Genomic DNA, 57,671 nt, shown 5'->3' on the forward strand with positions numbered 1-57,671 from the left:
GTCCAAAAGAAAACAATTTCCTTATTTTGACTATTGAACTCAACATATTTTTCATCAAATACCTTGATAGACTTGACAAATGGTAGAAAAAGAACTCCCATTCGGAAGTTCTTGAATTGTCGAGTAGTCTTTCAGTTTGCTTTTAGTACTAGGAAACGAGCCGCAGGCTGTACTGAAGTACGGCAAGGCGAGTTAACGAAGTAATAAAAGATAAAATGAAGACTAGCAATTATTTACCAAGAGCTGCTGCCATAGTAGCTGCAACTTCTGCTTCAAAGTCGTTTGATGCTTTCTCGATACCTTCACCCACTTCAAAACGTGCAAATTCTACAACTGACGCGTTTACTGAGTTCAAGTAAGCTTCAACTGTTTTGCTGTCGTCCATGATGTACACTTGTGCAAGAAGTGTGTAAGCTTGGTCAACTTGAGTGTTGTCAAGCATGAAGCGGTCCATTTTACCTGGGATGATTTTGTCCCAAATTTTTTCTGGCTTGCCTTCTGCTGCCAATTCAGCCTTGATTGCTTCTTCAGCTGCAGTGATTACTTCATCAGTCAATTGAGCTTTAGAACCATATTGCAAGAGTGGCAATGCTGGTTTGTCAACCATTGCACGGCTTTCGTTGTCTTGTTCGATTTTGTGGTTGATTTGTGCCAACTCATCTTTAACGAATTGCTCATCCAACTCAGTGTAAGAAAGAACAGTTGGTTTCATCGCAGCGATGTGCATTGAGATTTGTTTTGCAAGAGTTTCGTCGCCACCTTCAACAACTGAGATAACACCGATACGGCCACCGTTGTGTTGGTAAGCACCAAATGCTTGAGCATCTGTTTTTTCAACCAAAGCAAAGCGACGGAATGAGATTTTCTCACCAATTGTTGCAGTTGCGTTTACGTATGCTTCTTCAAGGGTTTCACCTGAAGGCATAGCCAATTTAAGAGCTGCTTCGTTGTCAGCTGGTTTACCTTCTGCAATTACTTTAGCAGTAGTGTTTACCAATTCAACGAATTGAGCGTTTTTCGCAACGAAGTCTGTTTCAGCGTTAACTTCAACAACTGCTGCTACGTTACCGTCAACGTAAACACCTGTCAAACCTTCAGCTGCTACACGGTCAGCTTTCTTAGCTGCCTTAGCCATACCTTTTTCGCGAAGCAATTCAATCGCTTTTTCGATATCACCTTCAGTTTCAACCAATGCTTTTTTCGCGTCCATAACGCCAGCACCTGATTTTTCACGCAATTCTTTAACGAGAGCTGCTGTAATTTCTGCCATGTCTATTCTCCTTGTTTGTATTTATAAAATAGAGGAGCGGGCTCAGCCCTGCCCCTCTAGGATTGTTTTTGTAGTTTAGAATTGTACACGAGCTAAAACCATATAGATTTTAAATCGTCCTCGTTACTTATTATTTACCTTCTACAACTTCAACCAATTCTTCGATTGATTCTGTAGATGCTGGCTCAGCTGCCAATTCAGCTTCAACTGCAGCTACACTGTCTTCACCTTGGTTACCTTCGATGATAGCGTCAGCCATTTTAGCTGTGATCAATTTAACAGCGCGGATAGCGTCATCGTTAGCTGGGATGATAACATCAATATCATCTGGATCTGTGTTTGTGTCAACCATCGCTACAACTGGGATACCCAATTTCTTAGCTTCTTTAACAGCGATTTGCTCTTTGTGTGGGTCAACTACGAACATTACGTCTGGAATGCGTGGCATGTCAGCGATACCGCCCAAGAATTTTTCAAGACGAGCACGTTGTTTGTTCAACAATGCTACTTCTTTCTTAGGAAGTACGTCAAAAGTTCCATCTTCTTCCATGCGGTTGATTTCTTTCAAACGAGCGATACGTTTTTGGATTGTACCCCAGTTTGTAAGAGTTCCACCCAACCAACGGTGGTTGATGAAGTATTGACCAGCGCGGATAGCTTCGTCTTTAACAGCTTCAGCAGCTTGTTTTTTAGTACCTACGAACAAGATAACTGCGTCGTTTGCTGCAGCGTCACGGATGAATTCGTAAGCTTGGTCAGCCAATTTTACAGTTTGTTGCAAGTCGATAACGTGGATACCGTTACGTTCTGTGAAGATGTACTTAGCCATCTTAGGATTCCAGCGACGAGTTTGGTGACCGAAGTGTACACCAGCCTCAAGAAGTTGTTTCATTGAAATTACTGCCATGAGTATTTCTCCTTTTTGTTTTTTCTCCTCTCCCGAACTTCGACTTGCAGCCCAACCTTTCGGCAACAAGACCACAATTGATCCGAGATGAGTATTTGTTGCACAGCAACTCTATTAGTATATCAGAATACCTGCCTATTTTCAAGCAAAATAGTAGAGAAATTCGTCAAAAATCGGCACTTTTTCTATTCAAAGTATGTTTCTGCAACAACAGAATAGGACCCTGCCACAACATCCATTTTCTCTAACTGACCATTAGCATTGATCCTATAAAAGCCTGCAGCTGGGGCTACATTTGGATCGGTCCCCTTCATATTGGGCCTGCTATGGTCTTCTCTTACCTCAATATAGACCAAGCCATCAGATGACTGAACATTAGTCACCACCTGTGCTAGAAAATCATCTTTAGTAAATGGTGTGCCATATCTTGTCGCAGCATGTGCCTTGGCCCAATTAGCCGCTTGCTCGACGGTCAAATTCTTGGTGTCTACAGACGTATTAGGAATAGTTACCGAGCTAGTTTCAGTTGCCACTGCTGAACTTTCACCGAGAACCAAGTTTTCAAAGAATGCTTGTAATTCCTGGTTTTTAGTCGGTCGGAAATACAAACGCTTCTCTGGGTTGCCTTGATTTTGTTCAGTAATCCAAGCAATAACCCGACCATCTTTGATCGTAAAGAGATAGAGGTGGGCCAATTGAGATTTTGAGGCTTCAATATCCGAATATATCCCAACAACTGCTGTTTTTCCTGCCTCTACTTGACCAGTTTCACTCCAAACTAGGTCAGGAGTTTCTCCTAGAAAATCAGGCGTCATTTGCTGCCCTGAGCCACTGAGCACACCTGAGGGCAAGGTCACACCAAAAAAGTTACCTTGGCGACTAGGACCATAAGACACATAGTATTGAGGAGGCGAGAACGATGGTCCCCATTGGTCAATCACAAACCTTCTCAATGCTTCTGTTTTAGCAGCATCCCACAAGCCAGTTTGGCTACTTGAACTAGTTGACGATGAGGAAGTCATTGTTGTGGTTGAAGTACTGGAGCTTGTACTTGTCGAGCTAGTGCTAGTGGATGAGCTAGATGAAGATGTCGGGGTTACTTCCCGCTTCTGACTGCCACAGGCCGCCAGCAAGCAGACACTCGCTCCCAAAAGTAAGGCTGATATCATTCTATTCTTTTTCATCCCATCTCTCCTAATCATCCACTCGATAAAAGACACCTTGGCTAAAGCTTTCTGTCGTTGCGACACTCTGGGTAGTAAAAATCCTATCCTTGCTGGTGTCCGTCTGATCGCTATGCCCTTCTAAAAATCCATAAGTATTCTGTACCCCTTTTGGAATCAGCAAAGTTGGTATGGTAGGTGAAGCCATAGCATTTGGATTGGTAATTCCTGCTAAAAGAACTTCACCTTCAAACTTGGCATTTTGTACATCAACAAAGGCAGTATTGCCACCACCATTTACAGCCACATTCCCCTGACTATCAATCTCTATTCGATCGCCACGCGCATTGACCCAATCACCTTCCAAGCTAGCAAAATTTCCAGCTTGGATTTCTTCCAAATTCATGGACTGGACACCATCTGTTTGTTCTGAACTGCTCATTTCTGTTTCTGATTCTGTTCTGTCAATCTCAAATTCTTCCCAGTCAAATTGATTAGGATCTAGAATTTCTGACTCTGTCTTTCCAAAAACAGAAACAAGTTCATCTCTCATATGAAAATCTTGCTCGACTCCCTCAATCAATTGACCATTTGCATCTAACTTATTAAGCGTACCTACGGCATCTCCTGTCCCTGAACTCCATCCATAACTAACATATTCTCCACTCTGGAACAAGACAAGGGCGCTTCTCCCACCACCAACTCCAGCTACAAAATTTTCTGCTAACAAAGAAATTTGACTATCAATAATCGCGTAGAATCCCGTTACAAATACTGACCCATCTGTATTTTCAGATCCGATGAACAGTTCATTCTGACCATCCTGATTAAGATCATAAAAGGCATATCTTAAATGGGGAGCAGTTTTTACCGCACTTTCCATAACCCAAGAATTCATCGGAAGCTGTAAACCTTGTAGGACAGCCATCATTTTTTCTACATTTTCTTTATCCGCACTTTTCGCAAAGCCAATGATTGCCTGATAATCCGAAAAGACGGACTGATACAGTTCCTTATCGTCCTTCTTGACTTGGCTCGAACTAGTTGAACTTTGTTGTTTCGTTGATGAACTAGTCGAACTTTGCTGAGTGGATGACGAGGTTGAGGATTGTTTCGTCTGGACATTTGACTTGCTACAAGCTGATAAGGTCGCTACACAAACCAGTACTAAAGCTAGATATTTTTTCATAATAACCTCCATAATGAAAAATAGATCTAAAGTGAAAAGTATGGTTATTCTTAACCATACTGACAGTTGCTCCGACTAGCATTTCCAGCCTTCACTGCCCTTTACCAGACACATTATCTGTAAATGTTTATTTTTCCACTTGACCAATTTCACTATTTAAGGTACAATATTCTTTGTTATGGCGGTATAGCCAAGTGGTAAGGCACGGCTCTGCAAAAGCTTGATCGTCGGTTCAAATCCGTCTACCGCCTTTATTATAGGATTTTATCCGATTTTATACAAGTCAAAAGCCCGATTTTTCAGGCTTTTTTGTTTTGTTATTTGGTAAAATTCGGTAAATACAGAAAAAAGTTTTGGACAAATTTTGGACACTCAAAATAACAACAAACTCCCCACAGCTTGTCACTATGAGGAGCATGGATATATTACAACTCAGCAATCTGGCTCAAGTTAACTTCAGCAATGGTATCATTACCAAACATAGAGATAACCATTTTGACCTTGTTGTTGTCGATTTCTGTGATTTTACCTGTGTAGTCGGTGAAGGCACCGTCGATGATACGCACAGTGTCGCCAACTTTGACATCAATATCAAATTCTTGAACAGTTTGACCCATAGATACCAAGATTTGACGGATTTCTTCTTCCAAAAGTGGAGTTGGTTTTGAACGGTTCCCGTGTGAACCCACGAAACCTGTAACGTTTGGCGTGTTACGCACTACAAACCAAGCTTCATCGGTCATAACCATTTCCACCAAGACATAACCTGGGAAACGATTTTCTTCTACTTCCTTAACCTCACCATTTTTCTCAACTTGAACGGTCTGGGTAGGAATTTCTACACGAAGAATGTTTTCTAACATGTTATAGGTGTGGGCGCGTTGGAGCAAGTTCTCCTTGACCTTGTTCTCATATCCTGAATAGGTTTGCAAAACAAACCAGCCCTTATCAAAACTATCGTACATTTTTATCTTCCTTTCTATGGAACCACTGCATTTTTAGACGCTAAAAAAAGCCCGAAGGCTTTCGCTTTTCTTTATTATATCACTTCCATTTTACAAATGGCAAGTGTTTTCTAGAAAAGATTGATTAAACTCATGATACCACGTGACAAAATCAAGTCAAAGAGATAAACAATTGCCACGAAAAATGCTGTATATTGTACAACAGAGGCAAAGTCCTTCCAGCTCTGCTTACGAGTTGGCCAGGCGGTCTTTTTTAAAATCTGGAAAATATCTTTCAAAAATTTCACGCGCTACTCCTATCTGGTTTCCTTGTGAACGGTGTATTGTCCACAATGTTTACAAAATTTATTTACTTCTAACCGTGTTGGCTTGGGATTACTCGACAGACTAATCGAATAGTTGCGAGAACCACAAACAGTACAGGCTAGGCTTGCTTTTTTTAGTGCCATAAAGCCCTCCATCTCTCTCATTTTATCATGTTTCTAAGGATTTGACAACTCCTCAAACCAAGTTGTAACCGTATCCCAAAGAGATTTAGCCCTCTCTGGCAACTGGGCATCAATCAGATTTTGCTTGGTTTGCTCAATCAGATTACGAGCTTGATCGGAAATCTCCTGTACCTGCTCCTGGCTAATGCCAACCTCGGACTGTGCCGCTGGTTCCTCTGCTACTTCCACAATTCCATTTTGCACATAGGCATTCTCAACATCAAAAGGAGTTCCCGCAGTATAGGGAAGTATGGAATTGGCCACTGTTTGAAAAACTGCTGGCGCCATCCAATAACTGCCGCTGTCAATATAGTGGTTTTCATCCGTCTGCTCAAAACCAACCCACTGACTAATAACCAAATCTGGCGTGTAGGCAATGTGCCACTGGTCATTGACCAAATCCACATTAAAGCTGGTTTCCGTCGTTCCCGTCTTACCAGCCAAGTAGTAATTTGCCGCATCAGCTGTTACACCTGTACCGTTTGTAAATGTTCCCAGCATCATAGAAGTCATCTTATCAGCCACCGACCGATCAAGAACCTTGGTACTAGTTTCACGATGCTCTGCCAGAACCTTACCACTGGCTGTTTCAATACGGGTAATCAAGTGAGCGTCTTTCATGACACCCTTGTTAGCAAAGACAGCATAGGCCTGGGCCATTTGTAGAGGATTAGTTTCCACACCCGAACCGATTGATACACCCAAGACCTTTTCAACTTCATCCATGTTCAGACCAAACTTTTTCCCATATTCAAAGGCCTTGTCAATACCCAAGGTGTTCACTATGTAGGCTACTGGCAAATTGTAAGAAAGGGCCAAAGCCTGATACATAGGAATGGTATCCGAGGTCGAACGATCGTAGTTATGCAAAGTGTAATCGCCATAGGTTTCCGTATGGTTATCCAAAGCCATGTCTGTGGACCAGCCCGCAGCCACCGCAGGTGCATAGGCTACAAGAGGCTTAATGGTTGACCCTGGGCTTCTTTTCCCCTGGGTCGCAAAGTTAAAGGTTCTAAAGTCTGCATCCTCTGCACTGTTAACACGACCAACCAAGGCGCGTACGCCACCCGTCTTAGGATCAAGAGCCACGCTGGCAGCCTGGGCATAGGTCCCATCATAGCTGGAGGATGGGAACATGGACTCATCGTCAAAAATGACCTGCATACTAGCCTGCGAATTCTGGTCCATCTCCGTGTAGATCCGATAGCCGTTGTTGATGATGTCCGACTCTTTCAAACCATATCTGTCAATGGCCTCTGCAATGACCGCATCAAAATAAGATGGGTAGGAATAGTTACTCTGTTTTCCTGAATAGGTATCCGCCAATTGACTGGCCAAATCGACCTGAAAACCTGCATCCGCCGTTGCCTGATCAATGACTCCTGCATCTACCATGGCTTGCAAAATCGTATCCCGACGATTGGTCGCATTCTCAATAGAGTAATAGGGATTATAAATCTCCGGACCTTTCAACATGCCTGCTAGTAGAGCGGATTGCTCAATCGACAAATCACTGGCAGAAATCCCAAAATATTTTTGACTAGCATCTTCCACACCCCAGACCCCATTGCCAAAATAAGCATTGTTGAGGTACATGGTTAGGATTTCCTGCTTGCTGTATTTCTTATTGATTTCAAGGGCAAGGAAATATTCTCTGGCCTTCCGGCTAATGGTTTGGTCCTGGGTCAAAAAGGCATTCTTAGCCAACTGCTGAGTAATAGTTGAACCACCACCTGAACGCCCCAAGGTCAAGACCGCTAGGATAGTCCGCTGGTAGTTAATTCCTGAGTTTTTATAAAAACTCCTATCTTCCGTCGCGATGACGGCATTTTCCATATGATCTGAAATCGCATCCAGCTCCACATAGGTACCTTTTTGACCAGACAAGGTGCCGGCCTCTGCTCCATCCTTATCGTAGATAATGGTAGTAGCCTTGAGAGCCTCCTGTAAATCCCCAACATTAGCTGTCTTTGCTAGGAAGAAGAGATAGCCACCTACGGTCAATACCATGACCCCAATCACAATCATTAAAATCTTAGTCAACTGATAGCGACGCCAAAACTTGCGAATCGGCTCTGGAATTCGTGACTTCTTCTTTGCTTTTTCTAAAGATTTACCACTTCCTCTACGGCTACGACGAGGATATTCTTCCTGCTCAGCCTGAAAGTCCTCTGGTACATCAATCGGTTGATACTCTAAATCATCTCTATCCATCACATACCTCTTTCTAATGAATTTTGTACCATTATACACCATTTCCTAAAAACTAGCAGAAAAAAGCCTGCGACCACTTGTGACAACAGACAGAGAAAATTTTCCAAAAATATGATAAAATAGGGTCATTCTGAACAAGAAAAGGATATTCCATGACACAAGTATATGACATTACCATCATCGGTGGCGGACCAGTCGGTCTCTTCGCCACTTTCTACGCCCATCTCCGTCAAGCCAAGGTCAAAATCATTGACTCCCTGCCCCAACTGGGTGGCCAGCCTGCCATTCTCTATCCTGAGAAGGCCATTTTAGACATTCCAGCCTTTCCAAGCCTGACGGGACAGGAATTGACGGACAACCTCCTTGCCCAACTGGCACCCTTTGACACCACTATCTGCCTCAATGAAACCCTGACTGCTATCGAACCTGGGGAAATCATTACCCTAACAACCAACAAGGGCAGCCACCAAACCAAGACTCTGATTATCGCCATGGGTGGCGGGGCCTTCAAGCCACGTCCGCTGGAGATTGATGGTGCCGACAGCTTTGACAATGTCCACTACCACGTGTCCAACATCCAGCAATATGCGGACAAGGACATTGTCGTCTTGGGTGGCGGTGACTCTGCGGTCGACTGGTCCCTGGCCTTTGAAAAAATCGCCAAGACCACTCAGATCGTCCACCGACGCGATAACTTCCGAGCCCTCGAACACAGCGTAGAAGAACTCAAGCAGTCCAGCGTCACCATTCACACACCATTTGTCCCTAAAGGGCTTTCTGGGGAAAATGGCAGAGCTTCTGCCATTGATTTCGATAAGGTGAAGAGCGAGGACAAGCTGACCCTGTCTTTCGACCACCTCTTTGTCAACTACGGTTTCAAATCATCTGTCGGTACGCTAAAAGAATGGGGATTGGAGCTCAATCGCCACCGCATCGTTGTCAACAGCAAGCAAGAAACCTCTGTCCCTGGTATCTATGCCATCGGTGACTGTTGCTTCTATGAAGGCAAAATCGACCTGATTGCGACTGGACTGGGCGAAGCCCCAACCGCTGTTAACAATGCCATGAACTACCTCAATCCAAACGAAAAAGTGCAACCCAAGCACTCCACCAGCCTATAAGATGAAAATTGATATTCGCATTCCCCAAGCCTTTCCCCAACTGACTGTCAAAGAAGTCTTGGAAGATTATTTTCTTATTCCCAGAAAAATCCGCCACTTCCTCCGTACCAAGAAGCATGTCCGTGTCAACGGCGAGCTGATTAACTGGCAGAGCCCGATAGCAGCAGGCGACCTTCTGGAATTGACCTTTGACCAGGAAGATTATCCTGAAAAAAACATTCCACTTGGACAGGCGGACTTGGTGAAGGAGCTCTATCAGGATGAGCATTTGATTATCGTCAACAAGCCTGAGGGCATGAAAACCCACGGCAATGAGCCGACGGAAATTGCCTTGCTCAACCATGTATCCGCCTATGTCGGTCAGACCTGCTATGTAGTCCACAGGCTGGATATGGAAACCAGCGGAGCCATTCTCTTCGCCAAAAATCCCTTTATCCTGCCCATTCTCAATCGGCTCTTGGAAGACAAGGTTATCTACCGTGACTACCTAGCCCTCTGCCAAGGCCAGCTAAAAAAGACAGACTGGTCCATCACCGATAAGATTGGACGGGACCGACACGACCGCAGAAAGCGAGTGGTCGACAACCGAAAGGGGCAGACAGCTCTTACCCAGGTCCGCCTCTTGAAGACCCTTGGCAAAAACAGTCTGGTTACCTGTCGCCTCCAGACAGGAAGGACTCACCAAATCCGAGTTCATCTAGCCCACCACGGCCATGCCCTAATCGGTGACCCTCTTTACAGTCGAGTCGCAGCCCCCCGCCTCATGCTCCACGCCCAAAAACTCAGCCTGACCCACCCGCTGACCTTAAAAGAAATCAGTGTAGAAGCAAGATCGGAGAGTTTTGATAGAATAGTAAAAAAGAGCTGAAAACCAGCTCTTTTCTTCATTTTCATTATTCAAATATATTACCCAACTCAACATCCACGCGATTTTCTTTGACATTGATATCGGTCACGGCTAGAAGCGATTTGTAGTTGGCAACGTTGCGATCACCTTTTTGGTTTTCCGCAAAGACAGCTACGCCAACCAAGGTTGAATCAAACTCAGAGAGTAGACTGATCATACCATTGATGGTACCACCATTTTTCAAGAAGTCATCAACAATCAAGACACGACTTCCTGCCTTCAAACTACGCTTGGATAGGAACATCTTCTCAATACGGTCGCTCGATCCTGACACATAGTTAACCGAAACGGTTGAACCCTCTGTAATCTTGAGGTCTCGACGAACGATAACAAATGGAACATTGAGTACATTGGCAACGGCATTGGCCAAGGGAACACCCTTTGTCGCAACCGTCATGACGGCATCAATCTTTTCTTCCTTAAAAGAATTAGCAATAATACGACCAACGTTTTTCAAGACATGAGGTGTTGAAAGAAGGTCAGATGAGTAAATATAGCCACCTGGCAAAATCCGGTTACTTTCAGCCATCTGGTCACGAAGAGCCTGAGCAATCTCGATGGACTCTTCCTTAGAAATAGAAGGCGTAAATACAACCCCTCCGCTAGCTCCTGTGATGGTTTCAATCTGACCAATCGAACTTTCTTCAAAGGCTTTTTTAATAATTGCAATATCTTCTGAAATCGAAGACTTGGCAGACTCATACTTTTCCGCAAAGGTATTCAAGCTTGTTAATTCGTAAGGGTGATTGATGAGGTAGTTAGAGATAACAACCATTCGTTCACTTCTTCTTAATTTCATATCGTTCTCCTTTTTGGCTTTTTCCTATTATAGCACAATCCATGCAAAAAGCGAACTTTTTTATTTTAAAAAGTCCGCTTTTTTCGTATTTTGTTCATTTTTCACAAATACCATGATGGTCGAAGCCTGCTATAGCCTTGATACCAAGTCCAAACAGCATCAGCCTGTTCTTTCATCAAGGGGATTTGGAGGGGATCCACCTGCTCCGCCCACGAAAGAGCTCCCAGACTATTCACGGTCAGATAAAGGGCTAGAAGCCTCCAAAATTCTTCAGGAATATGTCCTTCAAAATAGGCATCCAGCTGACCACGCGCAAAGGCTGGAGACAAGTCTGCCGTAAAAATCAAACGGTTGAATTCTTCCCAGGGGTCTCCTATGTCATAGCGATCAAAGTCTAAAATCTTAAGTTTTCCATCTCTTCCCAGTAGAAAATTCCCTGTATGAAAATCACCGTGATGGTAGGCAATCGGTCTCCCTTCAAGCAAGTGACGATTGGCCTGAACAAAATCAATCATGGCTGGTCCAGTTGGATAGGAATGACTAGCTGCTTGGTAGGCCGCTAATTTATTGTCAATCTTAGCCTGATAAAAACTGTTCCAGTCGCGCAGACTTTGGTCAATCGGTAGAGCATGCAAGGTTCGCAAAAACTGCCCTGACTGACAGCCCAATTCATACAAGACAGAATCAGACAGACTAGAAGCCACTTCATTCATATCTTGACCTTCCACCCATTCATAAAGGGTGTAGACTGACAAGTCATCCGCCCAAAAACTTAGTGGCTCTGCCACAGGCAAACTTAGACCAAACAGGTTTTCAACTAACTGAAACTCTAATTGCTTAGCCTCATAGGCTGGCCGCTCTGCTATTCTCAAAAGACCAAAGCGACCATCTTCTAGCTGGACCTTGTACTTTTTGTCCGTGGACCAGCCTTTGGTGAGGGGCTGTCGAGACACTATCCTAACTGCCATTAGTCGATATTGGGTTTATAGAAAGCGCGGTTATCCATGGCAAAGATGCGGTTAGTCATCTCGCCTGGGCCGACCTTGTCCAAGGCCGATAGCATCATCATCATTTCCGCATCGATGTTGTCAATCATGTGGAGGATTTCTGCCTCCATAATCTGCGGACGGACAGGGCTTCCATACTCCAAGAGACCGTGGTGACTGAGGATAACGTGGCGCAGAACAGTCACTTCCTCCAGACTGTCATCGATGCCCAATTCCATCAAGACCTTGGTAATCTCTTCATCAATCAAGGAAATGTGCCCAATCAGATTGCCACGGACAGTGTATCCTGTGTTATCAGGACCTGTCAGTTCAATCACCTTGGCTAGGTCATGAAGCATGATTCCTGCAAAGAGCAGGCTCTTGTTGAGCTGGGGATAGATGTCACCAATTTTATCAGCCAAACGGACCATGGTCGCCGTGTGGAAGGACAAGCCCGAATAGAAGGCATGGTGATTGGTTTTGGCTGCTGGATAGGAATAGAATTCCTTGTCGTACTTGCTGTAAAGAGCACGGACAATCCGCTGCCAAGTGGCATTTTCAATGCGGAAAATCATCTGGCTCAGATATTCCTTGGTATCCTTGACGTCAACAGGTGGTTTTTCCTTAAAATCCGCAGGATCATTTGGCTCACCAGCTTTTGGCAAACGGAGAACAAGCTGGTTGACCTGAGGGGTATTGTTGTAAACCTCACGACGACCCTGCATGTGAACAACTGTCCCAGCAGTAAAGTCTTTGATTTTCCCTGGTTGGGCATCCCAGACCTTGCCTTCAATCTCGCCAGTATCATCTTGGAAAGTCAGCGCTAAGTAGTCTTTTCCAGCCCGTGTTTGACGGACTTCAGCTGTCTTGATCAGATAGAATCCTTCGAAGAATTCATCTTTTTTCATTTGGTTAATTTTCATTATCTTCCTCATCTAATGGGGACAGGCCAAGCAGTCCCTTGGTTTGGTCATCTTCGTACAGGTCAATGGTACGAAGACTACGCTCGATAGCGTTGGTACGAGTGGTTAGGAGTTTGTCAATATTGCTGCTGGCTTGATTGAGCTGTTTCTGAGCCTTGACCAAGAGGTCAGAAAACTTGCCAAATTCCAGCTTGACATTGCCCAAGACCTTGGAAATATCATCGGCCGACCGTTGAATATTGAGGGTCTTAAAGCCGACGGAGAGGGAATTGAGTAGGGCAGACAGGGTAGTGGGGCCAGCTACTACGATATTTTCCTGACGGCGAAGCTCATCAAAGAAAATCGGATTGCGGACCACTTCTGAATAAAGCCCCTCGGTTGGCAAAAACAAGACGCCGAAGTTGGTGGTTTCAGGCGGATTGAGGTACTTGCTCTGAATATCCTTAGAAAAGCGCTTGATAGCCGCCAAGAGATTTTTGCGATGGAGGTCAATCTGGTCCTTGTCCCCACTTTCGTAAGCATCTTCCAAGCGATAGTAATCCGCCAGCGGAAACTTGGAGTCAATCGGCAAGTAGATATAGTCGCCTTCAGTCCGTCCTGGTAGCTTGACCGCATACTCCACACGCTCACTAGAACCTGAAACCGTGGCAAACTCTCGCTCATATTGGCTAGGTGTCAAAATATCCTCGATAATCTGTCCCAGCTGTAATTCACCCATGATGCCGCGGGTTTTGGTGCCAGACAGGACCTTGTTAAGACTGCCCACATCACGCGCCACCGTCTGCATTTCGCCCAGACCACGATTGACCGATTCCAATTGCTTGGACACCGTTTCAAAGGAGGCTTGTAGGCGGGTTTGCAGGGTTTTCTCCAGCTTTTCCTCAACCGTCTGCCGCATTTCTTCCAGGCGTTTTTCATTGGACTCCTGAATGGCCTGCAAACGGCGGTCGGTGGCATCTCGCGTTTCCAAGTGACTCTTATTCAGCTCTTGACGGATGTCTGTTAGCTGTTGGTAAAGCTCCGTGCGGAGTCTTTCTACCTCCTGATGAATGGCCTGTTGCTGTTTGAGGGTAGCATTTTCCAGTTGATAGCTGAGCTGGTCAGACAAGTTGTCTGCTGTGTCTTCTGCTTGATCTTGCAAAAGCAGGGCCAAGCTCTGCCATTTTCCATAAAGAAAAACCAAGGCCACCAAGACCAGTATCAGCAAAATAAGTAGTACAATATCCATCTAATCCTTGTCCTTACTGTAGATCAGGACCACGTAGCCCTGATCCAGTTGAATGTCTATGTCTCTATCTATAAATTCGTTAGAAGCATAGCATTTTTTGAAAAAATAATTTCTGGCATCCAGCGGGTACTTGGCATGACGAATGGTCAGGCGGCTCTGATCCGACGGCATAAAGGAAATGTACTTCATACCAGCAATCGGTGACAAACGGTGCCGACCTGCTGGTCGAAAACGGACGATGTTCTGACTATCCACCAATTCAATCTGCTCCATATAGGGTGCCAAGTCCGGCTCTGCAGCCAGAAAGAGACTGGCCATCATGTGGTCCATGCGACCACCCAAGGCTCCGTATATGCGAACCTGGGCCTGCGGATAGGCCTTGAAGATTTCCTTTAAAGCCAGCTCCAAGTCTGTATCATCTTTTTCAGCAGGAGCTTGCAAAAAACGCTCGGCTTGATCCTTTATCCGCCCTAATTCTTCAGGTGTCACCGAGTCAAAATCACCGATAGCCCAGTCAAGTGGCAGGGAATGGTCCAGAAGACGAAGAGAGCCTGCATCTACCCCCACATAGAGGTCGGCAGGCTCAGGAAGGCAGTCAAAGGAACCGCCTGCAATGACAGCAATCTTAATCATGGAGGGCAGCTCTCAATTTAGCAACGTTGGCATCCAAATCGCCTTTGAAGAGGTAGGAACCAGCCACAAAGACATTGGCACCCGCATTTTTGGCTGAATGAATGGTCTTGTCGTCAATCCCGCCGTCCACTTCGATGTCAAAAATCAATCCCTTGGCTTCACGGAGTTTAACCAAGGCCTCAATCTTTTCAGCCACTTCTGGAATGTAGGCCTGACCACCAAAACCAGGGTTGACCGTCATGAGAAGTACCTGATCCACCAAGTTGAGCACAGGCTCAATGGTCACAAGAGGAGTGCCTGGATTGATCACCACACCCACCTTCATCCCAGCAGCACGAATTTTTTGGAGGGTCCCATGCAAGTGAACCGTTGCTTCTGCGTGAATAGTCAAGATATCTGCACCCGCACGTGCAAAGGTCTCGATATGATTTTCAGGATTGGACACCATGAGATGGCAATCGAAAACTAGCTTACTATGAGGACGCATAGCCGCAACCACATCCGCACCAAAGCTGATATTTGGCACAAAATGACCATCCATGACATCAATGTGCACATACTCCACACCTGTCTTTTCTAGACGCTTGAGCTCTTTTTCAAAATTTGCATAATCTGCCGCCAAAATAGACGGTGCAATCTTATAATGTGACATAGAGAACCAACTTTCTATTTGAATTTCTTACTTACCTTGGTATAGGTTTCGCGCTGATTTTGGATTTCGCTGAGGAATTGGAGGTAATTGTCAAAGCGGCTTTGGGAAATAGCAAAGCTGGCAACAGCTTCCTTGACCGCACAATCCGGCTCATGGGTGTGGGTACAGGTCCTAAATTTGCAGTTCTGGCTGGCTTCCGCAATCTCTGGGAAACAATCTGTCAGTGCCTCAGCCTCCTTGACTTCATAGTCTAGGGATGAAAAACCTGGCGTATCCGCAATTTTCCCACCGAAGACATTGTAGAAGCTGACCGCACGAGTGGTATGGCGACCACGCCCCAGACTATCTGAAATAGCCCCTGTTTCCAAGGCTAATTCTGGTGCAATTCGATTGAGAAGTGTCGATTTGCCAACCCCTGTCTGCCCCATAAAGACCGTCACCTTGTCCTGTAAAAGAGGCGTCAATTCATCCAAACTATAGACAAAAGGATAGCCAATTTTCTCATAGATAGTCTTGAAGACATCCATCTCCGCCCAATCTTCCACCAAGTCCATCTTAGAGATATAGATAATGGGATCCATATCCTTCTGTTCAAGGAGAACTAGGAAACGATCCAGTAGATTGGCATTAAAATCTGGTTCCTTAGCCGACATGATAACCACCGCCTGATCGATATTAACGATAGGAGGTCGAACCAAACTATTTTTCCGCTCATGAATCTTTAATATATAGCCTTCTGAGTTTTCCTCGGCAGAAAAGTCCACAAAATCACCCACATAGGGCGTTTGGCCTTTCTTACGAAAATGTCCTCTAGCTCTGGTTTGATAAATCTGTCCCTCTGCCTCGACATAGTAAAAACCAGCCAAGGCCTTGATAATTCTTCCTTGCAATGAAGACTCCTTTGTGTGTACTTGTTCCTATTATACCAAATTTCCTACAAAAAAACCGCAAGCGGTTTCGATTTTACATTTTCCTCTAGTCATTTCAACTAAAAAATAGTATAATAAAAAACAAGCGGAGGTGGTGGAACGGCAGACACGCATGCTTCAGGCGCATGTGCCCATCGGGTGTGAGGGTTCAAATCCCTTCCTCCGCATTATTTATAAAGGATAACCCCAGGTCAGAATTATTGGCTTGGGGTCATTTTTATATCTTCTCACTTATACTCAATGAAAATCAAAAAACAGCCAAGCTCCAAAGGTTTGGGGAACCTTTGGAGGTTGGAGATAGAGCGAACGTAGTTCGTTTCTACTTACGCGGATAGAACCCTGTTACTATTTTGTTTCAAGGTAACAGGCTGAAAGGCTCCACTGGAGCCTTTTACTTATCAAATCAAGTCAACAAGGTCTAATTTTGATTTTCAAAGAGTATTAATTGCCCTCCCCAATCCGTATCACCCCATCATAACGAGAAAGGACCTCATCGGACACACGGTGGGAAATATGAATGAGCGTCTTATCAGTTAGTGAGGTAAGGTAGGTTTCAATCACTGTATAGGTTTCCTGATCCAAGGCAGACAGACTTTCATCCAACAACAAGATATCCTTATCTTGCAGCAAGGCACGTATCAAGAGCAGGCGCTGCTTTTGTCCGCCAGACAGTCCGCTATCATCACTAATTTCCTCGCTTAAAGAGTCATAACTTGGGAAACGACTGTCAAGGTTCATGGTCTTAATGAGAAACATCAGCCTATCTTCTGGAACCTCCCGTCCCATGGTCAAGTTGTAGAGAACAGTATCATGGAAAAGAGCTCCCTCTTGTGGCAGATAGGCAATCTTGTCTTGAATGGCTTGGTAGGACAAGTCTGAAAGAGAGGTTTTATCAAAGTAAATATCCCCTGCTTGCAGTTGGCTATTCTTGGTCAAAATAAAAGCCAAGGAAGATTTGCCAGAACCACTTTCCCCAAGAATTAAATACTTCTTGCCACGCTCAAACGCTACGGTCAGGTCTTCAAAGACCTGCTTCTCACCGAGAGCATAACTAGCCTTGACCAGTTGCATGCTCTGGAAAGCTGAAGCTGGTTCCTGCCCCTTCGTTTCTTGACCCAAAGAAGATAACTCAAACTCTTGCTTCAATTCCTTAACGGCATGTCTATCCAAAAAGGCTGCCGCAATGCTATTAATGGGATCCACCAACTGCTCTGAAATGGTCAGAATAGCTGTCAAGCCACCGATGGTCAAGGCACCAGAAAAGACTTGAAAACCACCGATAAATATAATCGAAAGCGTGGTCAGATAAAAGACCAAACCGACTAAGAGCCGCATGGTTACTGTCGTTCGATTGGCCTGATTGACCTTGTCATTGACTGCTTGATAGCGATCGTTCAGACCATCTAAAACTTGCTGTCTTTGGCGACTATTTTTCACTTGTAAATAACTCAGAAAGACATCTGAAACCCTTGTATTATAGACCTGCTGACTGTCCGAAATCGCCTCCTGATTGAGCCTTCTCCGCTTTTTAAACAAATAGGGAATCACAACTGGCAAAAAGGAAATCAGAATCAAGAAAATAGCGGTCAGACCATCCAAGCTAAGCAAGGCTAGACTGGCAATGCCAAAGGTACAAGCACCTTGAAAAATCGTAAAGAAAGCGTCATAATAATCTTCTTTCACCGTCTCCAAATCATTATTGAGCTGAGAAATATAGGCCCCTGCCCCCTGCTCAACAAACTGCCTAAAAGATAAATCAAACATTTTCCCAATAAAGGTCGCCTGCAATTGGAAACCTACTTGATTGAGATAGCTGACATTGGCAATCTGACGAATGTATTCAAAGACCAGCATGACAAGGACAGTTAGCCCCATCAGCACAAAATAGGACACAAAGGCCTGTCTATCTCCAGCTGCAATAGCATCAATAATATAGCGATATTGGTACAGAAAGCCAACATTGAGCAGGGATACTGCAAAAATACAAGATAGGGTTAGCCAAAAATTCCTCTTTTTCATTTCTTCTCCACCGTTTGATAGATTTCTAAGCAAAGCAATAAAAAATCTGTATTAAACACCGTTATTATACCACAACTGCCCATGTTTGTGTGAATCTTCATATAAAGAAAAAGAAGCTAGGCATAAAGTCCAGCCTCGCTTCTCAAAGTTCGTGCCAACATCTCAGCGCAGTGGTTGATTGGCAGATTTGTTCGTGTTTCACACTCCAAATCTGACCTAATCAACTGTGCGGGGGTGGGAAGACGAACTCTTTATTGACCAGTCGAGTTCTTTCCCACTCCCTATTTTTATTCTGTCGGTTCTGTCGCTACTTTGAAAAAATCTTTGTATTTCAAAAGGTAGCCTTTTCCTGTAGATAGGTCATATTGGACCAGTTTGAGTTCTTCTGCAACTTTCGCATCTCGCTCAGCCTGTCCTACTCGGTCCTTATGAAGCACTTCTGTCAAGAGGGCATAGTAAGGACTGACCTTGTTATTGGTCGTCTCCAGCATCAGTGCATTCATGTCGCTAGAATTGACCAAATCATAATGGTAGTCTTCTGTTTCAAAATTGCTCCAAACGAAATAATCTGTCTTATATTGCAGACTTGGATCAGTCACAAATGCTGACTCAGGATACAAACCTGGCAAATGGTCGCCGTAAAAGACAACGGTCACCTTTTTATCCAAAGTCTTGAGCTGGTCTAGAAAATCCCTGGTTGCTTGATCCGTAAAGGATAGAAGACGAACATAGCTATTGAGGTTGGCATTTTCCTCAGCCGTGAAGCCCTCACCCGAAGCTGTAATACTTGCAGGCTCAGCAGAGTTCCACTGCACATGGTTTTGCATAGTAATGGCAGAGACAAATGTATTTGTTCCTGAACGCACCTGCTCCAAAATCAAATCGTAGGTCTTCTTGTCACTGACAAAATTCCCCTGATAATCTTCAGCCGTCACTGCAAGTGGATACTTGGCACTATTAAGAGTATAGAACTGCTCAATCCCCAACTGCTTATAGATTGAATTACGATTGTAACTGGTATCGAAGTAGGGATGAATAGCCACACGGCTATCTGCTGGATAGAGGTCGCTGATACTTGGCAACTTCTTCATATTTGGCGCCACATCCAGATAGACAGATGAAATAGAAGAATTATAATTGTAAAGTGGTAAACCACTATAAACCTGAAACTCAATATTGGCAGTCCCACCACCATAGTGGTCGCTCTTCATCAAACCACTAGTAGTCTGACTCATGATGTACTCAATATTTGGAAGGACATTTTGGCTGAGGGTCACACCGGGAATCCGACGAGGGTCAGCCAAACTCTCGCTAAGAATATAGATAACTGTCTGGTCAGTCAATTGGCCTGTCCGTTCTGCATTGATTTCCTCAGCCAAGGCGGTGTATTTCTTCACAATGGCCTTCATGGTCTTCTCAGAGTAATTCTCAGGCATTTCCATACTGGTCTTGCTGAGTTGCTGCAACCAGAGGAATGAAAGAGTCCGATAACGAGCCACAAAAGCATAGCCCTTCCAATCTACGTTACGCCAGTTATTGACCTGAGAAAGAATAGGTATCCAGCCAGCAATCTTATGGTCTTTTTCATTGCGAATAGCCCAACCCATTCCTAAAATTAGGGATACGATGACTGAAATTCCTGCCAGCCGTTTCCAGATAGAAGCGACAATCTGTCCTTGGAAGTAGTTCTTATGAATTTTCCGATAAAGAAAGAACAGAATCACTAAAAAGAATAGCGATATGAGCACAACACGCAGACTGATAAAGCTGAGAATCATCCCCATATTACCAATCCATTTGAAATCATTTGGGGTCAATGGCTCCGAACGATAGCGAAATTTGAGGAAATTGGCCGCTATCAAGGTCACATTTAAACCAGCAATGACAGCAACCGACAAGATTTGACGGTTGATGACCAAGCTGATGATAATGTTTAGGAAAAAGAGGCAGGCAATTTGAAAGACAATAGCCCCCGGAAAGAGATGGCGGGTAAAATAAGACCCCGTCGCCCCAGCCATGGAGACCTGATAGCCGATATGGGACAGGCTTGCCAGCACCAGACTGATAAAGACCATGCTGTGGACATTGGTCCGATTGGCCTTAAACTCTACAAATGCCTTATGAAGATAGCGGAGAAATATATAGGTCCCTATAAAATGAATAGGCGCAAACAGCGGTGTCTGGCTGAAAAACTCTATGTAAGAACCTTTCTCAACCAAACTCTCATAATGGCTATCTTTCCAATAAGAGATAGCTAGAGGGCTGAGAGAAAGCAAACTGGTCAAGAGCAAATAGCCATCTGGTACCAAGTGATTGGCTGACCACTGGCTTAATTTTTCTCGAATTCCCGTCTTCTTCCGCCATAAAAATGCCAACAATACTGGAAGAGCCAACATCAATAGAAACTCAAATTGAAAGAGATTATTACGGAAAATATTCCAGGGTTGATATTTCTTGGCATTGAGCCGATAGACTAGATTGACAAGATACAGAAAGCCTAGAAAATAGCCGACATACTTGGCAAAGGTTTTGGTCTTGATAAACTGTTCGTACTTATCCAGCAGGACCAAGATATAAAAAGTAAAAATAAGATAGGCAAGCAAGGGCAGGGGGATAAACCAGAGCGGGAAAGATACTCCACTTAGCAATAGAGCCCGACCCATCGCCAGCAAAACGGTCATAATCATAACCAGAATAAATTGCTTGCTTGCCTTTGGATTGATTTGTTTCATAACATTTCTCTCTTAGGAAAGGCTTGATTTTCGGTAAATAAAGATGTAGTACATCGACCAGACTAGCCATCCAGTCAAACTGATAATGATAACTGGCAGTAACCACCACTGTTGCTTGTAGGATAGAATTAGGGTATTCTGCCCCGGTTGGCTGGTAACTGTTGGTACACCGATTGTGGAGAGCTCCACATCTTCTCTATCCAAGACTTGGTCATTCAAAACAAGCTGACTATCTTGGTAGACAATGATTGGCAGGGCTGTTTCTTCTGCTTCCGACGCCATCCAAGTCACCACCAGCTGATTACCATCAACTTCTTTGGTAAAATCTTGATTTGGTAAAATCACTTGGTCACGATAGGTAAAATAGGTATTGTCCGACTCCTCATTAGTCAGATGCCCCGTCTTTTCTGATAAATCTGGTACATAGTCCGGCGTAGATTTCTGAGCAATGTGGATAAATTCACCCAAGTCTTTGGAATGGAAAGAAGCCCGTAACTCTTCCGTCGTCCCGTACAAGGTCGTATGAATTCGTTTTTGTAGGAAGGTATCGCTATAATAATGTCCTTTGATTTCCTTATAACTTTCATTCCAGAGGAAACCAACCGAAACAAGCAAAGAAATAACAGTCAAACCTGAAAAGATTTTCTGTATTTTGTCTGACAAGCCTGAAACCTGTACCCCCACAACTGCCAACAACAAGGCATTGGCATAGAGGAAGAAGCGGAAAGGAAATTGAATCAATTCAACCAAGGTAATTCCCTTACCAGCAAATAACTGCCAAGGGAAGAGGTTGGTTGACAAAATCAAAAATACTGCGTAGGTCAGAGCAAGACCACCCAGAACCAGTGATTGTTTCTTCCAATTTTTCACCAAGAAATAGAGATAGATTCCAAAGAAAATTGGCAATGGATAGGGATAGTAGAGAAAGGCTGTTTTCAGCCATGTGACAGTATTTTGAACGAATTTCTTATTTACAAATGGTGGTACCAAGGTGTTGGTCGCATTGATATAAACCAGTGGCAACCAGATATTGATGGTTAGGAGCAGGAAAATCCCTACCGACAGGGCTACTTGTCCAATAATCTTCATTTTTTGGTCTGATTTCCACCAACCAATGAAAAAGAGAATGCCATAGGCAATGACCAAGAACAAGGTCGATAGCATATGGACCTGTAACATAAGCCCCACAGCTCCTGCCATGAGGAAAATGGGGACTTTGTTCGTCTGCAAGAAACGGACTGCAGGGATTAAACAAAGCGGAAAGAGAGCCACTCCCCAGCTGGTAAATCCTTGGGTTGCCCACCAATACTGAATGGAATAGGTGGTCACAAAGAACATGGATAAGAGAATGGAATGAGTATATTTAACCTTGACCTCACGCATGAGGAGATAGAGAGAGGTGGCACTCAGAGTTCCCAAGAGAAGATTGGACAAAATTTGATAACGAAACCAGGTCCCACTTAAAAGAACTAGCACCCCCTGTAAATAGGCAAAATAAGGCCCATAGAGAGCATTGACAATCCGTCCTGACTGCTGGTAACCATACAAACTGATGATATAGGAGAAATTTCCCTCCTTCATCTGTATTGCCGCATCATAGAAACGATTGTAGTGGAAAATCAAGTCCGCACCTGTCACCATCCCCTTAGTTAGCAAATGAGGAACTAATAATAATAAAGAAAAGCCCACAAATAGGCCCAGGGCTACTAAATGGGGATGCTTTTTCAGCATAGTTTTTAACATATCGATACCTTCATAAAAAAAGAGGGAAACTCTCTCTTGTTTTTGTAAATATTCTGCTAATTTGCAGACAATATTTTTCAAAAGTTAGTCACTTTTCAGTATAGCAAGCTTTCCACCCACTGTCAACGAACAAGGCAAACAGGAAAACAATTTTCCATTAAAATAAATATTGATTGCAGATTTCACCACAATCAATACCTACTTATAAACCAACTTCCTGGAGGCTGTCAGACAGACGTGCGAAGTCAGCCATGGAAAGTGCTTCTCCACGAACACTGGCTTCCAGCTCTGCCATGCCAAGTGCCTGCGTCAGCTTGTCCTTAACCTCTTCGGACTTGCCAAAATGGTTGGTCAGGTTGTTCCACAAGGTCTTACGGCGGTGCACAAAGCTGGCCTTGGACACCCGGAAGAAGAAATCTTCGTCCTTGACGTTCACCAGGGGTTGCTCGCGACGGACCATTTTGAGAATGGCGGAGTCCACGTTTGGTGCGGGCACAAAGACGGTGCGTGGCACGATGAAGGCCACCTTGGCAGTCATGTAGTACTGGACCGCGATGGACAGGCTACCGTAGGACTTGGTGTTTGGCTCGGCAGAAATGCGGTCGGCCACCTCCCGCTGCATCATGACCACGAACTCGCTGAAGGGAATCTTGCTCTCAATCAGGTGCATGAGGATAGGGGTGGTGATGTAGTAGGGCAGGTTGGCCACGACCTTGATGGGCAGGTCAGGATTCTTGAAATTCTGAATCTGGGTCTGCAGGTCGGTCTTGAGGATATCTTGGTTGACCACGGTCACATTGTCAAAGCGACCCAAGGTGTCCGCCAAAATCGGAATCAGGCGGTCGTCAATCTCAAAGGCCATGACTTCGGCGGCATTTTCCGCCAAAAACTCGGTCAAGGCCCCGATCCCAGGACCGATTTCGATGACATTGACATTCTGGTCAATCTCAGCCGTATCTACAATCTTCTGTAAAATATTGGTATCGGTCAAAAAGTTCTGACCGAAGGATTTCTTAAAGGTAAACCCGTGGCGTTCAAGGACGGCACGAGTAACGTTTTTGTCTGCGATTCTCATTCTTGGTCTTTCTATGTGATTTTATTACCAATGACAATAATAAGTCATTTTTGAGTTAGCGTCCTCAGTTATCGTGTTAATACATTTTTGATTTGAAATTAAATCAACTAAAACTTCCTTGTGCGGGTGCCTATATCTATTATGTTTTCCAGCCGATGCAAAGTAAGCAGCGAAATTAATCTTCTTTCTAAATCCTTCATTATAATTATGTCTTGAACCGTGATGTGGAATTTGAACAAGGCCAATATTTCTAAAATACTTAGAGTAGACATTTTCAACAGAATCCCATTTTTGTTTACAACTAATCCACTTTTTTTTATTCCAATCGTATTTACCAGCTTCATAGTCACCTGTATAAAGACAACCGTTAAAATATATGTATTCATGGTTCCCATTATGGTGGTAAATGCAGGAAAATAATCTACATTTATTAGAACAACTATTAAAAGGCAGACCTGCACCAGAATATAACATCATTGAATTTACATTTAAACTTCCGGGAACTTTTGAATAAGCTTTTTTAATCTCACTTTTATCCGATTTTGTCCCTTGAATCCATAGTTTTTTTAATTCCTGCAAGTCAACTTTTCCATTCGAATCTAAAATACTCATACTTAAATTTATTTTTTTTAATTCTGTCTCGAAGATTTGTTTTCTCGTATCTTCTCTAAAATTATGCGGCAAATATACCCAATCAACTTCAACTCCTGCCCCAAATATCGCTTCTGAAGTTTCAGCAATTAGGCTCCCTTCTTGGTGTTCAACTGAAATAGGATGTAGTACTACATCAGAGTTTTCTATGCTCTGACCATTTGTCGAAATAAAGTTACGTACAAAACTCGATGGAGCCGTTTCATTAATCACATTCATCAGTTCGTTCAATTCTCTCGTTTCCGACGTAATCAATGGAAAAAACAAATGCCTCACGTTGCAATGATGTAGCAAAAATTCCAACCCATTCACATGATCATCATCCAGATGCGATATAAATACAGCATGAATTTCTTCATTTTTATTTAAGTTAGCTTTTATTTGAGTCTCCACATACATTACATTAGTAGCCGAACCGCAATCATAGATAACCCTGTATTCGTTTCCTCTCAACCTCAAAGTCTCTAGATAAAAAGCACCTTGACCAACTGGTAATATTTCTCTCTTGACGGAATTCATTAGTGACATCCTCCTATATAGTATTCGTTTGTTAAGTGAATGATTTTCATAAAATATACATTAGACACGACGAAGTTATTTCACCCCTCACTTCAACAACTTGATTTAATCACTCTTGGTTGCAAAAAGGTAACCCAGTTGAACTTCATTTTTCACCACGCGATAGAGGGCGATGTAGTCTTTTCCAATGACATAGCCTCGGGTCAGATGAGGCGGGTCTATCTGCTTACCAAAACGATTATCGGCGTTAAAGCCACGTTCTGGAAAAATTTGCCTATCTCATCTCAACTACCGATGTAAGTATCTCTGGATAAAACTCAAATTCCATACTTCTTTTTGACACGCTCTAGGCTGATCCCTTGACCTGCCTTAATCGCCTGCTGATTTTCCTGGATTTCCTTCTGTAACTGTAAAAACAACTCTTCTGCTGTCAGAAGTGGAAACTCAGTTTTTACAGCAATGTTTTGTAAGAAGAGATTGCAGCCAGCAGTCAAATCCAGCTGGTTCATAGCAAATACTTCCTTGCCTGTTTCCAATTCACTCATACTCCCTCATAGCCTCCTCAACTTCCGCCAGACTTATCCCAAACAATTCCAATCGTTTGAGGAGTTGCTTGCCGTTGCAATAGCCGATGCGGAGCTTTTCTCCCAGATACTCCCTCCGCTGGCGGCTGTCACCACCCATCAGCAATCCAAGGCGCATCAGGTCTGACTTGCTAATGTCAAAGTTGTTTTCATCATCATAGTAGCCACGCAGGCCTGCTAGGGCCTTTTCCAAGTCTTCAAAGCTGGCGTGCTCAATGCCCAAGGACCGCCCTTTTGTTTTGGACTTTGGGGTAGCCTCGTCCCGCTGTAAAAAGGCGTGTTTGACCGTGGGAATGGCCTGCATAATGATCTTTCGAATCCGCTCCCCATTGTAGTCTGGGTCGGTGAAGACAATAACGCCACGCAGGTCATGGAGTTTCTCGATGCGTTCCAAATCATCGTCTGATATGGCAGAGCCTCTGGTTTCGTAGGTATTCACCTCGTAAAACCGTTTTAGGTTTGCTGTATCATCCTTGCCCTCGACAACGAGGACTTCTTGTATCTTAATTTTCTGTGTCAATTCTGAACAAGCTCCTTGCATTCTCGTAGGTCGCTTTCGCCACTTCTTCGACCGACTGGTTGCGAAGCTGGGCCAGCATTTCCACCACATATCTAGTGTATCCGGTGCGATTTTCCCGACCACGCTTGGGAACTGGGGCCAGGTAGGGTGCGTCCGTTTCGACCAGAATTTTGTCTAGGGGCAATGCTTGCGCCGCTTCCTGAAGTTCAACGGCTTTTTTGAAGGTCACCACTCCCGAGAAGGAGATGTGCATGCCCAGGTCCATGAAAGCTTGAGCCTCCTCCAGAGTGCCAGAGAAGGAATGCATGATGCCTCCGCGTGGACCGACGCCGACTTCCTTGATGATCTGGTAGGTATCTTCCAGAGCGTCGCGAGTATGAACCACAAAGGGTAAGTCCAACTGCTTGGCCAACTCCATCTGTCGCTTGAAAACACGAGCCTGGGTTTCCTTATCCGCCGTCATCCAGTAGTAGTCCAGCCCAATCTCCCCCAAGGCAATGACCTTGGGATGCTTAAGTGCTTCAAGCAAGTAGCTTTCTACTTCCTCGTCATAGGTGCCAGCCTCTGTCGGATGCCAGCCCAATGTCAGATAAATTTCAGGGTGCTGGTCAGCAAGCTCCATAGCCTTGTCAATGGTTGCTCGGTCAAAACCGACCACATTGTGGAGGGTGACCCCCATTTCCTTGGCAAAGTCTAATTCTTCTTGGACCCGCCCCTCAAACTGCTCAACGTTGAGGTGGGTATGGGTATCAAAAATTTCTATCATCTTATTTCTCTTTCTTTTCTACTATTATACCATACTTTAGACCTCTAGCTTTCAAGACAGTTTTGTAGAGAATATGCTACAATAATCTGAAAAGGAGAATAAATAATGATTAAACTACTCGCTATTGATATGGATGGAACTCTGTTGGACGATAAAAAGGAGATTTCCCCTCGCAACCAGCAGGCCTTACGTCAAGCCACTGATGCTGGAATAATGGTGGTACTGTGTACAGGACGCCCCCTGTCTGGTATTCAACCCTACTTTGACCAATTGCAGTTGCCACATTCCCCCTATGCCATTGGCAACAACGGCTGTCTGACCCTTTCAACTGATGACTGGTCTATCCTGTCTTATCAGTCGACACCGCTAGCTCATGTTGAACAATTAGCAAAATTTCTAGAGGAGTTCCCTAGTCTTAACTTGGTCCTCTTTACACCTCATGCCAATTATGCACTAGGTAAGGAGCTCAATAAAGCCACAAAAAATGATGCCATCATCGAATCTTCTATCCTTTACCATACCGAATTGGAGAACTTTCGCTCCTTGAACATACCTGTCCTTGTGCCGATTTTTATGGGAGAGGCTGAGGAACTGGATCAACTGCAACTAGCTTACGGTAACCAACTAGCAGAAAACTTCCAACCTGTCCGTAGTTTAGACTACGCTTTTGAAGCCCTTCCAAAAGGAGTTAGTAAGGCTAGTGCCTTGGCTAGACTAACAGAGAAGCTCGGCATAACTCCAGAGGAAGTCATGGCAGTTGGAGATGGGGACAATGATATCCAAATGCTCCAATGGGCAGGGCTTGGCATTGCCATGAAAAATGCAAGTCCATCCCTACTAAAGTTCGCAGATGATATCACAGACAGCCATAATGAATCTGGCTTGGCCAAGGCTATCGAAAAGCATCTTCTCAATGTGAAATAACGACGAAAAAACCAGCAGACTCGAGTTTCTGCTGGTTTTAATTGTATTCTTATGCTACTGTAAGAACTTTACGTCCCTTACGGCGACGAGCTGCTAACACGCGACGGCCGTTTTTAGTTGCCATACGGCTACGGAAACCGTGTTTACGTGCGCGACGGATTTTACTTGGTTGAAAAGTACGTTTCACGATGAATACCTCCTCTTAGATTCTTGTATTCGTTTAGCCGGCTAGTTTTGATCAGTTACTAAACATACCAAACTATTTTATATAAATTCTGGGGGTTTGTCAAGCTATTCTGTTCTATTTTCAATCAGATTAAGAAAAAACATTGAAAAAAAGAGGCTGTGCCTCTTCTTAATCGCGATGTCCTTCAATATCTACCACTACATAGCGGTTTGGTTCGCTACCTTCTGAATAACTTGTCAAACCGTCCATCTTAGAAATAATGCGGTGGATGATTTTACGTTCACTGCTTGACATAGGGTCTGTGTGGTAGGCTTCCTGTTCAACCAATACACGTTCAGCCAATTTTTGCGCATAGCCTTGAAGAACTTCTGCACGGTGTTCTACATAGTCATTCACATTGATGGTAATGTAGAAATTACGTTCGTAACGGTTGTAAAGGAAGTTCTGAGCCAAGAGTTGCAGAGCTTTCAAGACCTTGCCGTGATAGCCAATGACACGTCCTGGTTCATTGGTATCCACTTGGATATTGATTGTACGTCGGCTATGGCTGGTTTCAATACTTGCTTCCACATCCATGTCGTCTAGAATTTCTTGAATATAGGCAGAAACCTCTGCAACAACCTGTTCAATGTCGTACTGGGGCTCCACTTTGATATTTAAATCAGCAAATTCATCCTTGACAACTGGCTCTGGGCTAATCACTTCTTCTTGAGTAGGTGTCTGACTGACACTTGCTAACAATTCGTCAGAAAGAATTTCAATGCGCCCAGTTTCTTCAAGAATGGTTGTCGCTTCTTTTTCGTTCTTCAAAATCTGAACCTTAATCTCATCATCAAGCGTTTGACCAGATTTTTCAAATTCCTTAACTGCCGCAACAACTTTTCCTAAATCAATCGTAGCTTCTGAAACACTCTTGACTGGCTCATTAAGTTCATTGATTTCACTTGGAACGCCTCGAACAGCCTTTTGGTTGGCTTTGACAACTGTTGTTTCGTTGATGACGTCAATATCTACGATGGCTGGTTTTTTACCAAAACCAAAGAAACCTTTCTTCTCACGCGCTACAACAGTGATATGTGCCTTCTTACGGGGAATATTCAATTCTTCTAGACCATTTTGAATGGCTTCTTCAACATTTGCACCTGTAAATTTCATTTTCTCTCTCCTATTCGTTTCATCCTACTTCTGTTTGCGAGCCTTTTTCTGAGCCCGTCTGATTTTAGCTTGACGCTCTTTTTCAGCATCAATTTTAGCTTGACGCTCTGCTATGATTTTGAAAGGATTATTAAACACCAAGGTTTGAACCACTTGATAAGCGTTAGATACGGTCCAGTACAAGGCCACACCACTAGCGGCTGTAACAGCAAAGAAGAAAATCAGTACTGGCATGATGTACATCATAGCTGTAATGGCACCGTTTTTCTCAATGGCTGCCTTATTGGCCAACCAAGTACTTAAGAAGGTGAAGGCTGCTGCTAAAACTGGAAAGATAAAATAGGGGTCAGATTCACCAAGATTTACCCAGAGGAACTGTCCAACCTTGAGAGCTTCCTCCGTTATCAGAGCTTGATAAAGAGCTATCAAAATCGGCATCTGAATTAAGAGTGGCCACATGGATGAGGTCATGTTGACACCGTTCTCTTTATAGAGTTTTCGTGTTTCCTCATATAATTTCTGACGAGTATCCATATCACTTCCAGCATACTCTTCCTGTAAAGCACGTAGCTGGGGTTGAAGTTCCTGCATCTTACGCGAAGAATTCATTTGAATTTGGAACAAAGGCAATAAGATAGTCCGAATGATAATCGTAAAGAGAATAATCCCGATACCAATCTGACCGTTGATGGACAAGAATTGAATAATGCTAGCAAACCAATGAATCAATCCATTCCATGCGCCCGAAGACTGACTGGAGGCTGTTCCTGTTCCACAAGCGGTAAGCACGAGTAGAGTCGTGGTCAGTAGCCCAGCCCACTTAAGATTCTTTTTCAATCACAACACCTTCCTGGTATAATTTAGCTAGTTTTAAAACATGGATGAGGTTTTTCTTGATTTCCTGATAGGACAGCTCTTCAACTCCTTTACGAGCGATGATTACAAAGTCATCCGTCACCAACTCTTGCTGGCATTCTATCAGGACATGGCGAAGTCTTCGCTTAATGCGATTTCTCATGACAGCGTTTCCCAATTTTTTGCTGACAGATAGACCTACTCGGAAATGAGCCTGGTCTTTGGGTAAGCAGTAAACCACAAACTTCCGATTGGCTACATTCTTTCCTTTTGTAAAAATGTCATTAAAATCTCGTTCACGCTTGACACGATAGCTTTTCTTCAAACCGTCACTCCATCTTTCAAAATTACCTCTATTATACCATAAAATTCAAAAAAGCCAATAAACATCACGTTTATAGGCACCATACACAAGAAGAAAATGCATGTACCTATTTTCTGGTTACACACATTTTTTCAAAATATTTTCAAAAAACTTACACTTCAGCAAAGTTAATCCCTCATTTCCGAGGACTTATATCACATTTTTGACCCAAAACTGACGATGCCTTGAAAACATGATTTCTGAAAACAAAATGTTCTTCATGCATCTGTCGTGTCTTTAGAGGCTTTTTGATACTGCTACATTTTCTTTTGATTGTCCACAAGGAGAAAAACTGACCGAAGTCAGCTTTTTAGGATAAAATCTCTTTAATCTGGTCAAAATCCAGACGACGCATTTGCAGAACGGCATCATTAACAGCCTTGACAGTTTCTGGGCTAGCCGTATCGTATGCTTCCATCAAAATACGTGGCACAATCTGCCAAGAAATCCCAAACTGGTCCTTGACCCAACCGCACATTTCCGCCTCTGGCACTGCTGACAGGAGGTCATAATAGAAATTGAGTTCGTCCTGACTATCCACATAGACCATGAGCGAGAAGGCTTCGTTGAATGAAGCTTCGCCACCGTAGCCGTGGTCCATAACAATCATTTTCTGTCCAGCGACAAGAAGTTCCGCATAATTCAGTTTGGCAGCCTCAACAGCAGCCTCCCCTTCACCGTAGTAGGAAAGTTGACCGACACTAGCCTGAGGGAGCTTGTCCTTGTAGTAGTCCAACATAGGCTGGGCCAAACCAACCTGATCCTGCGAGAAGAGCAGGCAGATGTCAAACTGATAAGGCTTGTCCAAGTCCGGTGCATAAGACAGCTGCCAAGACAAACCAAAGCGGTCTTCCAACCAGACATAGTAAGGGCTGAAAGGATATTCACCCAAAGGCATGAGAATACGACCGCCTTCTGACAAGGCTTGGTACAAACGTGTCACTTCGTCCTTGTTGGCTACATTGACCATAAGCGACATGGACTCATTGAGCTTAAAGTATGGACCCGCACTAATAGCCGCCAAGGTCATATCGCCCAGTTGAAACTGAATCAAATCTGAATCACCCGAAGGCGTATCCGTAATGGTGTAGGTCCAGTCAATCTTGCCTCCGAATAGATCCACGTAGAAAGCTACCGCTTCTTTTGCCTCTGTATCATACCAAAGATGAGGAATAATAGGTTGCATAAAATTTCTCCTTTACTTTCGTCAGCCCATTATACCACAAACTTGTCCGTACAAGCTCACAGGAAAATTTCTTATGCTATAATAGAAGGATAGAAAAGGAGCAAGCTATGGAAATCTGGAACGCCTACACAGCCGACGGTCAGCTGACCGACCACACTCTCACACGTGGAGAAACCATTCCCGACGGCCTCTACCACTTGGTCGTCGAGTGCATCATCCGCCACCACGACGGCAGCACCCTCTTCATGAAACGCGACATCACCAAGTCCTCCTACCCCGACTATTATGAAGCGACAGCAGGAGGTTCGGCTTTGTTTGGGGAAATAGCAGAGCAGGCCATTTTGCGCGAAGTCCGCGAAGAGACAGGCATTGAGCTGACAGCTGACCAACTCCGCCACCATACACACTTTGTCGCCCATGACGACCAGTGCATTTTCCACTGCTACTGGGCTAAAACCGACTGGGACAAAGCTGCTATCCAACTCCAAGTCTACGAAACCAGCAACTACATCTGGGTCCCACAGGAAAAGTTGAAAGACTTTCTTGAAACAGAACTGGTCATTCCAAGGCAGAAAGACTATGTGGAGAGATTGTTTTTAGAACAATAACAGGGCAAGAGCGAGAATGCTACTCAGTAAAACATGAGATAAAAAGTGACTGAGACGATTTCTCCCAAAAAGAATGCGACCACCTAAGACACGCACACCGCAAGCCAAGATTAAACCGAAAATAAATCCCCAAACTGTCTGCCAGCCCAATAAACTGAGCAGAACTGGGCAAGCATATAAAACCAGTAACCGGTTAGGAAGTTGCTTACGATATACCCAAGCAGATAGCGGTAATAGCCCCAAATAAAGCACAATCAAGCATTTAACAACAATAATCATATAGAACTCCTTTCCCCACCAATGTATCATGAGGGGGTAAGGCACTGTCAAGAGGAGATTATGAAAACAGGACAAGTTATGCAACAATTTGGTATCAAACGTGATACGCTTCGTTTCTACACCGAACAAGGATTGCTACAACCTCAGCTGGTTAACGGTAACTACTACTGGAACGAAGAAGAAATCAACAACCTAGAAAATATACTAGGACTTCGCCAGTTAGGCCTATCTGTGAAAGCTATTATCCGTATCAAAGAACTTCACGACACCAAATGCGGCAGTCTCGAACAGCTAAAAGAAAACAAACAGGTCATACTGGATGAAATTGCCGACCGTGAAAAACAAATCCTCCTACTCCAAGAACAGAAGGAAAATTTAGAAAACCTACTCCAGCAGATTGAGGAAAAATTACAGAATTGATAACAAAATCCCCGCTGTCACAGGACAGCGGGGATTCATTTATTTCAATCCAGCAACTAGACTTGCAATATCAGCTGGTCGAGTACGACAGCAGCCTCCAACTACCTTGGCACCCAGTTTGTGCCATTCAAGAGTATTGTCCAATAGAGAGTGGCTATGGTCAGCTTCTTCTTTCCATGTTTGAGTGGCTCCATCATAGACCTCACCCGAATTTGGATAGGTGACAAATGGTTTATCCGTTTTCTCTCTCAACTGACTGAGAAAGGCTGGGTAGAGAGAAGGAGCCGTACAGTTAAGACCAACCGCCAAAATCTGCTCACTGCTGTTGACCAGCTCTGCTATTTTTTCAATAGACGTTCCGTCAGAAATCGACTGACCGTCCTGTGATGTGAAGCTAATATAGGCTTCGACATTTGGAAAATCCTCTGCTAGCAACTCTACCAAGGCTTGTGCTTCAAGAACATTTGGGATGGTTTCCAAGGCCAAGAGTTCCGCTCCCTGTTCTAAGAGAAGCTCAATTCGGCGACGGTGGAAATCTTTTAACTCTGACAGACTAATGTTGCCATAATCACCCGTGTATTCAGCACCGTTGGCCAAATAGGCTGCGTAGGGACCCACGTCTCCTGAAATGAGAGGATAGCTTCGTTGTACTTTTTCAGCTTCAGACAATTCTGCCCAGACCTCATCACGCGCTTCCTTGGCCAAATCAACGGTCAAGCGAATGAGGTCCTCCGCCTCTGCTTGTGACAAGCCAACTTCTGCTAATCCTTCAAAGGTCGCCTGATAGGTGGAGCTTGTCACCAAGTCCGCACCTGCACGAATGTAGTCCTTATGAATATCCTTGATATACTGGGGATTCTCCAAAAGATACTTGGCTGACCAGAGCTTACCTGATACATCATGACCTCGAAATTCCAATTCCGTCCCAAGAGCACCGTGTAAAATGATATATTCCTTTTGTTCTAGTAGTTCTTTAAAACGCCCCATACTCGAAACCTCCTACCACTTTTTAAAGCGGATATAGTGATAAATATAGCAGCCAATCATGAATGGCACACCAAAGTAAAGACCGGCACGCTGTGAAGGATCCCAACCGATTCCGATGATAGAAATAACCAGCAAAATAACGGTAATCCATGGCAAAATCGGTGAGAAGGGCGTCTTGTATTCCAATTCATCTTCACTGTGAGTTTTCAAAAATTCACGACGGAAACCGATTTGTGCCAGAGGAATGGCCAACCAAGCAATGACAACTGCAAAACCAGCAATAGAAACCAGGGCCAAGAAGATGGTATCTTCTGCATAAATTGACGCAATCAAGGCGATGACAACACCAATCATGGACAAAATCATGCCCCGCATAGGCACACCATGCTTGTTAATCTTCACTAATTCCTTACTAATCATGCCTTCATTGGCCAAAGACCAAAGCATACGGCTTGAAGCATAGAGCCCTGAAGTCGATGCAGATAAGATAGCTGTCAAGATGATGAAGTTCATAATATCAGCAGCATATGGGAAGCCAATCTTGTCCAAGACAAGTACGAATGGCGCTTCTGTCACACCTGCTTCTGACATAGGAAGTAGAGCTGCCAAAACTACAATTGTCAAGACAAAGAAGATAACCAATAGACCGATAGTTGACTTAATGGCTTGCGGTACAGCTTTCTTGGGATTATCTGTTTCACCTGCCGCAATTCCGATCATTTCCACACCTGAAAAGGCATAGTTAACGGACAACATGACCGTGATAAAGCCTACTAATCCGTTTGGGAGCAATCCATTACTTGTGATGTTGTTAAATAGCGGCGCAGCATTGGTTCCCTCAAAAGGCAAAATACCAAAAATAGCCAAAGTCCCAAGCACGATAAAGGCTGCTATGGCATAGACCTTGATAGACGAGAGCGCATCTTCTGCCTTGGCAAACCAGCCAACTGATAGGGTGTTCAAGCCAAAGACAATCACTGCAAAAATCGTTGCAAAAATCCAAATCGGCACACTAGGAAACCAGCGTTGCATGAGCTGGGCTGCCCCAACAAACTGCGATGCCAGAGCAACGACCCAGCAAAGCCAATACATCCAGGCCACCATGAAGCCCGTTCCAGGACTGATAAACTTGGTCGCATAGGTGTGGAAAGATCCAGTCACCGGCATTGCAACCGACAATTCACCCAAAGAAAACATAACCAAATAAACCATGACAGCTCCGAAAAGATAGGCCGCAATAGCTCCAAAAGGCCCAGCCTGTGCAATGGTATAGCCTGAACTCAAGAACAAACCTGTCCCGATAACCCCACCGATAGACAACATCTGCAAATGGCGACTGTTCATCTCTCGATTAAAAGTACCCTGATTTTCAAAATTATGATTTTCCATACTCTCTCCTAAATAGTAATGATTTATTTATGATACCATAGTTTTTCAGAAACTGGTTATATCGTTTTCAAGCTTATTTCCATAGTTTTAAACTATAACAAATCCCCACCGCCATATATGACAGTGGGGATTATTTGTATTACAAACTCTTCAACATATTCTCAATATGCTGGATAGATTTTTCACGGCCGAGATAGAGAATTTAATAATCCCGTAACTTTTTAATTTCTTGATATATGTCCTTTCGGAATTTTCCAAGAGATACATTCTTTATATCCTCCTCAAAAATCACATCACCATAAATCATTCTATCTATCTCGTCATCCGTTAGAGATAATTGACTTTCGATACCACCATCTGTCTGCAGTAACTGACGCAACTCTTCCCTATATTTCTTCGAATATTTCTCTTCTCGTAAAAGCATATTTCTCACATCAAGATTATGAATACTATAAGCTTCTTCAAGTTTGATTGTTCCTATGTCTCCCTTTCTCACCTTAGTAGTAGAAATAATTACTTTAACGTCATCAGATGTAGTCTGTTGATAACTAAATTTCACTTCGTTCTTCTCAACATCAGACTTTATGAATGGATGAACGTTAAAATCTTTAGTCCCCTTGATATGATTACAAGCTCCACAAGATGGAATTAAATTATATAGGCTAACCGCTAACCATGGAAATTCATCCTTACTATAAAAATGGTCCATTTGTGCCGCAAATCTATCCCCACGATTATTGATATAATTTCGATTACAATACGGACAAACAGTTATTCCTAATTCCCTAACAAGAAATTGATTGATGTTAATTTCTGATTTACCCAAAACAATCGATTTAGACAAAATACTATAGTCTGTATAAACCTTTTTCAAGTCATCAACGACTTCAGATTGACTAGACTTCAAATCATTACATATTTCAGTATACTTAATTTTAGCAAACTTAGCTAGTTCCTCGGGCGGCAATAATATTAAATACTTAAAAACTGCTTCTCCATTCCAGTTGCTACCAATACCATTAGGAATATTTTTTTCAATAAATACCTTCAACTCAGCCAAATCTAAAAGATTTTTAGACTTATCTAATATTCTTTCAAAATATAGCTCTTCAACTGTGGTCCTATTCCCAAAATAGTTTTTCTTTTTGCGATATGGTTCTGTATCGATATATATCATCTATTCCTCCCCATTATGTGAATTTATAAGTTCTTCTATCTCTGATACTATTGTCAGTATCTGCTTATTATTGCCCGATGCTTCTTTCAATTTCTGAAATAATCCGTTCATCCCACTTTTTTCTAAAGAAGAATCTGACAAGTTTTCACTAAATCGAATGTTATCCCACATAGATAGCAACTTACGTTTGATTAACTGTTCGCCTATTGCATCAATCCTATACTTCAAGATTTGTTTGAACCAATCATCACTCGAAGACTTTTGGAATTTTTCTCTAATGAAAGAGTTATTTAAGATATCATCTCTTAATTTTATATACTTCGCTCTATATTGTGTATTATATTCATCCTTGTAATCTGTTTGGTTCAATTTAGGGAAGATGATTTCACCAAATTTAAGTTTATCTTTTCCTAACCTATAAATAAAGAGCTTCTTTTCACTTTGAGACAGTATATCATTCACCAACCTAGTCTTCCCAACTCCATTTTCCCCAACAATAACAGTCAAGTCATCAATTCCTTCTGCATATGGGATTTTGATATAGTCTTTTTCTTCTATCTTAAAATTTTTTCCATCTGTATGTTCGACCTTAATATCTGGTAAAAAGTTGATGACTTCATATTTCTCATCTTTGCTCTCAATCATCGCAACCAATCGCATTCCTTTTTTCTCCATCTTTCCTATCTCCTTGTTGCATTTATTTCCTATTATAACCTCAGATGAAAATTTTTTAAAGCATAATCAAAAGAAGTTGAACATATATCCAACTTCCTTATTATTTATTTCATTACAAACTCTTCAACATATTATCAATATGCTGGATAGATTTTTCACGGCCGAGCAGGTAAATGGTATTTGGCAACTCTGGTCCGTGCATTTCGCCTGAAACGGCGATACGGATTGGCATGAAGAGGTTTTTGCCCTTAATGCCAGTCTCTTTTTGAACAGCTTTGATTTGTGGGAAGATATTATCTGGTTGGAAATCTTCGTCGGTCATGGCTTCCAATTTTTCCTTGAGGGCATTGAGAACAGTTGGTACCGTTTCGCCAGCCATGACTTCTTTTTCCTCGTCTGTCAATTTTGGGAAATCAGAGAAGAAAAGGTCTGTCAAACCAACGATTTCATCCGCAGATGACATCTGTGGCTTGTAGAGTTCCACCAATTTTTCTGCCTTGTCTGTCAAGCGACCAGCCTCTTCCAAGAATGGTTTAGCAAGGTTGAAAATGGTCTCCAAATCAGCATTTTTGATGTACTCATTGCTCATCCAATCCATTTTCTTCTGATCAAAGGCAGCTGGTGACTTGCTGAGACGATTTTCATCGAAGAGTTGGATAAATTGCTCACGGGAGAAGATTTCCTCCTCACCACCAGGGTTCCAACCCAAAAGACCGATAAAGTTGAAAACAGCTTCAGGCATGTAACCTTTACGACGGTAATCTTCGATAAAGGCCAGGGTGTTGGTGTCACGTTTGGACAATTTTTTACCGGTTGCAGAGTTTATAATCAAGGTCATGTGGGCAAATTCTGGAGCTTCCCAGCCTAGTGCTTCATAGACCATCAATTGCTTAGGTGTATTGGCAATGTGATCGTCTCCGCGGATAACGTGCGAAATCTCCATCAAATGATCGTCAATAACCACGGCAAAGTTGTAGGTTGGGTAACCGTCACGTTTCTGAATAACCCAGTCACCACCGATGTTGCCACCTTCAAACTCAATCTCACCCTTAACCATGTCATTCCACTTGTAAATACCAGCTTCATTGACAGCCAAGCGGACAGTTGGGACAATGCCTGCCGCCTCACGCTCTGCTATGTAGGCTGTTTTTTCATCTTCAGACATACCCAGGTATTCGTTGACGTAGCGAGGTGTTTCACCAGCAGCTTCCTGACGCTCACGCTCCGCTGCCAATTCTTCTTCGGTCACATAAGACTTGTAGGCCTTGCCTGAAGCCAAGAGCTCACCCACATACTTCTGGTAAATATCCAAACGCTCAGACTGGCGGTATTGCTCATGGGTTTCTGGGCTTTCATCCCAATCAATACCCAACCAACGCAGGTTTTCCAGCTGAGAACGCTCTCCGTCTTCCACATGGCGTTTGCGGTCTGTGTCCTCGATACGAATAAGGAAAGTACCGCCGTGATGACGGGCAAAAAGATAGTTAAACAATGCTGTACGAGCATTTCCGATATGCAAAAGTCCCGTTGGACTTGGTGCGTAACGCACGCGAATTGGTTTGGTCATGTTTCTCTCCTGTAAAATTTCAATCAAGAACATTATAGCATAGATACGAGTAAGAAAACAGAAAAATCAGCCTAAACAGACTGATTTTGAGGTGTTTTTTGGTTACGTGCCAGCCAGTAGAAGACATAGAGGACTAAGATTCCAGTAGCTGTTAGGAAAAGACCGCTAATCTGATCCACTGTTAGCACCAAGACCAAACCCGAAACCAATAGTCGAGTAAAGGCTTGACCTAGCATAAAATAGGTTGATACTGCTCCGCCAATGGTTGCCAACTGCTCCTCTGGCATGGAATTGACAAACTTAGCGTTAAACTTAGGTCCACTAGCCCCTGAACTAATCCCCATTGTAGTAAGGAAGAAGAAAATAATTGGCAGTTGATGTAGCAACATTCCGACAAAAACGCCAAGTAGAGAGAAAGTAGCTGCCACTTCTAGCGTCACCATGCTGGTCTTTTTGAAGAGGCTAAAGACCAAGGTCGATCCCAGAATATTGCCGACAAAGAAAATCAGAATGGTCAGGGCAAGGGTTGTTTCAACATTGAGGAAGACAAGGTCTGGGTCTTCGCTAATCAGCAGGACCAGAATAGGATAGAGAATCGCTCCGCAGGCATTGATAAGAGGGCTGGTAATCAGGACCAGACGGAACTCGGAGATTTTACGTAGCTCCACGATTGCTTGCTTGAAAGAAGCTAGAATACCTGGTCCCTTGGTTTTTTGCACAGTCTGGCTCGGCTGCTCTGCTATTTTCAAAGGCTGCTCCGTCAGGAGTTTGCGAAAGGCTGGCGTCAGCAGCTGCATGATGAGGAGGGAGGCTAAAAAGGTGCCGGCGTTGAGAAAGGCCAGGTTTTGGTAGGAGAGGAGGCCGACCAAGAGGGCAGAGAGGGCCTGAGAGGCGATGTTGAGGAGGCTGGTCACGGTCTGGCGAAAAGCCGAGTACTGCTCCCGCTCTTCCTTGGGTGCTACGCGTAATCCCAGAGGTGCATAGAGGCCGTTTTCATAGAAGCCAGCGAAGTCTGCAAAGACATTGAAAGTTGCAGCCACCACGACAATCCAGAGGGCTGGCTCAAAGCCCATGCAGAAGCCGAGGATGAAGTAGAGAAGGATACGAAAGAGCAGGGTCAGCTTAATGGTACCGATTTTATTGACCGTCTTGTCTGCCAGATAGCCTGTAAAGAGTCCCATAAAGCTAGGGAAGATTTCCGAGAAGGTCACAATCGCCAGAGCCAGACGGCTGTTGGGCACCAGCAAAACATAGTTCATCAAGGCCAAATAATAGACCACATCGCCAAAATTGGACAGCATATCCGCAGTCAGTACCCATAGATAAGTTGTGTTTTTCAAAATCTTTTTCATGATAATCCCTTTCTTTTGGTTAATTTTCAGAATATTCCGACTTTTTATCCTACAGAGGAGCCTGGATAGACTACTCTCTGTTCACTCTAGGTGTAATAGATATTCAAAGTGGAGAAAGCCATATCTCCTGTGATATGCAGCATCTTTTCTCCCATACCAGTTGCATAGTTATTGACAGCAGACATAGAACTGTCTAGCTCCACGACCGCCTGCCAATTTGCCGGCAGATAAAGATTAACTGATGAGAAAGCTGCATCTATATGAAATTCAGCCTTATCTCCCAGAATAATCGCCTGATCAAAATAAACCATACTGGAGCCAAAGGCCACTTCCACACTATCGTAGGTAAAATTTTCCTCATGAATGTAGCGAGTAGAGGAGCCAAAAGCTATTTCCCGACCCTTATCGCCAATCACCCCTGTACCAACTCCATGAGCCGGTCTGCGCTTCTTGGGTTTAAAAATCAGTTTCAAGCCAAGGCAGAGCAGGACAAGTGATAGAACCATGTTCCAGGTCCCAAATTCCACCCAATCATAAACTGAGTTCACCGCTATAAAAGCTAGACCAAAACAAAAGATACTGGCAAGCCAATCCAGCTTCACTAAGCGGTGAAAACCAGTCACAAAGGTTAAAACAAACCAGACTGTTGTCCAAAAGGGCAGAGCCAAATGCAAGCCCAGTGAATCCCTAAATAGAACCAAGACTGCTAGGACCAGCAGGGCAATCCCTAAACCATATTTTTTCATCTCTCTACCTCACTTCTCGTAACTTTTCTTTTAATAGATGATAATAATGCCGCGACACGTGGACTTCCTTGTAGGTCTGATAGAAGGAAATCCGACTAGTTCCTGAAAAGGATTTGTCCAGCGAATAAACGGCCTTGCTATTTGCAATGGTTGACTTGGAAACCCGACAAAAATAAGCAGGGAGGCAGTCTTCTAATTCATAGAGTTTCATCTTGACTTCATAGGCATCATCCCTGGTATGTCCCATCATCTTGGTTCCATCCGTTTCAAAAAAGAGCAGGTCTTCTAGTTTCAAGAAATATTCACTGGTTCCTTTGTAAAAGACAAGCGAGGGACGGCTAACCTGTTGCAAAGCCTGCTGGATGCGTTCCAACTCTGGTCCTAGTTGGCTACTTCTGATAATCACTTCGACTTGCTCTAAGCTATCATCTAATTCAATCCGAACTTTCATAAGACCTCCTTTGCTTTTTCTAGTTTTATTATATCAACTTACTCGAATTTTGCAAGGGCATTTCAGCAAGTGGTCAAAAAATGCCAGTAAGTGGTTCAATCAAGCACACAAAAGCCCCTTGAATCGACAAGGGACTTCTTTTTCTATTGGAAAAGCAGAGCTACTCTCCAGACTCATCTTCATATCGTTTTTTACGTCGCTTAAACAAGCCTCCAATGAGCAAAAAGGCTCCAAGCAGACTAGTCCAAGCAGATGATTCTTCACCAGTATTTGGTAGGATACCACTTCGTTGTAGCTGCTTACCACTCATACCTTCTAGTGTAATAGATTCTGAATGAGAAGTAGAACCTTCTTCACTCATAGATAGTGACTGTGACCAACGAACTGAATTCGAAATAGATTCTGAGAGGGATTCACTTACTGATTCTGACATTGACTTGATAACTGAATCGGAGACGGACTCCGAAGGAGACTCTTTGAGAGACTCGCTTACAGAATCAGAAATGGACTCTGATACCAACTCACTCATAGAATCAGAAAGAGAGACAGATGTGGAATTACTCATCAAATCAGATATCGATTCTGAATAAGAATCGGACGCCGATTCTGAGACGGACGCAACTATTGATTCACTAATTGAGACTAGATAGGAGATTGAAGTCAGTAGAGATTCTTCCTCAGACGGAGTATATTCTGATGTCCGAGTTTCTTCCGAACGCCTGATTGAGGTCGACTCTGAAATGGATTCTGAGACTGATTCGCTGATGGACTCTGAGACTGATTCTGAGACGGATTCGGATACGGATTCAGAAATTGATTCTGAGACGGATTCAGACACTGATTCTGAAATGGATTCTGAAACGGATTCAGAGACTGATTCTGAAATGGATTCAGACACTGATTCAGACACTGATTCTGAAATGGATTCAGAGATGGATTCTAACACTGACTTTGAAATGGATTCAGAAACTGACTCGGAAATGGACTCAGAAATAGACTCTGAGACGGATTCACTTACTGATTCGGAAATGGATTCAGACACTGATTCAGATACAGACTCTGAAATGGACTCAGATACTGACTCAGAGATGGATTCTAATACTGATTCTGAGATGGATTCTGATACTGACTCGCTGACTGACTCAGAGATTGACTCTGAAACGGATTCTGAAATGGATTCGCTAACCGACTCTGAGAGTGATTCTGATACAGACTCGCTGACTGATTCTGAAATTGACTCGGAAACGGACTCGGAAATTGACTCAGATACTGATTCTGAGATGGATTCAGATACTGACTCTGAAATGGACTCAGATACTGATTCTGATACTGACTCGGAAACTGATTCTGAAATGGATTCAGACACGGACTCAGAAACAGATTCGCTGACTGATTCTGAGATGGATTCTGAAACTGACTCGGAAACGGATTCTGAAATTGATTCTGATACTGACTCTGAAATGGACTCAGATGCTGACTCCGAAATGGATTCAGACACGGACTCGGAAACGGATTCAGAAATTGACTCGGAGACTGACTCAGAGATTGATTCGGAAATGGATTCAGACACGGACTCGCTGACTGATTCTGAAATGGACTCTGAGATTGACTCAGAGACGGACTCGCTGACTGATTCTGAGATGGACTCAGATACTGATTCTGAGATGGACTCGCTAACTGACTCTGAAACTGATTCTGAGACGGACTCGGAAATAGACTCTGATACAGATTCACTTACTGATTCTGAAAGGGATTCAGACACGGACTCTGAAACTGATTCGCTGACTGACTCGGATACTGATTCTGAAACTGACTCTGAAACTGATTCGGAAATTGATTCTGAAACTGATTCAGATACTGATTCTGAGACTGATTCGGAAATGGATTCAGATACAGATTCTGAAAGGGATTCTGAGATGGACTCTGAAATTGACTCAGAAACTGATTCTGAGATGGACTCGCTTACTGACTCAGAAATGGATTCTGAGACTGACTCGGAGATAGATTCAGATACGGATTCTGAAATTGACTCACTTACCGACTCGGAAATTGACTCTGATGTAGATTCAGAAATTGATTCGCTGACCGACTCGGAGATAGACTCAGAGACGGACTCTGAGACAGATTCGCTAACCGACTCTGAGAGTGATTCTGATATGGATTCTGAAATGGATTCGCTGACTGACTCTGAAAGGGATTCTGAAACTGACTCTGAAATTGATTCTGAAACTGACTCTGAAATCGACTCGCTTACTGATTCTGAGATGGATTCAGATACGGATTCGCTGACTGACTCGGAAACTGATTCTGAAACTGACTCTGATACGGATTCAGAAATTGATTCTGAAATGGACTCAGAGACTGACTCGCTGACTGATTCTGAAATAGAGTCAGAAATAGATTCTGAGACTGACTCGGAAATAGACTCTGAGACGGACTCAGAGATTGATTCGCTAACTGATTCTGAAATCGACTCGCTGACTGACTCTGAGAGTGACTCTGAAACTGACTCAGATGCAGACTCAGAAATGGATTCTGAGACGGATTCGCTGATTGATTCTAAAACTGATTCAGACATTGATTCAGAAACTGACTCTGAGATAGACTCTGATACTGATTCAGATAGTGATTCTGAGATGGATTCTGAGACGGATTCTGAAATCGACTCGCTTACCGATTCCGAGATAGATTCAGATACAGATTCTGAAATCGACTCGCTTACCGATTCTGAGATAGATTCAGAGACGGATTCTGAAATGGATTCTGAAATGGATTCGCTGACTGACTCTGAAAGGGATTCTGAGACTGACTCGGAGACAGATTCGGAAACGGATTCTGAAATGGACTCAGAAATGGATTCAGACACGGATTCTGAAACGGATTCGCTGATGGACTCAGACACTGATTCTGAGACGGATTCTGAGATTGATTCAGAAACTGACTCGGATACTGATTCGCTCACGGATTCGGAAATTGATTCTGAAACTGATTCAGATACTGATTCTGAAATGGACTCAGAGACTGATTCGCTGATTGACTCGGAAACGGATTCTGAAATGGATTCAGACACGGACTCGGAAACGGATTCGCTGATTGACTCTGAGACGGATTCTGAAATGGACTCTGATACTGATTCTGATACTGATTCTGATACTGATTCAGAGATTGATTCTGATACAGACTCGGAAATAGACTCTGAAATAGACTCTGAAACTGATTCTGAAATGGATTCAGACACTGACTCTGATACTGATTCTGAAATGGATTCAGACACTGACTCTGAAACTGATTCTGAGATTGACTCGCTAACTGACTCAGAAATGGATTCTGAGACTGACTCGGAGATAGATTCAGATACGGATTCTGAAATTGACTCACTTACCGACTCGGAAATTGACTCTGATGTAGATTCTGAGATTGATTCTGAAACGGACTCGGAGACAGACTCACTTACCGATTCTGAGACGGACTCGGATACTGATTCTGAGATGGACTCAGAGACTGATTCTGAGATGGACTCTGAGATGGACTCGCTGACTGACTCTGAAATAGATTCAGACACTGACTCAGAAACTGATTCTGAAAGGGATTCTGAGATGGACTCTGAAATTGACTCAGAAACTGATTCTGAGATTGACTCTGAAAGGGATTCTGAGACGGACTCGGAAATAGACTCTGATACAGATTCACTTACTGACTCGGAAATGGATTCTGAGACGGACTCGGATACAGATTCGGAAACTGACTCTGAAACGGATTCAGATACTGATTCTGAGATTGATTCGGAAACTGACTCTGATACTGATTCTGAAATGGACTCAGAGACTGATTCACTAACTGATTCTGAAATGGACTCTGATACCGACTCGCTGACTGACTCGGAAACCGATTCAGAGATTGATTCTGAAACGGATTCACTGATTGACTCAGAGACTGATTCAGACACAGATTCTGAAATTGACTCAGATACCGATTCGGAAATTGATTCAGACACGGATTCTGACACCGACTCTGATACGGATTCTGAAAGGGATTCTGAGATTGACTCAGAGACGGCCTCGCTGACTGATTCTGAAATCGACTCGCTGACTGATTCTGAAATGGATTCACTTACTGAGGCTGAAAGAGATTCTGAAACTGATTCGCTAATTGACTCAGAGACTGACTCGCTGACTGATTCTGAGACGGACTCTGAAACGGATTCAGAGACGGATTCGCTGATGGACTCTGATACTGATTCTGAAATTGACTCAGAGACGGCCTCGCTGACTGATTCTGAGATGGAAACTGACAGGGAAATTGATAAAGACTCAGCGAGGGACTCACTAATAGATTCTGAAACAGAAGCTACCAAGGATTCCGAATATGATGACGATTCTGAAATCGAGACAGACTCAGAAATCAATTCCGATACCGACAATGATGTTGATTGCGAATTCGAAAGCGAAATGGACTGAGACTGAGATTGTGAGACAGAGCGCGTTTCTGAAACAGATAGGGATTGACTTTGACTAATCGATTGTCGAATGCTTAAGGAGTTTTGGATGGACTCGGATGTTGACTGCAGAAAACTATTCATACTATCTGCTACGAAAGAAGCCTTGTACCCAATTAACATGCCGCTCAAATTGGTTCGACCATTCGCTTCATTATAAGTAGCATGAACATTCGAATCAGTTGGATGCAAAGCCGCCTGCACATATAGAGCAATATTGGCTAAACTCGAACCGACTCTTGTTGAAAATGTGTAAGTAATTGGACCAGAAAGAGTGACTTTGTCCGTTCCTAGGCTATAGTTATTCCCATAAAACCGACCTGTATAGTCTGTCGTACTTAAATTGGTTCCCAGCGTCTCACGATTCCGAATACTCTTATCCAACAGCAGCGGAATACCATTTACCTGAAGATTCTGAGGAGGACCCATTTCTGTAACAGCCGCGACATACAATCCAGCATAGGCTTCTGTCAGAGACTGAACGGGTTGGTAAGTCACTGTCCATTCAATTAGATTGGTAGTCGTATCAAGACGACCCTCAACTATTGAAATCTGTCGGTCCCTATATTTTGCAGAATGGTCTGACTCTGAAAATACTAATATACTTGAAGACGCCCGTAGTTGGCTCCCGACCATTGCCGTTCTTGAAGTAAGTTGATTGATTCTTCCTGTCAAACTATTTGCCGCCTGAGCAATCCTCATGCTAATAGCATCCAGTTTGTCCTGTTCATCCACTCCTTCCTTCAAAACTTGATTTACCAGCACCACAGCATCATCCGCACCTTGCTTGGCCTCGAGATACTGTTGGTACTGTGTTGAAGATATCTCAATCGTATTAGGTAAGCTGTGCCCCATCGCCACCTGTAAAGCTGATACTGCTAAATGAAACCGACTTGTATCGAGCGATTTCGAGGTAGCAGTCATAGACTCTGAAGTAACATTTTCTGAAACAGACTCTGAAGTCATCTCAGATTGTTTCCCTTCCTCCAAATCGCTTTCAGAATTGGATTGGATTGAAGAAGACACAATACTACTATGTAGGATATTTGAAGATGTAATGGTGTCTGATAGAGATGTAGAGAGGGATTCAAGCGATGATATTGTAGCGGATTCTGAAGCAAATGTAGAATAGGAAAGTGATTCCGATATTGATTCAGATTCTGATACAGATTCCGAACTAGAAATAACTCCAGATACAGACTGGCTTGTGGATATAGATATTGATTCGGATTGAGCAACTGAATTCCCAAGCGACTCAGAGAGAGAATTAGCTAAGCTGGCACTATCTATTTCTGCAGAATGAGAAGCTGCTGCACTTGAAGTAGTACTCATAGCAACCGAGTCCGTGGTCGCTAAAACGGTCTGATTAGTCTCTGAAACTACTATCTCCTCGGCCATTACAATTCCAGCTTCAGCATAGCCACCGATGATGACACCAAGGAGAGCTGCACTTTTATTATAAGCATCATTTCTCACCCAGTCTGATTGCTGATTTGAAAGCAGCTTATTATTGGTAAAATTTAATTTCTTAGTTTGAATACTTGAAAAAATAGTCCGCACCCAATTTTTCCCGGACTTATGCATCCTAACCCTTGTTTTTCTTGAAATTTCTACAATGTTTGTCTTTCTCTTAAAACGTCTCACAATTTTTTCCTTTAATACACAATACCCCTATAGTAAACTATTTTATGTATCAATGTCAAATTTGAAATATTGTTAATGCAGACAAATATTTTGGTGTTTCACTATTGACCAACAAGGATTCTGAAAAGACTCAACCAGCCTCGGCTGGTTGAGTCTTAAAAAATCGCATCAAGAAGAGATGTACTACCTCCTCCACCATCGCCACCTGTTACGATATGGCTACCGATAACTTGAGCAAAGGTTTCAATATTCAAGCTTTGTACATAGATTTCCCCATAGCCCGAGAAGGTATTAACAATCCCTTCGCCAGTACCAATGGATTGTAGGAAACCATTTTCCATGTGAATATCGTAGTTAAGGTCACGGCTCCAAGCTACCACATGGGCATTATCAATGGTAATACTCCCGCCATCCAATTCAATCTTCTTAATCGACCCGAAAGCATTTGCCAAGAGGGTACCCTTACCCTCTGTCGTCATAACAAAGAGGCCACCCTGACCACCAAAGAAGGCACGACCAACACTTTGGCGTTCCATCTTATACTGAGCTGAACCATCAAGGGCCAGAAATGCGCCATCATTAAGGCGGTATTGTTCTGCCCCAAGTTCCAAGGCAATGACCTGCCCCGGAGTTGATGGAGCAAGAGCAATCTTTCCATCGTCACTATTGGAAATGGCTTGCGTGATAAACATGGACTCACCTGATACCATAGAACGACCAATGGCACCTATGAGCTTACCAAAACCAGAGCCTCCACGGGCATTAAGCTTGGTATTCAAGGTCACACTCGGTGTATGGTAGACCATGCTTCCTTGTTGAATATAAGCCGACTCTCCAGCTTCTAAGGCAATTTCCACCAAAGGAAATTGCATATTGCTATCGATTGTGTATTTCATTCGATTGTCTGACATAAGAAGGTCTCCTTGTTTTGTATTGTTTTTATAACACAATTCTACAACTAAAACCAAACCCTGTCAAGTATTTTTGTAAAAAATAAAGGAATCCAAACAATTAGACTCCTCCTGTCATCATATAACCTCTGTCATACGGCCCCATCATAAATAGCCCCTGAAATTTCAACGTCATCAGGTATGAGCGGAGATTGTTTCAAAAGAGCAATATCCTCCCGCACGCTTTCTTCTATGTCTGTAAAAGGAAGAAAGTCCTGACCAGCCACATCCACTCCCAAATCTCGCTTGAGTTGGACTACAAATTCTTCATTGGTAAAGGTCTGGGCACCGCAGTCTGTATGGTGGAGCACAACGATTTCCCGCGTACCGAGTTGCTGCTGGGAAATGACAAGCGAACGAATCATGTCTTCTGTCACGCGCCCACCCGCATTCCGCAGAATGTGAGCATCACCCAGATCCAAGCCCAAGGCCTGAGCCACGTGAAGCCGTGAGTCCATACAGGTCACGATAGCCACCTTGGTCTTTGGACGAAGAGGCAAATGGTAATCACCATGCAGGTCAACATAAGCCTTGTTGGCCTTCATAAAGTTTTGAAAATAAGACATAGGACCTCCTTGTCTGATGAGAGGGAGTGGGAAAGAACTCGACCATTCATAGAAGAGTTCGTCTTCCCACCCCCGCACAGTTGATTAGGTCAGATTTGGAGTGTAAAACACGAACAAATCTGCCAATCAACCACTGCGCTGAGATGTTGACACTAACGTTGAGAAGCTGTGCTGGGCTTTTTGCCCAGCCTCTAAGTTAGACCTAGCTTATCACATTCCCGACTATTTGTCGCAAAAAGAGGAGCGACTAGCTGTCACTCCCGAATGATTTCATCAGTTGAATACTTTCTGCAAGACTTCGCCAATGGTTGTCACGCCGACAACAGTGATTTCCTTGGGTACCTTGATACCTGTCAGGGAATTTTTAGGGGCATAGACCTTGGTAAAGCCCAATTTGGCGGCTTCGTTAATCCGTTGTTCAATCCTATTGACGCGGCGGATTTCCCCTGTCAGACCGATTTCGCCTATAAAACACTCTTGTGGGTTGGTTGGTTTGTCCTTGTAGCTGGAGGCAAGGGCAACTGCGACTGCCAGGTCAATAGCTGGCTCATCCAGTTTGACACCGCCTGCTGACTTGAGGTAGGCATCTTGGTTTTGAAGGAGCAGGCCTGCCCGTTTTTCCAAAACTGCCATAATCAAGCTGGCACGGTTGAAATCCAAGCCTGTCGTGGTCCGCTTGGCATTGCCAAACATGGTCGGCGTCACCAGAGCCTGCACTTCCGCAAGAATGGGGCGGGTGCCCTCCATGGTCACGACAATCGCAGAGCCAGTCGCCCCGTCCAGACGCTCTTCCAGAAAGACCTCACTTGGATTGAGTACTTCAACCAAGCCCTGCGACTGCATTTCAAAAATGCCAATTTCGTTGGTAGAGCCGAAGCGGTTTTTGACCGCCCGCAAGATACGGAAGGTGTGTTGTCGCTCGCCCTCAAAATAGAGAACGGTGTCCACCATGTGCTCCAAGGTCCGCGGTCCAGCCAAGGTTCCTTCCTTGGTCATGTGCCCGACGATAAAGGTTGCGATATTATTGGTCTTGGCAATCTGCATAAGCTCGTTGGTCACTTCACGGACCTGACTGACAGAGCCTTGTACGCTGGAGATGTCAGGGCTCATAATGGTCTGGATCGAATCGATAATCAGGAAATCTGGCTTGATTTTCTCAATCTCAGTCCGAATGCTCTGCATATTGGTCTCCGCATAGAGATAGAACTCGCTGTCGATGTCGCCCAAACGCTCGGCACGGAGCTTAATCTGCTGAGCGGACTCTTCCCCCGACACATAGAGGACGGTGCCAATGGTGGACAACTGGGTCGATACTTGCAGGAGCAAGGTGGACTTGCCAATCCCTGGATCGCCTCCAATCAGGACCAAACTGCCCGGCACCACGCCGCCACCGAGGACGCGGTTGAACTCTTCCATATTGGTCTTAGTGCGGGCCACTTGAATGGACGATACTTCATTGAGCTTCATAGGGCGGGTCTTCTCACCTGTCAGGCTGACCCGCTCATTTTTGACTTCCGCAACCTCCACTTCCTCGACAAAGGAAGACCAGGAGCCACAGTTGGGGCAACGACCCAGATACTTGGGCGAGTGGTACTCGCAGGATTGACAGACAAAGGTTGTTTTTTTCTTAGCGATGATGATTTCCTCCTATTTCCCTGTCGAGCCAAATCCACCTGTCCGAACGCCATCGGCCTGGTCGCCGTCAGCCAAGAGGAAGGGGGCAAAAACAGCCTGTACAATTCGCTCACCAGCCTCCACCACAACGATTTCTTCTGTGATGTTTCGCATCTGGGCAAAGATGTGACCTTCATTGGCTGGATTGCCATAATAGTCGCCGTCGATAACCCCAACCGAGTTTATCAAGACCAAGCCTTTCTTGCGAGGATTGGACGATCGGTCGTAGAGGTAGAGGACCTCGTTGGCCTGCATATAGGCCTTAACACCAGTCGGAACCAGCTTAATCTCGCCTGGCTCCAAGCTGACCCTCTCCGCAGCCTTCAGGTCGTAACCTGCGGCATGAGCTGTCTCACGTTTTGGCAATAAGTTTTCATCTGTAAACTGGCTGACCAGTTCAAAACCACGGATTTTCATAGTAGTTTCCCTTCAATTTCTTCATGCATAATACGCTCTCTATTATAATTTATTCGCAGGCTAAAAGCAAAACTCCAACCTAATGGCTGGAATTTTGAATTTATTCAAACACAAACTGGTTGTGGTAGAGTTCAGCATAGAAACCACCCTGTTTAAGAAGCTGGCTGTGGTTGCCTTGCTCGATCACTTTTCCGTCTTTGAGGACGATGTTCAATCCTCAAATCTGACTTTATTTCTCCTGTATGACCCAAAACAAATAGTAAGTGATAAAGATTGTTAATAGTCCCAGTCCTATTTTGACCAATAAAATAGGAGCCAGCCAGATAGAAATTGCCATGAGTAAGTAAATTTGCCAGATGATTTGCTTTTTTCGTTTGCGGGAAATGGATTTAGTCTCAACGTAATCAGCTACGTAAAATTGATAAATTTTTGTATTGCGTAGCCATTTTTCAAACCTTTTTGAACTTCTCGCAAAGCAAAAACCAGCCAAAAGTAAAAAAGGGGTTGTCGGAACTATCGGCAAAACAATCCCAATGACACCAACCATCAAAGAAACAAAACCAAATACTAGATAGAATATTCTCTGCATACTAATATTATACCAAAAAAACTCGTGAATTTTTGAACAATTTTATCACATTTTCAGAAAACGCTTGCATTTTATTGGATAAACGGGTATGATAAAGGTACCAAATTTAGGAAAGAGAGAAGACGCTATGAAACTTCTAGGACTGGTCGGAACAAACTCCGCTCGCTCAACCAACCGCAAACTCTTACAGTACATTGAACAGCACTTCGCTGATAAGGCAGATATCGAACTGGTTGAAATCAAAGAACTCCCAATCTTCAATAAACCAGCCAATCGAGAATTACCAGAAATTGTCAAAGAATTGGTCTCAAAAATTGAGGCTGCTGACGGAGTCATCATCGGAACTCCCGAATATGACCACTCTATTCCAGCTGTCCTTATGAATGCCCTTGCTTGGGTATCATACGGTGTCTATCCACTATTAAACAAACCAGTTATGATTACTGGTGCTTCTTATGGAACACTTGGTTCCTCTCGTGCCCAACTACAGCTACGTCAAATTCTCAACGCTCCTGAACTCAAGGCCACTGTCTTACCAGATGAATTTTTATTGTCACATTCCTTGCAATCCTTTGATGCCAATGGGGAGCTCATTGATTTAGAAACTAGTCAAAAACTGGATGCCATCTTTGATGACTTCCGCCTCTTTGTCACCATGACTAGCAAGCTGTCTAACGCAAAAAAATTACTCCAAAAAGAAGCTGAAAACTTCGATTGGGAAAACCTGTAAGAGAGGAATATACTATGAAATTTGTCGGAATTGTTGGATCAAATGCAGATCAGTCTTATAACCGCATGCTATTGCAATTCATTCAACGCCACTTTAAAGTGAAGTTTGAACTAGAACTTTTGGAAATCAAAGATGTTCCAATGTTCAATCAGGACGAAGACCAGTCTGATTGTTTTGCAATTCAATACCTTTACAACAAAATCACCCGTGCTGACGGGGTCATTATTGCTACCCCTGAGCACAATCATACCATTACCCCTGCCCTTAAGAGTACTCTGGAATGGCTCAGCTTTAATTTGCACCCATTCGAAAATAAACCAGTTATGATTATCGGGGCATCTTACTACGATCAAGGAACTTCTCGTGCTCAAGTTCACCTACGGAAAATTTTAGATGCACCAGGTGTCAATGCTTACACACTACCAGGTAATGAATTCCTCCTTGGTAAGGCCAAAGAAGCTTTTGACGATAAGGGCAATATCATCAATGAAGGCACCGTGAAATTCTTAGAAAGCTGTCTAGACAACTTTATCAAGTATGTCGGTGTTGTATCCAAATTGAAAAAACCAAAACCGATTGAACCAGAAGATTTGGACTGTGGAAAGCCGATTGCGACGACCATCCACGGCATCGATCCAGATGATCCAGACTGGTTGGAAAAAGCTGCCAAACAGGTCAATGCCGTTGAGGGAAATACCTATGTGAAATTGGACAACGGTCTCCTCACCGTAGACCAACTCAATATGTTCCTCAATGCGATGCCATTTGAATTGACCTATGCAGATGATAATAACCAGTTCCTCTACTACAACAATAGTCACCAAGAACCTGAAACCATGTTGGGTAAACGAGTACTTGCTCAAGTAGGAAATCGCCTGTCAACTGTCCACGGTACGCTACCTCCTGCCCGCATGAAGAATGTTGAATGGGTTGTCGGTACCTTGCGTAATGGTAACCAGGAATATGTTCGTACCATTGTACCTGGTACCCCTGCTGAAATTATCAACACCCACAACTACCAAGCTATGTACTATCCTGACGGATCCTACGCTGGTATCAATGAAATTATCTTTAATTTCAAACCATGGCTAGATTGGTATCTTGAAGCTACTGGTCAACGCTTGGTTGGTGGTTCGGGAACTGCCGCAGCTCCTGCACATGTTGACGCAACCTCTGGTGCATCAGATGCTGGTAGTGCCCCTGCGACTTCCACACCGACAGATGCAGATTCTGGTGCATCCGCTCACTAATCGTTCACATATAGTGGCTGGGAAGAAAGCCCAGCACCTCTTCTCAGAGTTCGTGTCAACATCTCAGCGCAGTGGTTGATTGGCAGATTTGTTCGTTTTTTACACTCCAAATCTGGCCTAATCAACTGTGCGGGGGTGGGAAGACGAACTCTTTTTAGACTGGTCGAGTTCTTTCCCACTCCCATATTTTTCAAACAAAACATTGATCATGATTTCACAAGGAGTTCCTATGTCACCATTTCAAGAAAAAATTTCAGCTGCTGTTTCAAAAAAAGAAGCCCTTTTTGACGAAAGTCTAGGCCGCTATGCCTTGCGTTCTATGTATGCAGGAGCCTACCTGACTATGTCAACAGCTGTCGGTATTATCGGAGCAGACGTTATTGCCAGTCAATTTCCAAGTTTGTCGCGCTTTGTCTTTACCTTCATCTTTGCTATTGGGCTGGTTTTTGTTCTTATTTTTGGTGGTGAATTAGCCACATCTAACATGATGTATCTCACAACTGGTGCCTACTATAAGCAAATTAGCTGGAAAAAAGTAATACAGATGCTGCTGTACTGTACTTTCTTTAACTTTGTAGGCGCTACTATTCTAGCCTGGCTATTCAATCAGTCCTTCTCCTACCTCAATCTCTCTGATAAGAGCTTTGTCGTCAATGCTGTTACCATCAAACTTGGAAAATCTGACTGGAGTAATTTTATTGAAGGGATCACGGCTAATATGTTTGTAAATATGGCAATCCTTGGCTTCATGCTCATCAAAGAACAGTCTGCTAAGTTCTTTGTCATCATTTCCTCCATTTTTATGTTCGTTTTCCTCATCAATGAGCATCTGGTCGCCAATTTCGCATCTTTCATGCTCCTAGCTTTTAACGCTACTCGAAGCAATGTCGAAGCCTTCAATATGATCAATATCCTTCGTCAATGGATTGTGGTCTTTTTTGGAAATTGGCTCGGAGCCGGTCTCTTTATCGGTATCGCCTACGCTTGGCTCAATCAAACCAAAACCAACCATATTGAACAGTAAGTCTACCACAAAAACAGCCAAGATAAACCACGTCCTAAACGTTTAAGGATTGTGGTCTGCTTATCTTGGCTGTTTATTTTTCTATATATTATTCAAACACAAACTGGTTGTGGTAGAGTTCGGCGTAGAAGCCGTTGAGCTTGAGGAGCTGGCTGTGGTTGCCTTGCTCGATCACTTTTCCGTCTTTGAGGACGATAATTTCATCCGCGTTGAGAATGGTTTTGAGGCGGTGGGCAATGACGAAGCTGGTCCGTCCTGCGATAATAGCCTCCATAGCTTTTTGAATTTTGGCTTCCGTCACCGTATCAACGTTAGAGGTTGCTTCGTCCAAAATCAAGACTTGTGGGTCTGTCAAGAGCGTACGGGCAATAGAAATCAACTGTTTCTGACCAGTTGAGAAGACATTCTCATCATCGGTCACAAAGGTTTCATAGCCCTCTGGCAAGCTCATGATGAAGTCGTGGATATGGGTGGCACGAGCTGCGGTTTCCACCATTTCCTGCGAAATGCTCTCATCACCAAAGCGGATATTGTCCGCAATAGTACCCGAGAATAGCACTGATTCCTGCAAGACAATACCGACCTTATCCCGCAAGCTGTCCAAGTCATATTCCCGAATATCGCGACCATCAAAGGCCACACTACCACCATTGACATCGTAGAAGCGGTTGATCAAGTTCATAATGGTTGTCTTACCAGACCCCGTCGGACCAACGACCGCCACCATTTTACCCTTAGGAGCAGAGATAGACACCTTGTCCAAGACCTTCTGGCCTGGTAGGTAGCCAAAATCAATGTCCTTGATTTCAACACCTTCTTTTAATTCGGTAAATAGCGGAGCGTTTTGAGGGCGAACTTCTTCAGGCTCATCAAACATTTCCTGAATACGATGAGCACCTGTGAAGGCCAGTTGCAATTCTGCCCAGCTGGCGGCAACCTGCATGATTGGCTGGTAATACTGTTGCGAATACTGAACAAAGGTCACCACCAAACCAAGTGCGGCAGCTGTTTCCAGCGAGCTATCATTGAGAACAATGCTAGATCCTGCAAAGATAACAATGGCCGTATTGACCAAGCTCATACCATTCATAAATGGAAAGAGAATCCCACCAAACAAACGACCCTTGAAGGTCGTACGACGAACTTCTTCATTGAGTTCTAAGAAACCATCAATCGTTTCTTCCTGCACTCCCTGTACAATAATCGCTTTTTGTCCAGAAATTTTCTCGTCCATGTAGGCATTGAGCTTAGATACCGCAGCCTGTTGCTTGTCTGTATATTTACGTGACAGACGAATGATGACGACCAAGGCAATCAAGGCAACTGGCGTAGAAGCAATAGTCACCAAGGCCAAGCGAGTATCCTGACGGAACATCATAATAACCATACCGACATAAAGAGCGATGTTGGTCACCACTTGGGTCAAGGACTGGTTAAAAGCGTTTTGGATATTGTCCAAATCACTGGTAAAGCGAGAAAGAATATCCCCATCCTTGTGGCTATCAAAGAAGGCAACTGTCAAACGTTCCAACTTGCCAAACAAGCCCTTACGCATACGGTTGGTCGAATGAGCTACGATACGCGTGAAGAGGAGGGTGTAAATCAAGGAAGCCACAACCGTAGCCGCATAGGCAAAGAAAAGATTGAGCATAACCCCATTAAAATCCGTCATATCAGGCTTGAAATCTGACTGCCCCATCTGTTCTGCAGCAAAATAAGCCTGCCCGATTTTCCCCATCTCTGCAATGGCATTTCCAAGGAAAACAGGTGTCTTAACCTGCAGGTAGGTCGCTGTCACAATGGCTAGAAAAATCACAGCAAAGGACAGTTTATAGCGTTTAAAATAAAACCAGAAAAATCTAAGTGTTTTCATCTATTCCTCCCTCCCTTTCTGTGTTTCGTAGATTTCACGGTAGACATCGTTCGTAGCTACCAACTCGGCATGGGTCCCTTGGCCGGTCAGACGACCTTCATCAAGAACCAAAATCTTATCAGCTTTGACAACAGAAGAAATCTTCTGGGCAACGATGACAGTGGTTGTCCCCTTCAAATCATGGTTGAGAGCCTCTTGGACTAGTTTCTCAGACTTGGCATCTAGGGCAGAAGTCGAGTCATCCAAGACCAAAACCTTAGGCTCGCCAATCACCCCACGAGCAATGGACATCCGCTGCTTCTGACCACCAGAGAAGTTATTTCCACGTTCTTCTACTTGGCTCTCATAGGTACCATCCAAGCGGTCGATAAATTCTTTGGCTTGGGCAATACCTGCGGCCCGCTCCAAGCGTTGCAAATCAGCACCAGGTGCCCCCTGACGCAAATTGTCCGCAATGGTTCCCGAGAAGAGAATAGCCTTTTGCAAGACAATCGATACCGTATCACGCAGAGTGTTCTTGCTGACTTCTTTCAAGTCCCGACCACCGATGGATACCGTTCCTTCTTGCGGGTCAAACAAACGCGGAATCAGTTGAGCAAGAGTGGATTTACCCGCACCTGTTGCACCAACCACACCGACCATTTGACCTGGCTCAATCTCGAATGAGATATTTTTCAAAGTCGGCTCCGTATCGTGTGGATAGGTAAAGCTGACATTGTCAAAGACAATCTTACCAGTCAATTCTTCATCCGCCACATCCTTGAAGGTCATAGCAGGCTCCGTATCCAAGACCTCGCTGATCCGCTTAATAGAAATGGCAGCACGCGAAGCCTGCATCCCCATAAAGCTAGTCATGATAATGGCAAACATGATTTGCATGAGGTAGCTCATAAAGGAAGTAAAGCCACCAACTGCTTCCAAGTTGGTTTCCAACATCCCGGACACCAAGTAGAGGGATGCAAAAATCGCCATGTAAGAGATAAACATCATCAAGGGTTGCAAGATAGCAAAACCATAGCCGATAAAGAGATTGAGGTCTAAGAGTTCATTGGATACATCCTTGAATTTCTTGTACTGGTTTTTCTCCTGAACAAAGGATTTGACCACACGGATTCCCCGTAGGTTTTCCTTGGCAATGCTATTCATCTTGTCCA

Annotated in this window: 53 protein-coding genes, 2 tRNA genes and 1 pseudogene (1 of these 56 running past the window's edge); 10 read left to right on the forward strand and 46 right to left on the reverse strand. The window is 43.8% G+C overall.

The window, feature by feature from the left end; all coding sequences use genetic code 11:
* Positions 1–229: 229 nt before the first annotated feature.
* The 4 genes from tsf to RFK25_RS02345 form a co-directional block, all read right to left on the reverse strand.
* A complete protein-coding gene (gene tsf, locus RFK25_RS02330; RefSeq protein ID WP_332411234.1) occupies positions 230–1,270 on the reverse strand; it encodes a translation elongation factor Ts in 1,041 nt (346 codons plus the stop codon).
* Positions 1,271–1,400: 130 nt separating this feature from the next.
* The gene (rpsB, locus tag RFK25_RS02335) at positions 1,401–2,177 is read right to left on the reverse strand and encodes a 30S ribosomal protein S2 (protein WP_014637198.1); all 777 of its coding nucleotides are present in this window, start codon (positions 2,175–2,177) and stop codon (positions 1,401–1,403) included.
* A gap of 185 nt (positions 2,178–2,362) precedes the next feature.
* Positions 2,363–3,361: a DUF4767 domain-containing protein gene (locus RFK25_RS02340; RefSeq protein WP_332411236.1), complete on the reverse strand. Its 999-nt coding sequence runs from the start codon at positions 3,359–3,361 to the stop codon at positions 2,363–2,365.
* Positions 3,362–3,371: 10 nt separating this feature from the next.
* Positions 3,372–4,529 (reverse strand): DUF6287 domain-containing protein, encoded by a 1,158-nt coding sequence (locus RFK25_RS02345; RefSeq protein ID WP_332411237.1) that lies wholly within the window; start codon positions 4,527–4,529, stop codon positions 3,372–3,374.
* Positions 4,530–4,709: 180 nt separating this feature from the next.
* Here RFK25_RS02345 and RFK25_RS02350 point away from each other — a divergent pair.
* A tRNA-Cys gene (locus RFK25_RS02350) sits at positions 4,710–4,780 on the forward strand.
* Between the two features lie 174 nt (positions 4,781–4,954).
* Here RFK25_RS02350 and nusG read toward each other — a convergent pair.
* From nusG to pbp2a, 4 genes are all read right to left on the reverse strand, one after another.
* A complete protein-coding gene (gene nusG / locus RFK25_RS02355; protein WP_002940254.1) occupies positions 4,955–5,494 on the reverse strand; it encodes a transcription termination/antitermination protein NusG in 540 nt (179 codons plus the stop codon).
* 110 nt (positions 5,495–5,604) lie between these two features.
* Positions 5,605–5,781 carry a preprotein translocase subunit SecE gene (secE, locus tag RFK25_RS02360; protein WP_105124308.1) on the reverse strand — a complete coding sequence of 59 codons (177 nt, stop codon included), beginning with the start codon at positions 5,779–5,781 and terminating at the stop codon, positions 5,605–5,607.
* Between the two features lie 9 nt (positions 5,782–5,790).
* A complete protein-coding gene (gene rpmG / locus RFK25_RS02365) occupies positions 5,791–5,943 on the reverse strand; it encodes a 50S ribosomal protein L33 (protein ID WP_002940258.1) in 153 nt (50 codons plus the stop codon).
* A gap of 33 nt (positions 5,944–5,976) precedes the next feature.
* Positions 5,977–8,196: a penicillin-binding protein PBP2A gene (pbp2a, locus tag RFK25_RS02370; protein ID WP_332411238.1), complete on the reverse strand. Its 2,220-nt coding sequence runs from the start codon at positions 8,194–8,196 to the stop codon at positions 5,977–5,979.
* Between the two features lie 152 nt (positions 8,197–8,348).
* On the opposite strand from pbp2a, the gene RFK25_RS02375 reads away from it, so the two are divergent.
* Entirely contained in the window at positions 8,349–9,317 is a 969-nt protein-coding gene (locus RFK25_RS02375) for an NAD(P)/FAD-dependent oxidoreductase (protein ID WP_332411241.1), read from the forward strand.
* A gap of 1 nt (position 9,318) precedes the next feature.
* A complete protein-coding gene (locus tag RFK25_RS02380; RefSeq protein WP_332411242.1) occupies positions 9,319–10,185 on the forward strand; it encodes an RluA family pseudouridine synthase in 867 nt (288 codons plus the stop codon).
* A gap of 25 nt (positions 10,186–10,210) precedes the next feature.
* Here the strand turns inward: RFK25_RS02380 and purR are convergent, their stop codons facing one another.
* From purR to rsgA, 7 genes are all read right to left on the reverse strand, one after another.
* Positions 10,211–11,023 carry a pur operon repressor gene (gene purR, locus RFK25_RS02385; RefSeq protein ID WP_332411244.1) on the reverse strand — a complete coding sequence of 271 codons (813 nt, stop codon included), beginning with the start codon at positions 11,021–11,023 and terminating at the stop codon, positions 10,211–10,213.
* A gap of 101 nt (positions 11,024–11,124) precedes the next feature.
* Positions 11,125–11,991 carry an aminoglycoside phosphotransferase family protein gene (locus RFK25_RS02390; protein WP_332411245.1) on the reverse strand — a complete coding sequence of 289 codons (867 nt, stop codon included), beginning with the start codon at positions 11,989–11,991 and terminating at the stop codon, positions 11,125–11,127.
* Entirely contained in the window at positions 11,991–12,932 is a 942-nt protein-coding gene (locus tag RFK25_RS02395) for a 3'-5' exoribonuclease YhaM family protein (protein WP_044669574.1), read from the reverse strand. The genes RFK25_RS02390 and RFK25_RS02395 overlap by 1 nt, the downstream gene beginning before the upstream one ends.
* Entirely contained in the window at positions 12,922–14,160 is a 1,239-nt protein-coding gene (locus RFK25_RS02400) for a DNA recombination protein RmuC (RefSeq protein WP_332411247.1), read from the reverse strand. Before RFK25_RS02400 ends, RFK25_RS02395 begins: the two co-directional genes overlap by 11 nt.
* Positions 14,161–14,793 carry a thiamine diphosphokinase gene (locus RFK25_RS02405; protein ID WP_332411249.1) on the reverse strand — a complete coding sequence of 211 codons (633 nt, stop codon included), beginning with the start codon at positions 14,791–14,793 and terminating at the stop codon, positions 14,161–14,163.
* Entirely contained in the window at positions 14,786–15,445 is a 660-nt protein-coding gene (gene rpe, locus RFK25_RS02410; RefSeq protein ID WP_332411250.1) for a ribulose-phosphate 3-epimerase, read from the reverse strand. Before rpe ends, RFK25_RS02405 begins: the two co-directional genes overlap by 8 nt.
* Positions 15,446–15,459: 14 nt before the next feature.
* Entirely contained in the window at positions 15,460–16,335 is an 876-nt protein-coding gene (gene rsgA / locus RFK25_RS02415; protein ID WP_332411251.1) for a ribosome small subunit-dependent GTPase A, read from the reverse strand.
* 124 nt (positions 16,336–16,459) lie between these two features.
* Here rsgA and RFK25_RS02420 point away from each other — a divergent pair.
* Positions 16,460–16,541 (forward strand) — tRNA-Leu (locus RFK25_RS02420).
* Between the two features lie 274 nt (positions 16,542–16,815).
* Here the strand turns inward: RFK25_RS02420 and RFK25_RS02425 are convergent.
* The 8 genes from RFK25_RS02425 to RFK25_RS02460 all read right to left on the reverse strand — a co-directional run bounded on the left by RFK25_RS02425 (position 16,816) and on the right by RFK25_RS02460 (position 26,983).
* Positions 16,816–18,393 (reverse strand): ABC transporter ATP-binding protein, encoded by a 1,578-nt coding sequence (locus RFK25_RS02425; RefSeq protein ID WP_332411252.1) that lies wholly within the window; start codon positions 18,391–18,393, stop codon positions 16,816–16,818.
* Positions 18,394–18,680: 287 nt separating this feature from the next.
* Positions 18,681–21,125, reverse strand: coding sequence for an LTA synthase family protein (locus RFK25_RS02430; protein ID WP_332411253.1), 2,445 nt, complete (start codon positions 21,123–21,125; stop codon positions 18,681–18,683).
* Between the two features lie 12 nt (positions 21,126–21,137).
* Positions 21,138–22,868, reverse strand: coding sequence for a hypothetical protein (locus RFK25_RS02435; RefSeq protein ID WP_332411254.1), 1,731 nt, complete (start codon positions 22,866–22,868; stop codon positions 21,138–21,140).
* A gap of 202 nt (positions 22,869–23,070) precedes the next feature.
* Positions 23,071–23,943, reverse strand: a complete 873-nt coding sequence (gene rsmA / locus RFK25_RS02440) for a 16S rRNA (adenine(1518)-N(6)/adenine(1519)-N(6))-dimethyltransferase RsmA (protein WP_332411255.1) — start codon at positions 23,941–23,943, stop codon at positions 23,071–23,073.
* Between the two features lie 24 nt (positions 23,944–23,967).
* Positions 23,968–25,122: an MBL fold metallo-hydrolase gene (locus RFK25_RS02445; RefSeq protein ID WP_332411257.1), complete on the reverse strand. Its 1,155-nt coding sequence runs from the start codon at positions 25,120–25,122 to the stop codon at positions 23,968–23,970.
* A gap of 308 nt (positions 25,123–25,430) precedes the next feature.
* The gene (gene relB / locus RFK25_RS02450) at positions 25,431–25,658 is read right to left on the reverse strand and encodes a type II toxin-antitoxin system RelB/ParD family antitoxin (RefSeq protein WP_332411259.1); all 228 of its coding nucleotides are present in this window, start codon (positions 25,656–25,658) and stop codon (positions 25,431–25,433) included.
* Positions 25,651–26,217: a ribonuclease M5 gene (rnmV, locus tag RFK25_RS02455; protein WP_332411261.1), complete on the reverse strand. Its 567-nt coding sequence runs from the start codon at positions 26,215–26,217 to the stop codon at positions 25,651–25,653. The genes relB and rnmV overlap by 8 nt, the downstream gene beginning before the upstream one ends.
* Positions 26,201–26,983: a TatD family hydrolase gene (locus RFK25_RS02460; protein ID WP_332411264.1), complete on the reverse strand. Its 783-nt coding sequence runs from the start codon at positions 26,981–26,983 to the stop codon at positions 26,201–26,203. Before RFK25_RS02460 ends, rnmV begins: the two co-directional genes overlap by 17 nt.
* Before the next feature lie 105 nt (positions 26,984–27,088).
* On the opposite strand from RFK25_RS02460, the gene RFK25_RS02465 reads away from it, so the two are divergent.
* A complete protein-coding gene (locus tag RFK25_RS02465) occupies positions 27,089–27,907 on the forward strand; it encodes a Cof-type HAD-IIB family hydrolase (RefSeq protein WP_332411266.1) in 819 nt (272 codons plus the stop codon).
* 49 nt (positions 27,908–27,956) lie between these two features.
* Here the strand turns inward: RFK25_RS02465 and rpmH are convergent, their stop codons facing one another.
* The 5 genes from rpmH to RFK25_RS02490 all read right to left on the reverse strand — a co-directional run bounded on the left by rpmH (position 27,957) and on the right by RFK25_RS02490 (position 31,654).
* Positions 27,957–28,094, reverse strand: a complete 138-nt coding sequence (gene rpmH, locus RFK25_RS02470; protein ID WP_002939016.1) for a 50S ribosomal protein L34 — start codon at positions 28,092–28,094, stop codon at positions 27,957–27,959.
* A gap of 168 nt (positions 28,095–28,262) precedes the next feature.
* Positions 28,263–29,249 carry an RNA-binding cell elongation regulator Jag/EloR gene (gene jag, locus RFK25_RS02475; RefSeq protein WP_332411267.1) on the reverse strand — a complete coding sequence of 329 codons (987 nt, stop codon included), beginning with the start codon at positions 29,247–29,249 and terminating at the stop codon, positions 28,263–28,265.
* Between the two features lie 24 nt (positions 29,250–29,273).
* Positions 29,274–30,086, reverse strand: coding sequence for a membrane protein insertase YidC (locus RFK25_RS02480; RefSeq protein WP_172090931.1), 813 nt, complete (start codon positions 30,084–30,086; stop codon positions 29,274–29,276).
* On the reverse strand, positions 30,070–30,429 hold the full coding sequence (gene rnpA, locus RFK25_RS02485; RefSeq protein ID WP_332411269.1) for a ribonuclease P protein component: 360 nt from the start codon (positions 30,427–30,429) through the stop codon (positions 30,070–30,072). The genes RFK25_RS02480 and rnpA overlap by 17 nt, the downstream gene beginning before the upstream one ends.
* A gap of 349 nt (positions 30,430–30,778) precedes the next feature.
* Complete coding sequence (locus tag RFK25_RS02490) at positions 30,779–31,654, reverse strand: VOC family protein (protein ID WP_332411270.1); 876 nt, start codon at positions 31,652–31,654, stop codon at positions 30,779–30,781.
* Between the two features lie 107 nt (positions 31,655–31,761).
* Here RFK25_RS02490 and RFK25_RS02495 point away from each other — a divergent pair, with 107 nt between their 5' ends.
* Positions 31,762–32,262, forward strand: coding sequence for an NUDIX hydrolase (locus RFK25_RS02495; RefSeq protein ID WP_332411271.1), 501 nt, complete (start codon positions 31,762–31,764; stop codon positions 32,260–32,262).
* Here the strand turns inward: RFK25_RS02495 and RFK25_RS02500 are convergent.
* Positions 32,251–32,541 (reverse strand): hypothetical protein, encoded by a 291-nt coding sequence (locus RFK25_RS02500; protein WP_332411273.1) that lies wholly within the window; start codon positions 32,539–32,541, stop codon positions 32,251–32,253. The genes RFK25_RS02495 and RFK25_RS02500 overlap by 12 nt on opposite strands.
* A 60-nt stretch (positions 32,542–32,601) precedes the next feature.
* Between RFK25_RS02500 and RFK25_RS02505 the strand changes: the two genes are divergently transcribed.
* Positions 32,602–32,961, forward strand: coding sequence for a MerR family transcriptional regulator (locus RFK25_RS02505; protein ID WP_332411275.1), 360 nt, complete (start codon positions 32,602–32,604; stop codon positions 32,959–32,961).
* A 39-nt stretch (positions 32,962–33,000) separates the two neighbouring features.
* Here the strand turns inward: RFK25_RS02505 and mmuM are convergent, their stop codons facing one another.
* The 15 genes and pseudogenes from mmuM to RFK25_RS02580 all read right to left on the reverse strand — a co-directional run bounded on the left by mmuM (position 33,001) and on the right by RFK25_RS02580 (position 51,640).
* On the reverse strand, positions 33,001–33,948 hold the full coding sequence (mmuM, locus tag RFK25_RS02510; RefSeq protein ID WP_332411277.1) for a homocysteine S-methyltransferase: 948 nt from the start codon (positions 33,946–33,948) through the stop codon (positions 33,001–33,003).
* Positions 33,949–33,960: 12 nt separating this feature from the next.
* The gene (locus tag RFK25_RS02515) at positions 33,961–35,337 is read right to left on the reverse strand and encodes an amino acid permease (protein WP_332411278.1); all 1,377 of its coding nucleotides are present in this window, start codon (positions 35,335–35,337) and stop codon (positions 33,961–33,963) included.
* A gap of 202 nt (positions 35,338–35,539) precedes the next feature.
* Positions 35,540–36,514: a hypothetical protein gene (locus RFK25_RS02520; protein WP_332411280.1), complete on the reverse strand. Its 975-nt coding sequence runs from the start codon at positions 36,512–36,514 to the stop codon at positions 35,540–35,542.
* Positions 36,515–37,189, reverse strand: coding sequence for a hypothetical protein (locus tag RFK25_RS02525; protein WP_332411282.1), 675 nt, complete (start codon positions 37,187–37,189; stop codon positions 36,515–36,517).
* 112 nt (positions 37,190–37,301) lie between these two features.
* Positions 37,302–38,756 carry a glutamate--tRNA ligase gene (gene gltX / locus RFK25_RS02530; RefSeq protein WP_332411283.1) on the reverse strand — a complete coding sequence of 485 codons (1,455 nt, stop codon included), beginning with the start codon at positions 38,754–38,756 and terminating at the stop codon, positions 37,302–37,304.
* Positions 38,757–38,827: 71 nt separating this feature from the next.
* Positions 38,828–40,108, reverse strand: coding sequence for an MFS transporter (locus RFK25_RS02535; RefSeq protein WP_332411284.1), 1,281 nt, complete (start codon positions 40,106–40,108; stop codon positions 38,828–38,830).
* An 86-nt stretch (positions 40,109–40,194) separates the two neighbouring features.
* Complete coding sequence (locus RFK25_RS02540) at positions 40,195–40,854, reverse strand: LiaF transmembrane domain-containing protein (RefSeq protein WP_332411285.1); 660 nt, start codon at positions 40,852–40,854, stop codon at positions 40,195–40,197.
* Positions 40,855–40,858: 4 nt separating this feature from the next.
* The gene (locus tag RFK25_RS02545; RefSeq protein WP_332411287.1) at positions 40,859–41,305 is read right to left on the reverse strand and encodes a LytTR family DNA-binding domain-containing protein; all 447 of its coding nucleotides are present in this window, start codon (positions 41,303–41,305) and stop codon (positions 40,859–40,861) included.
* Between the two features lie 160 nt (positions 41,306–41,465).
* Positions 41,466–41,666 carry an LPXTG cell wall anchor domain-containing protein gene (locus RFK25_RS02550; RefSeq protein ID WP_332411327.1) on the reverse strand — a complete coding sequence of 67 codons (201 nt, stop codon included), beginning with the start codon at positions 41,664–41,666 and terminating at the stop codon, positions 41,466–41,468.
* Between the two features lie 2,946 nt (positions 41,667–44,612).
* Positions 44,613–47,444 (reverse strand): annotated as a pseudogene (locus RFK25_RS02555) (KxYKxGKxW signal peptide domain-containing protein); the annotation flags it as partial.
* A 155-nt stretch (positions 47,445–47,599) separates the two neighbouring features.
* Entirely contained in the window at positions 47,600–48,355 is a 756-nt protein-coding gene (locus RFK25_RS02560) for a TIGR00266 family protein (RefSeq protein WP_105118602.1), read from the reverse strand.
* 131 nt (positions 48,356–48,486) lie between these two features.
* Complete coding sequence (locus RFK25_RS02565) at positions 48,487–48,960, reverse strand: beta-class carbonic anhydrase (protein WP_332411289.1); 474 nt, start codon at positions 48,958–48,960, stop codon at positions 48,487–48,489.
* A 273-nt stretch (positions 48,961–49,233) separates the two neighbouring features.
* Positions 49,234–50,601, reverse strand: coding sequence for a DNA repair protein RadA (radA, locus tag RFK25_RS02570; protein ID WP_024398839.1), 1,368 nt, complete (start codon positions 50,599–50,601; stop codon positions 49,234–49,236).
* Positions 50,602–50,607: 6 nt separating this feature from the next.
* A complete protein-coding gene (locus tag RFK25_RS02575; protein WP_015647487.1) occupies positions 50,608–51,051 on the reverse strand; it encodes a dUTP diphosphatase in 444 nt (147 codons plus the stop codon).
* Positions 51,052–51,280: 229 nt separating this feature from the next.
* Positions 51,281–51,640, reverse strand: coding sequence for a YbaN family protein (locus RFK25_RS02580; protein WP_332411290.1), 360 nt, complete (start codon positions 51,638–51,640; stop codon positions 51,281–51,283).
* A gap of 127 nt (positions 51,641–51,767) precedes the next feature.
* Between RFK25_RS02580 and RFK25_RS02585 the strand changes: the two genes are divergently transcribed.
* From RFK25_RS02585 to RFK25_RS02595, 3 genes are all read left to right on the forward strand, one after another.
* Positions 51,768–52,370 (forward strand): NADPH-dependent FMN reductase, encoded by a 603-nt coding sequence (locus RFK25_RS02585; protein WP_332411291.1) that lies wholly within the window; start codon positions 51,768–51,770, stop codon positions 52,368–52,370.
* Between the two features lie 14 nt (positions 52,371–52,384).
* Positions 52,385–53,620 (forward strand): NAD(P)H-dependent oxidoreductase, encoded by a 1,236-nt coding sequence (locus RFK25_RS02590; RefSeq protein ID WP_332411293.1) that lies wholly within the window; start codon positions 52,385–52,387, stop codon positions 53,618–53,620.
* 229 nt (positions 53,621–53,849) lie between these two features.
* Positions 53,850–54,644 (forward strand): formate/nitrite transporter family protein, encoded by a 795-nt coding sequence (locus RFK25_RS02595; RefSeq protein ID WP_332411295.1) that lies wholly within the window; start codon positions 53,850–53,852, stop codon positions 54,642–54,644.
* 88 nt (positions 54,645–54,732) lie between these two features.
* Here RFK25_RS02595 and RFK25_RS02600 read toward each other — a convergent pair whose 3' ends face one another.
* On the reverse strand, positions 54,733–56,517 hold the full coding sequence (locus RFK25_RS02600) for an ABC transporter ATP-binding protein (RefSeq protein WP_332411297.1): 1,785 nt from the start codon (positions 56,515–56,517) through the stop codon (positions 54,733–54,735).
* On the reverse strand, positions 56,518–57,671 hold the 3' portion of the coding sequence (locus RFK25_RS02605) for an ABC transporter ATP-binding protein (protein WP_332411300.1). It continues 553 nt past the right edge of the window; the window shows 1,154 of its 1,707 coding nt (coding positions 554–1,707); its start codon lies beyond the right edge, outside the window; the stop codon is at positions 56,518–56,520.

The organism is Streptococcus sp. SS-4456 (assembly GCF_036680365.1).
Classification (GTDB): Bacteria; Bacillota; Bacilli; order Lactobacillales; family Streptococcaceae; genus Streptococcus.

Bases quoted from the DNA above. Each gene is read 5' to 3' on its own strand.
- tsf (WP_332411234.1), bottom strand. From the start codon at position 1,270: ATGGCAGAAATTACAGCAGCTCTCGTTAAAGAATTGCGTGAAAAATCA.
- rpsB (WP_014637198.1), bottom strand. From the start codon at position 2,177: ATGGCAGTAATTTCAATGAAACAACTTCTTGAGGCTGGTGTACACTTC.
- RFK25_RS02340 (WP_332411236.1), bottom strand. From the start codon at position 3,361: ATGAAAAAGAATAGAATGATATCAGCCTTACTTTTGGGAGCGAGTGTC.
- RFK25_RS02345 (WP_332411237.1), bottom strand. From the start codon at position 4,529: ATGAAAAAATATCTAGCTTTAGTACTGGTTTGTGTAGCGACCTTATCA.
- nusG (WP_002940254.1), bottom strand. From the start codon at position 5,494: ATGTACGATAGTTTTGATAAGGGCTGGTTTGTTTTGCAAACCTATTCA.
- rpmG (WP_002940258.1), bottom strand. From the start codon at position 5,943: ATGGCACTAAAAAAAGCAAGCCTAGCCTGTACTGTTTGTGGTTCTCGC.
- pbp2a (WP_332411238.1), bottom strand. From the start codon at position 8,196: ATGGATAGAGATGATTTAGAGTATCAACCGATTGATGTACCAGAGGAC.
- RFK25_RS02375 (WP_332411241.1), top strand. From the start codon at position 8,349: ATGACACAAGTATATGACATTACCATCATCGGTGGCGGACCAGTCGGT.
- RFK25_RS02380 (WP_332411242.1), top strand. From the start codon at position 9,319: ATGAAAATTGATATTCGCATTCCCCAAGCCTTTCCCCAACTGACTGTC.
- purR (WP_332411244.1), bottom strand. From the start codon at position 11,023: ATGAAATTAAGAAGAAGTGAACGAATGGTTGTTATCTCTAACTACCTC.
- RFK25_RS02390 (WP_332411245.1), bottom strand. From the start codon at position 11,991: ATGGCAGTTAGGATAGTGTCTCGACAGCCCCTCACCAAAGGCTGGTCC.
- RFK25_RS02395 (WP_044669574.1), bottom strand. From the start codon at position 12,932: ATGAAAATTAACCAAATGAAAAAAGATGAATTCTTCGAAGGATTCTAT.
- RFK25_RS02400 (WP_332411247.1), bottom strand. From the start codon at position 14,160: ATGGATATTGTACTACTTATTTTGCTGATACTGGTCTTGGTGGCCTTG.
- RFK25_RS02405 (WP_332411249.1), bottom strand. From the start codon at position 14,793: ATGATTAAGATTGCTGTCATTGCAGGCGGTTCCTTTGACTGCCTTCCT.
- rpe (WP_332411250.1), bottom strand. From the start codon at position 15,445: ATGTCACATTATAAGATTGCACCGTCTATTTTGGCGGCAGATTATGCA.
- RFK25_RS02425 (WP_332411252.1), bottom strand. From the start codon at position 18,393: ATGAAAAAGAGGAATTTTTGGCTAACCCTATCTTGTATTTTTGCAGTA.
- RFK25_RS02430 (WP_332411253.1), bottom strand. From the start codon at position 21,125: ATGAAACAAATCAATCCAAAGGCAAGCAAGCAATTTATTCTGGTTATG.
- RFK25_RS02435 (WP_332411254.1), bottom strand. From the start codon at position 22,868: ATGTTAAAAACTATGCTGAAAAAGCATCCCCATTTAGTAGCCCTGGGC.
- rsmA (WP_332411255.1), bottom strand. From the start codon at position 23,943: ATGAGAATCGCAGACAAAAACGTTACTCGTGCCGTCCTTGAACGCCAC.
- RFK25_RS02445 (WP_332411257.1), bottom strand. From the start codon at position 25,122: ATGTCACTAATGAATTCCGTCAAGAGAGAAATATTACCAGTTGGTCAA.
- relB (WP_332411259.1), bottom strand. From the start codon at position 25,658: ATGAGTGAATTGGAAACAGGCAAGGAAGTATTTGCTATGAACCAGCTG.
- RFK25_RS02460 (WP_332411264.1), bottom strand. From the start codon at position 26,983: ATGATAGAAATTTTTGATACCCATACCCACCTCAACGTTGAGCAGTTT.
- RFK25_RS02465 (WP_332411266.1), top strand. From the start codon at position 27,089: ATGATTAAACTACTCGCTATTGATATGGATGGAACTCTGTTGGACGAT.
- jag (WP_332411267.1), bottom strand. From the start codon at position 29,249: ATGAAATTTACAGGTGCAAATGTTGAAGAAGCCATTCAAAATGGTCTA.
- RFK25_RS02490 (WP_332411270.1), bottom strand. From the start codon at position 31,654: ATGCAACCTATTATTCCTCATCTTTGGTATGATACAGAGGCAAAAGAA.
- RFK25_RS02495 (WP_332411271.1), top strand. From the start codon at position 31,762: ATGGAAATCTGGAACGCCTACACAGCCGACGGTCAGCTGACCGACCAC.
- RFK25_RS02500 (WP_332411273.1), bottom strand. From the start codon at position 32,541: ATGATTATTGTTGTTAAATGCTTGATTGTGCTTTATTTGGGGCTATTA.
- RFK25_RS02505 (WP_332411275.1), top strand. From the start codon at position 32,602: ATGAAAACAGGACAAGTTATGCAACAATTTGGTATCAAACGTGATACG.
- mmuM (WP_332411277.1), bottom strand. From the start codon at position 33,948: ATGGGGCGTTTTAAAGAACTACTAGAACAAAAGGAATATATCATTTTA.
- RFK25_RS02515 (WP_332411278.1), bottom strand. From the start codon at position 35,337: ATGGAAAATCATAATTTTGAAAATCAGGGTACTTTTAATCGAGAGATG.
- RFK25_RS02520 (WP_332411280.1), bottom strand. From the start codon at position 36,514: ATGATATATATCGATACAGAACCATATCGCAAAAAGAAAAACTATTTT.
- RFK25_RS02525 (WP_332411282.1), bottom strand. From the start codon at position 37,189: ATGGAGAAAAAAGGAATGCGATTGGTTGCGATGATTGAGAGCAAAGAT.
- gltX (WP_332411283.1), bottom strand. From the start codon at position 38,756: ATGACCAAACCAATTCGCGTGCGTTACGCACCAAGTCCAACGGGACTT.
- RFK25_RS02535 (WP_332411284.1), bottom strand. From the start codon at position 40,108: ATGAAAAAGATTTTGAAAAACACAACTTATCTATGGGTACTGACTGCG.
- RFK25_RS02540 (WP_332411285.1), bottom strand. From the start codon at position 40,854: ATGAAAAAATATGGTTTAGGGATTGCCCTGCTGGTCCTAGCAGTCTTG.
- RFK25_RS02545 (WP_332411287.1), bottom strand. From the start codon at position 41,305: ATGAAAGTTCGGATTGAATTAGATGATAGCTTAGAGCAAGTCGAAGTG.
- RFK25_RS02550 (WP_332411327.1), bottom strand. From the start codon at position 41,666: ATGAGTGAAGAAGGTTCTACTTCTCATTCAGAATCTATTACACTAGAA.
- RFK25_RS02560 (WP_105118602.1), bottom strand. From the start codon at position 48,355: ATGTCAGACAATCGAATGAAATACACAATCGATAGCAATATGCAATTT.
- RFK25_RS02565 (WP_332411289.1), bottom strand. From the start codon at position 48,960: ATGTCTTATTTTCAAAACTTTATGAAGGCCAACAAGGCTTATGTTGAC.
- RFK25_RS02575 (WP_015647487.1), bottom strand. From the start codon at position 51,051: ATGAAAATCCGTGGTTTTGAACTGGTCAGCCAGTTTACAGATGAAAAC.
- RFK25_RS02580 (WP_332411290.1), bottom strand. From the start codon at position 51,640: ATGCAGAGAATATTCTATCTAGTATTTGGTTTTGTTTCTTTGATGGTT.
- RFK25_RS02585 (WP_332411291.1), top strand. From the start codon at position 51,768: ATGAAACTTCTAGGACTGGTCGGAACAAACTCCGCTCGCTCAACCAAC.
- RFK25_RS02590 (WP_332411293.1), top strand. From the start codon at position 52,385: ATGAAATTTGTCGGAATTGTTGGATCAAATGCAGATCAGTCTTATAAC.
- RFK25_RS02595 (WP_332411295.1), top strand. From the start codon at position 53,850: ATGTCACCATTTCAAGAAAAAATTTCAGCTGCTGTTTCAAAAAAAGAA.
- RFK25_RS02600 (WP_332411297.1), bottom strand. From the start codon at position 56,517: ATGAAAACACTTAGATTTTTCTGGTTTTATTTTAAACGCTATAAACTG.